General features: G+C 43.7%; 59 protein-coding genes and 2 tRNA genes (1 of these 61 running past the window's edge). 35 read left to right on the forward strand and 26 right to left on the reverse strand.

What is annotated here, in order from left to right; translation table 11 throughout:
* The 3 genes from HF974_11910 to HF974_11920 all read right to left on the reverse strand — a co-directional run.
* On the reverse strand, positions 1-1,010 hold the 5' portion of the coding sequence (locus HF974_11910) for a DUF4430 domain-containing protein (GenBank protein MBC2699014.1). Its footprint begins 25 nt before the window's first position; only the first 1,010 of its 1,035 coding nucleotides appear in the window; the start codon lies at positions 1,008-1,010; the stop codon falls past the left edge of the window.
* Positions 1,011-1,031: 21 nt separating this feature from the next.
* Positions 1,032-1,919, reverse strand: a complete 888-nt coding sequence (locus HF974_11915) for a hypothetical protein (protein ID MBC2699015.1) — start codon at positions 1,917-1,919, stop codon at positions 1,032-1,034.
* A gap of 123 nt (positions 1,920-2,042) precedes the next feature.
* A complete protein-coding gene (locus HF974_11920; protein ID MBC2699016.1) occupies positions 2,043-3,881 on the reverse strand; it encodes a PQQ-binding-like beta-propeller repeat protein in 1,839 nt (612 codons plus the stop codon).
* 367 nt (positions 3,882-4,248) lie between these two features.
* On the opposite strand from HF974_11920, the gene HF974_11925 reads away from it, so the two are divergent.
* The 6 genes from HF974_11925 (at position 4,249) to HF974_11950 (ending at position 8,126) form a co-directional block, all read left to right on the forward strand.
* A complete protein-coding gene (locus HF974_11925) occupies positions 4,249-4,968 on the forward strand; it encodes a sugar phosphate isomerase/epimerase (GenBank protein ID MBC2699017.1) in 720 nt (239 codons plus the stop codon).
* A 281-nt stretch (positions 4,969-5,249) separates the two neighbouring features.
* Positions 5,250-5,322: transfer RNA gene (locus HF974_11930), tRNA-Asn, on the forward strand.
* Between the two features lie 16 nt (positions 5,323-5,338).
* A tRNA-Ile gene (locus HF974_11935) sits at positions 5,339-5,413 on the forward strand.
* 37 nt (positions 5,414-5,450) lie between these two features.
* Positions 5,451-5,921 (forward strand): DUF2124 domain-containing protein, encoded by a 471-nt coding sequence (locus HF974_11940; protein ID MBC2699018.1) that lies wholly within the window; start codon positions 5,451-5,453, stop codon positions 5,919-5,921.
* Between the two features lie 351 nt (positions 5,922-6,272).
* On the forward strand, positions 6,273-7,316 hold the full coding sequence (locus tag HF974_11945) for an elongation factor Tu (protein MBC2699019.1): 1,044 nt from the start codon (positions 6,273-6,275) through the stop codon (positions 7,314-7,316).
* Between the two features lie 15 nt (positions 7,317-7,331).
* Positions 7,332-8,126, forward strand: a complete 795-nt coding sequence (locus tag HF974_11950) for a bifunctional fructose-bisphosphatase/inositol-phosphate phosphatase (GenBank protein ID MBC2699020.1) — start codon at positions 7,332-7,334, stop codon at positions 8,124-8,126.
* A gap of 785 nt (positions 8,127-8,911) precedes the next feature.
* Here HF974_11950 and HF974_11955 read toward each other — a convergent pair.
* Together HF974_11955 and HF974_11960 are read right to left on the reverse strand one after the other, a co-directional pair.
* The gene (locus HF974_11955; protein MBC2699021.1) at positions 8,912-9,232 is read right to left on the reverse strand and encodes a hypothetical protein; all 321 of its coding nucleotides are present in this window, start codon (positions 9,230-9,232) and stop codon (positions 8,912-8,914) included.
* Between the two features lie 121 nt (positions 9,233-9,353).
* Positions 9,354-9,764 (reverse strand): hypothetical protein, encoded by a 411-nt coding sequence (locus HF974_11960; protein ID MBC2699022.1) that lies wholly within the window; start codon positions 9,762-9,764, stop codon positions 9,354-9,356.
* Positions 9,765-10,075: 311 nt separating this feature from the next.
* On the opposite strand from HF974_11960, the gene HF974_11965 reads away from it, so the two are divergent.
* Positions 10,076-11,506, forward strand: a complete 1,431-nt coding sequence (locus HF974_11965; GenBank protein ID MBC2699023.1) for an ATP-binding protein — start codon at positions 10,076-10,078, stop codon at positions 11,504-11,506.
* A 255-nt stretch (positions 11,507-11,761) separates the two neighbouring features.
* Here HF974_11965 and HF974_11970 read toward each other — a convergent pair whose 3' ends face one another.
* The 8 genes from HF974_11970 to truD all read right to left on the reverse strand — a co-directional run bounded on the left by HF974_11970 (position 11,762) and on the right by truD (position 18,962).
* Positions 11,762-12,115, reverse strand: a complete 354-nt coding sequence (locus HF974_11970; GenBank protein ID MBC2699024.1) for a hypothetical protein — start codon at positions 12,113-12,115, stop codon at positions 11,762-11,764.
* 19 nt (positions 12,116-12,134) lie between these two features.
* Positions 12,135-14,306, reverse strand: coding sequence for an ATP-binding protein (locus tag HF974_11975; protein MBC2699025.1), 2,172 nt, complete (start codon positions 14,304-14,306; stop codon positions 12,135-12,137).
* Between the two features lie 74 nt (positions 14,307-14,380).
* On the reverse strand, positions 14,381-14,569 hold the full coding sequence (locus HF974_11980; protein ID MBC2699026.1) for a TIR domain-containing protein: 189 nt from the start codon (positions 14,567-14,569) through the stop codon (positions 14,381-14,383).
* Positions 14,570-14,923: 354 nt separating this feature from the next.
* Entirely contained in the window at positions 14,924-15,178 is a 255-nt protein-coding gene (locus tag HF974_11985) for a YhbY family RNA-binding protein (protein MBC2699027.1), read from the reverse strand.
* 34 nt (positions 15,179-15,212) lie between these two features.
* Positions 15,213-15,578 carry a hypothetical protein gene (locus HF974_11990; GenBank protein MBC2699028.1) on the reverse strand — a complete coding sequence of 122 codons (366 nt, stop codon included), beginning with the start codon at positions 15,576-15,578 and terminating at the stop codon, positions 15,213-15,215.
* A gap of 3 nt (positions 15,579-15,581) precedes the next feature.
* Positions 15,582-16,751: a GTP-binding protein gene (locus tag HF974_11995; GenBank protein ID MBC2699029.1), complete on the reverse strand. Its 1,170-nt coding sequence runs from the start codon at positions 16,749-16,751 to the stop codon at positions 15,582-15,584.
* Between the two features lie 4 nt (positions 16,752-16,755).
* A complete protein-coding gene (locus HF974_12000; protein MBC2699030.1) occupies positions 16,756-17,457 on the reverse strand; it encodes a recombinase RecA in 702 nt (233 codons plus the stop codon).
* A 161-nt stretch (positions 17,458-17,618) separates the two neighbouring features.
* Positions 17,619-18,962, reverse strand: a complete 1,344-nt coding sequence (gene truD, locus HF974_12005; protein MBC2699031.1) for a tRNA pseudouridine(13) synthase TruD — start codon at positions 18,960-18,962, stop codon at positions 17,619-17,621.
* 314 nt (positions 18,963-19,276) lie between these two features.
* Here truD and HF974_12010 point away from each other — a divergent pair, with 314 nt between their 5' ends.
* Positions 19,277-19,942: a hypothetical protein gene (locus tag HF974_12010; protein ID MBC2699032.1), complete on the forward strand. Its 666-nt coding sequence runs from the start codon at positions 19,277-19,279 to the stop codon at positions 19,940-19,942.
* A 284-nt stretch (positions 19,943-20,226) separates the two neighbouring features.
* Here the strand turns inward: HF974_12010 and HF974_12015 are convergent, their stop codons facing one another.
* On the reverse strand, positions 20,227-20,469 hold the full coding sequence (locus HF974_12015; GenBank protein MBC2699033.1) for a hypothetical protein: 243 nt from the start codon (positions 20,467-20,469) through the stop codon (positions 20,227-20,229).
* A 163-nt stretch (positions 20,470-20,632) separates the two neighbouring features.
* Here HF974_12015 and HF974_12020 point away from each other — a divergent pair, with 163 nt between their 5' ends.
* From HF974_12020 to HF974_12115, 20 genes are all read left to right on the forward strand, one after another.
* Positions 20,633-22,297, forward strand: a complete 1,665-nt coding sequence (locus HF974_12020) for a PAS domain S-box protein (GenBank protein MBC2699034.1) — start codon at positions 20,633-20,635, stop codon at positions 22,295-22,297.
* 7 nt (positions 22,298-22,304) lie between these two features.
* On the forward strand, positions 22,305-22,625 hold the full coding sequence (locus tag HF974_12025; GenBank protein MBC2699035.1) for a YggU family protein: 321 nt from the start codon (positions 22,305-22,307) through the stop codon (positions 22,623-22,625).
* A 35-nt stretch (positions 22,626-22,660) separates the two neighbouring features.
* The gene (locus HF974_12030; GenBank protein MBC2699036.1) at positions 22,661-23,062 is read left to right on the forward strand and encodes a DNA primase; all 402 of its coding nucleotides are present in this window, start codon (positions 22,661-22,663) and stop codon (positions 23,060-23,062) included.
* A 394-nt stretch (positions 23,063-23,456) separates the two neighbouring features.
* On the forward strand, positions 23,457-23,594 hold the full coding sequence (locus HF974_12035; protein ID MBC2699037.1) for a hypothetical protein: 138 nt from the start codon (positions 23,457-23,459) through the stop codon (positions 23,592-23,594).
* 164 nt (positions 23,595-23,758) lie between these two features.
* Positions 23,759-25,015 carry a DNA primase gene (locus HF974_12040; protein ID MBC2699038.1) on the forward strand — a complete coding sequence of 419 codons (1,257 nt, stop codon included), beginning with the start codon at positions 23,759-23,761 and terminating at the stop codon, positions 25,013-25,015.
* Between the two features lie 3 nt (positions 25,016-25,018).
* Entirely contained in the window at positions 25,019-26,392 is a 1,374-nt protein-coding gene (locus HF974_12045; protein ID MBC2699039.1) for a DHH family phosphoesterase, read from the forward strand.
* Positions 26,393-26,582: 190 nt separating this feature from the next.
* A complete protein-coding gene (cbiT, locus tag HF974_12050) occupies positions 26,583-27,134 on the forward strand; it encodes a precorrin-6Y C5,15-methyltransferase (decarboxylating) subunit CbiT (protein ID MBC2699040.1) in 552 nt (183 codons plus the stop codon).
* On the forward strand, positions 27,135-27,752 hold the full coding sequence (locus HF974_12055) for a cobalt-factor II C(20)-methyltransferase (protein ID MBC2699041.1): 618 nt from the start codon (positions 27,135-27,137) through the stop codon (positions 27,750-27,752). It abuts the gene before it with no gap.
* Positions 27,730-28,515: a precorrin-4 C(11)-methyltransferase gene (gene cobM / locus HF974_12060; GenBank protein MBC2699042.1), complete on the forward strand. Its 786-nt coding sequence runs from the start codon at positions 27,730-27,732 to the stop codon at positions 28,513-28,515. Before HF974_12055 ends, cobM begins: the two co-directional genes overlap by 23 nt.
* A complete protein-coding gene (gene cbiG, locus HF974_12065; protein MBC2699043.1) occupies positions 28,440-29,429 on the forward strand; it encodes a cobalt-precorrin 5A hydrolase in 990 nt (329 codons plus the stop codon). Before cobM ends, cbiG begins: the two co-directional genes overlap by 76 nt.
* Complete coding sequence (cobJ, locus tag HF974_12070) at positions 29,398-30,177, forward strand: precorrin-3B C(17)-methyltransferase (protein MBC2699044.1); 780 nt, start codon at positions 29,398-29,400, stop codon at positions 30,175-30,177. Before cbiG ends, cobJ begins: the two co-directional genes overlap by 32 nt.
* A complete protein-coding gene (locus HF974_12075) occupies positions 30,167-30,853 on the forward strand; it encodes a precorrin-8X methylmutase (protein MBC2699045.1) in 687 nt (228 codons plus the stop codon). The genes cobJ and HF974_12075 overlap by 11 nt, the downstream gene beginning before the upstream one ends.
* A gap of 5 nt (positions 30,854-30,858) precedes the next feature.
* Positions 30,859-32,223: a cobyrinate a,c-diamide synthase gene (locus HF974_12080; protein ID MBC2699046.1), complete on the forward strand. Its 1,365-nt coding sequence runs from the start codon at positions 30,859-30,861 to the stop codon at positions 32,221-32,223.
* An 84-nt stretch (positions 32,224-32,307) separates the two neighbouring features.
* Positions 32,308-33,330 (forward strand): cobalt-precorrin-5B (C(1))-methyltransferase, encoded by a 1,023-nt coding sequence (locus HF974_12085; GenBank protein ID MBC2699047.1) that lies wholly within the window; start codon positions 32,308-32,310, stop codon positions 33,328-33,330.
* Entirely contained in the window at positions 33,327-33,917 is a 591-nt protein-coding gene (locus HF974_12090) for a cobalt-precorrin-7 (C(5))-methyltransferase (protein MBC2699048.1), read from the forward strand. Before HF974_12085 ends, HF974_12090 begins: the two co-directional genes overlap by 4 nt.
* 97 nt (positions 33,918-34,014) lie before the next feature.
* Positions 34,015-34,608, forward strand: a complete 594-nt coding sequence (gene pdxT / locus HF974_12095) for a pyridoxal 5'-phosphate synthase glutaminase subunit PdxT (protein ID MBC2699049.1) — start codon at positions 34,015-34,017, stop codon at positions 34,606-34,608.
* A 174-nt stretch (positions 34,609-34,782) separates the two neighbouring features.
* Positions 34,783-35,478 (forward strand): energy-coupling factor ABC transporter permease, encoded by a 696-nt coding sequence (locus HF974_12100; GenBank protein ID MBC2699050.1) that lies wholly within the window; start codon positions 34,783-34,785, stop codon positions 35,476-35,478.
* The gene (locus HF974_12105; GenBank protein ID MBC2699051.1) at positions 35,475-35,756 is read left to right on the forward strand and encodes an energy-coupling factor ABC transporter substrate-binding protein; all 282 of its coding nucleotides are present in this window, start codon (positions 35,475-35,477) and stop codon (positions 35,754-35,756) included. The genes HF974_12100 and HF974_12105 overlap by 4 nt, the downstream gene beginning before the upstream one ends.
* Before the next feature lie 177 nt (positions 35,757-35,933).
* Positions 35,934-36,716 (forward strand): cobalt ECF transporter T component CbiQ, encoded by a 783-nt coding sequence (gene cbiQ / locus HF974_12110; protein MBC2699052.1) that lies wholly within the window; start codon positions 35,934-35,936, stop codon positions 36,714-36,716.
* 9 nt (positions 36,717-36,725) lie between these two features.
* A complete protein-coding gene (locus HF974_12115; protein MBC2699053.1) occupies positions 36,726-38,069 on the forward strand; it encodes an ATP-binding cassette domain-containing protein in 1,344 nt (447 codons plus the stop codon).
* Between the two features lie 242 nt (positions 38,070-38,311).
* On the opposite strand, the gene HF974_12120 is transcribed toward HF974_12115, so the two are convergent.
* The 4 genes from HF974_12120 to HF974_12135 form a co-directional block, all read right to left on the reverse strand.
* Positions 38,312-39,406: a DUF2326 domain-containing protein gene (locus HF974_12120; GenBank protein ID MBC2699054.1), complete on the reverse strand. Its 1,095-nt coding sequence runs from the start codon at positions 39,404-39,406 to the stop codon at positions 38,312-38,314.
* A gap of 99 nt (positions 39,407-39,505) precedes the next feature.
* Entirely contained in the window at positions 39,506-40,048 is a 543-nt protein-coding gene (locus HF974_12125; GenBank protein ID MBC2699055.1) for a hypothetical protein, read from the reverse strand.
* Positions 40,039-40,281 carry a hypothetical protein gene (locus tag HF974_12130; protein ID MBC2699056.1) on the reverse strand — a complete coding sequence of 81 codons (243 nt, stop codon included), beginning with the start codon at positions 40,279-40,281 and terminating at the stop codon, positions 40,039-40,041. The genes HF974_12125 and HF974_12130 overlap by 10 nt, the downstream gene beginning before the upstream one ends.
* Positions 40,278-41,189, reverse strand: coding sequence for a hypothetical protein (locus HF974_12135; protein ID MBC2699057.1), 912 nt, complete (start codon positions 41,187-41,189; stop codon positions 40,278-40,280). The genes HF974_12130 and HF974_12135 overlap by 4 nt, the downstream gene beginning before the upstream one ends.
* Positions 41,190-41,585: 396 nt before the next feature.
* On the opposite strand from HF974_12135, the gene acs reads away from it, so the two are divergent.
* Positions 41,586-43,553 (forward strand): acetate--CoA ligase, encoded by a 1,968-nt coding sequence (acs, locus tag HF974_12140; protein ID MBC2699058.1) that lies wholly within the window; start codon positions 41,586-41,588, stop codon positions 43,551-43,553.
* An 83-nt stretch (positions 43,554-43,636) separates the two neighbouring features.
* Complete coding sequence (locus HF974_12145) at positions 43,637-45,016, forward strand: circadian clock protein KaiC (GenBank protein MBC2699059.1); 1,380 nt, start codon at positions 43,637-43,639, stop codon at positions 45,014-45,016.
* Positions 45,017-45,018: 2 nt separating this feature from the next.
* Here HF974_12145 and HF974_12150 read toward each other — a convergent pair whose 3' ends face one another.
* The 4 genes from HF974_12150 to HF974_12165 form a co-directional block, all read right to left on the reverse strand.
* On the reverse strand, positions 45,019-45,408 hold the full coding sequence (locus HF974_12150) for a Zn-ribbon domain-containing OB-fold protein (GenBank protein MBC2699060.1): 390 nt from the start codon (positions 45,406-45,408) through the stop codon (positions 45,019-45,021).
* Positions 45,409-45,414: 6 nt separating this feature from the next.
* Positions 45,415-46,587: a thiolase domain-containing protein gene (locus tag HF974_12155; protein MBC2699061.1), complete on the reverse strand. Its 1,173-nt coding sequence runs from the start codon at positions 46,585-46,587 to the stop codon at positions 45,415-45,417.
* Between the two features lie 6 nt (positions 46,588-46,593).
* A complete protein-coding gene (locus HF974_12160) occupies positions 46,594-47,634 on the reverse strand; it encodes a hydroxymethylglutaryl-CoA synthase (protein MBC2699062.1) in 1,041 nt (346 codons plus the stop codon).
* Positions 47,635-47,712: 78 nt separating this feature from the next.
* Positions 47,713-48,441 (reverse strand): helix-turn-helix domain-containing protein, encoded by a 729-nt coding sequence (locus HF974_12165; protein ID MBC2699063.1) that lies wholly within the window; start codon positions 48,439-48,441, stop codon positions 47,713-47,715.
* Positions 48,442-48,619: 178 nt separating this feature from the next.
* On the opposite strand from HF974_12165, the gene HF974_12170 reads away from it, so the two are divergent.
* Positions 48,620-49,597 (forward strand): radical SAM protein, encoded by a 978-nt coding sequence (locus HF974_12170; protein MBC2699064.1) that lies wholly within the window; start codon positions 48,620-48,622, stop codon positions 49,595-49,597.
* Between the two features lie 119 nt (positions 49,598-49,716).
* On the opposite strand, the gene HF974_12175 is transcribed toward HF974_12170, so the two are convergent.
* The 4 genes from HF974_12175 to HF974_12190 form a co-directional block, all read right to left on the reverse strand.
* Entirely contained in the window at positions 49,717-50,475 is a 759-nt protein-coding gene (locus HF974_12175) for a phosphopantothenate/pantothenate synthetase (GenBank protein ID MBC2699065.1), read from the reverse strand.
* Positions 50,476-50,719: 244 nt separating this feature from the next.
* Entirely contained in the window at positions 50,720-51,466 is a 747-nt protein-coding gene (locus HF974_12180; protein MBC2699066.1) for an exonuclease, read from the reverse strand.
* 255 nt (positions 51,467-51,721) lie between these two features.
* Complete coding sequence (locus HF974_12185; protein ID MBC2699067.1) at positions 51,722-51,985, reverse strand: hypothetical protein; 264 nt, start codon at positions 51,983-51,985, stop codon at positions 51,722-51,724.
* Complete coding sequence (locus tag HF974_12190; protein MBC2699068.1) at positions 51,975-52,256, reverse strand: BrnT family toxin; 282 nt, start codon at positions 52,254-52,256, stop codon at positions 51,975-51,977. Before HF974_12190 ends, HF974_12185 begins: the two co-directional genes overlap by 11 nt.
* A gap of 218 nt (positions 52,257-52,474) precedes the next feature.
* Here HF974_12190 and HF974_12195 point away from each other — a divergent pair, with 218 nt between their 5' ends.
* From HF974_12195 to HF974_12210, 4 genes are all read left to right on the forward strand, one after another.
* Entirely contained in the window at positions 52,475-53,176 is a 702-nt protein-coding gene (locus tag HF974_12195; GenBank protein ID MBC2699069.1) for a SagB/ThcOx family dehydrogenase, read from the forward strand.
* A 639-nt stretch (positions 53,177-53,815) separates the two neighbouring features.
* Positions 53,816-55,165: a pyridoxal phosphate-dependent aminotransferase gene (locus HF974_12200; GenBank protein ID MBC2699070.1), complete on the forward strand. Its 1,350-nt coding sequence runs from the start codon at positions 53,816-53,818 to the stop codon at positions 55,163-55,165.
* A gap of 43 nt (positions 55,166-55,208) precedes the next feature.
* Positions 55,209-55,676: an IS1 family transposase gene (locus HF974_12205; protein ID MBC2699071.1), complete on the forward strand. Its 468-nt coding sequence runs from the start codon at positions 55,209-55,211 to the stop codon at positions 55,674-55,676.
* Positions 55,640-56,296 (forward strand): IS1 family transposase (locus tag HF974_12210; protein ID MBC2699072.1); only part of this gene is annotated, 657 nt, incomplete at its 3' end. The genes HF974_12205 and HF974_12210, both read left to right, overlap by 37 nt.

Below are 56,296 nucleotides of genomic sequence, written 5' to 3' on the forward strand. Positions count from 1 at the left end.
ACCCAGTACATCCAACCATTATAGCCTTCGCTTGCTATGTCTGCAATAGAATCAACAAACAGAGAATCCCAACTTGCATACCAATCATCGTTCACTGTGTAGTTAAAAATGCCATCTTCGGCAGCTGCATCAAGTGCACCAAGAGCCGTAGTTCGATTAATGACGTAACTGACACTGCTGTTGGCCGTTACATCAAACGTGGTTCCATTGATCAATGTTACATCGCCTTGCCAGATGATCTCTTGTGGCTCTTCTATAGCAACATTGATCTCCACAAGCATTGTTGAATTTGCTGGTGTCATATCCATACTGCTGCTCCAGTACCATGTAACAACATCTCCATCCTCAAGCACGAATTGGTCTGCACCAATCCCAGGCATCGGATCTTCCGGATAGTTCACCCAGTACATCCAACCATTATAGCCTTCGCTTGCTATGTCTGCAATAGAATCAACAAACAGAGAATCCCAACTTGCATACCAATCATCGTTCACTGTGTAATTAAAAATGCCATCTTCGGCAGCTGCATCAAGTGCACCAAGAGCCGTAGTTCGATTAATGACGTAACTGACACTGCTGTTGGCCTTTACATCAAACGTGGTTCCATTGATCAATGTTACATCGCCTTGCCAGATGATCTCTTGTTGCGCATCTAACACGATGTCGAAACCATTTATACCTCCATCTTCCAGTTCGGATTGTGTTACAGTATGCTCCACCATCTTTGTCTCTGAACAACTTGATGTTTCGAACAGCAGTACGTTGCCAGCACTCATGGTGTCACTGTCGAGCACGAGCTTATAGTAGTTCGATGCCGAATCGTTTTCGGCATCCCAGCTTGCGCTTGTGTTCGTATTTGTTATCTGAACCCATGTGCCGTTGCACGGGTTCCCGTCTGAGTCTGATACATGCCCGGTGATCACAAACGGTAATGGCTGTGCCATTGCGGGCGCTAACATTGTTATGCATATCATTGCTGCAAGCAATACTTCGATTATTCTTATATTCATTTATCTTCACCTCACAGTCTCTTATGGAGATGGATATGCAAGCGTACAACTCGATGTTGCCGCAATGAAGTAGCCTTCTCCTCCTTCCATCGTTGTAAAGTCATTGAATACTGCCGGTGCACCAGGCAGATACACCTCGTAGCTCTGCGATGTTGCATCCCATCTTGCAATGTACCTGTAGTTACCATCGATTGAACTCAATGCATCCGGAATATCCTCACTTATGTTCGTCCAACCGACCATGTTCAAACCTTCTGAGAGATCAGCGTTCATCGATTCGTAAGCGGTTCCCTTATATTCCCAAGTGCCGACAGTCGTGACATGCACAAAGTATCCGATTCCCGGATCCATTGTGCTCGCATCCTCAAACTGGTCAGTAGCTGTATTGTAGCTCTTCACAGCGTCATAGTTTCCTGCAATCGAGCCGAGCACCGCAGAAACACTGTTGTCCTCCGGCGTCAGTGGCAGCGATACAAGGTTCCAGCTTGCAACGAGGTTCTTAGTGAAGGTCTCGGCTGGTGGTACCTGTTCATAAAGAACGACGTCATGTATGTACTTACCAGACCATGTGTCCATATCACCAAGACGATCACTAAACTCACCAAACCATCTTCCATCCGGACTTGTCAAGTTCACATAAATCCATGTATCATCACTCAGCCCAGTTTCACCATCACAGTGCGCAGTCCACATCACATATTGTCCTGTAACCTGGCTCCATGGTTCTGTTGGATAAGTTTCATTTAAGTTCTCCATCTTTATCGTCCACCCATCCGGAACCCATGTGCCGTTAGTTGAGTATGTCGCATTGCCAACCCATGTAAAAGCTTCTCCTGCAGATGCAGTTGGCACCATTACAAGCATCATCGCGACAACGATGAGCCCAGCTATTCCTATATCCTTTCTCATTTTGTTTTGCCTCCTGTTATTCGGCTCCAAATTTTGTCATTCATTTTTATACCTCTTATTTTTAAAAAATAAGCCCCAGAAGGGGCTATCTCTTACTTCATGCTATACATGCATCATGATCCGTTATGGATTGTATTTCCAGTAGAATGTTGCACCAACTCGTCTGTATTCATAGCCCACACCTGGTTCGATCGGCTCAACATCGCTCGCACCCCACCATGTACCACCATAGTATGAAGTAGACTTGTATCCAATGCCATTTACATATCTGTATACCGTATCGCCATCAACTGGATGTCCATTGAACGCTGAAGAAAGACTCGTCTCTTCAAGCGATGCGTATCCAATGAGGTTCTTAGGATCACCCGTGGATGCTTCTCCATATATCGTTGTATTCACACTTGACAAAAGCTGCCCCACATTAGTGATGTTAAATGTATCACCACTTCTGCGATACTCGTACCCTACTTCAGGTTCGATCGACTCAACATCGCTCGCACCCCACCAGGTACCACCATAGTATGAGGCAGACTTGTATCCAACGCCGTTCACATATTTGTATACCGTGTCACCGTCCACCACATCGTCACCGATAACCTCTGCAAGCGTTGTATTACTTGAGTTAAGCGGTATCGAAAACAGGTTCTTTGGGTCGTTGTTGTTCTTGTATATCGGCATCTCAAACTGTTCCTGTCCTTCCTTTAGCGCATAGACTCTGCCATAATCCGTCCCAAAGTATACGTATCCATCAGATATCGCCATACCCTGCATGATGTACTGGTTGTCTGGTTCTGGTGGGTTCCATACCCATTGCGTGGTGTATGTGCTGTCTGTATCTTCTAAGCAATAGGCAGAGCCATTATAATCGTTTATCGTAAAGTATATGAACTTCCGTCCGTTCACAACCGAAAGGGCTGGTGATGACTGCACACCACCGAGATTCGGCGTAGACCAGACCACCGAACCATCAGATTCACTCAGACAGTAGACCTTGCCTGTCGAACCGAAAGAACCACAACCGACATATAACCGCCCATCGTAGACAGCAGGCGTAGACGTACTGTAGCCTATTGAGGTATTCCAGTGGTCGTCTGGAATAAAATGACCGGTCTGCGAATTAAAACCGAGGGCAAATGCGTATCCTCCCTTCGATGTGAAGTATATGCGATTGTATAACTCATTAAACACGATAGATGACTTAATTTTCTCATCAGTGACATCAAGGCTATCAACAAATACTCCCGTGTCCTTATTCAGGCACGTTAGATTCCCATTGTCATCTCCATAGATTATGTAGTCGCCGACAATCGCAGCGCCTGCCCAGTAATAGCCCGTGACATAAGGCGCAGTCCTGCTCCATATCTCATTGGTCACATCCGATGCATCAATGCAGTAGTACGTACTGTTGTCCTTTGTTCCATACTTACTGTTGCCGAGATAGATCTTTTCATCGGCATATGTAATTGGTGTATTGAGCTGGTAATTTTTTAATCCATAATATTTGCATTCGCGGATGCTTCCGTTGTTTGCGTATACTGCACAGACCCTTCCAGTTCCCTGGCCTTCACTGCCACTGCTTACGGCTGCATATATAATACCATTATTATATGCGGGAGTTGAAAGCTCGAAAGTCCCGGGTCCCTCGGTAAGATATGATTGCCAGTTCTCTGTCCCTGTTGTTGCATCGAAAGACCAGAGAACTCCCTGGTAGTCAAGCATATATACTGCTCCGTCCACAATGATCGGAGTGACATCAATGCCGCCCATTCCCGTACCGCTCGTATGTTTGCTCCACGTGAGTTCCGGGTCGCTGACAGGTGCGCTGTCAGCCGTGTAGCCGCTATTAATCTCATTCTTCTGGAACTGCTCCCAGTCCGATGCAGATGCAATCGTGGTCATACCAACCATCGCAACTAGAATTGCTATGACAATTGCATCTTTCAAATCCTCCTTTATTTTCATTTCAAATCTCCTTTATGTTCTATCTTAACCTGCTCGCTCGGATAGGATACTTCATTATCGTGATGCGTCGATTGAAAAACCATAGTGTACACAATCAAGATGGTTACCCAACCAGATGTAGTTGAAGTAGACAAAAGTAGAGCTATTAAATATAATATGTGATTTAGGTTATAATTATAATCGAAATAGATAACATAGATTCCAATAACATGCTGAAGACTGGAAATGTGCAAAGTATATGGCGTTTTGTCTAAATTAGCAGTAAGAAACGCATCCCTTCCCCACCATACAGTGAATTTCAGGTATAACACCCAACAAATAGCAAATACGAAAGTCTTATAATCACCTCCATAATGATGTTCAACCTATGATCGGTATATCCTCCTATGCGTTCCACGAACTGCCGCTGTCTGCGGCACTTGAAAATATTGAAAGCATCTCAAAGTGCGCGGAGATATACTCAGAGGGTATGCACGACATTTTCCGTCATGCTCAGACACCTCTTTCGTATGACCTTAAGTACTCGGTCCATGCTCCCACCACTGACCTGAACATCAGCAGTATCAGGGAGCCGATCCGTCGGGCGAGTCTGGAACTGGTACGCCAGGCAGTAGATATGTGCACCAGGATAGATGCTGAGATGCTGGTCGTCCATCCCGGTTACTTTTCCTATTCATATGATCTGCCTGCGGCAAGGGCGGCCCTTAACCGTTCCATTCGCGAGTTTGCAGACATTTCCGGTGATACCGGAGTGCAGATATGTATTGAGAATATGCCAAACTGGGAGTGCTTCCTTTTCAGGCAGCCGGATATCGATCTTGATGGAACCGGTCTTGTACTGGATACAGGTCATGCCAATACCACCGGAACCCTCAATGAGTTTATAAAACACGATATAGCGCATTTCCATTTGCATGACAATCACGGTGAGAAGGACGAACATATGTGGATAGGCGGCGGGAATATTGATTTTTCCAGCTTACAAGAAGTGTTGAAGAAAAGCAGAGGTATAAAAGTGCTGGAACACAGGAACGGCGAATATATCAAGAAAAGCATGGCAGCACTGAAAAAAATGGGAATAAAGTGAGATGCCTCAGATAAACGAGACCGTTACAATTCGTGTTGGTGAATACAATTTATCATTATTGGTACTACTGGCAACTATTCTGATCAAAGCATGAACGCACAACTCATGAAGCGCAGCTTTGCGATTTTTCACACTAATTGTAATAGATATTTCATGTCATTACTTGTAAAGTATGCAAAGGAAAAATCATACCAACATGTAATGTAACGGTCTCAGATAAACAAAACCTTTAAATCAAAGAGTGTCATTAGAACGCTTCGCAAAAAACCAATTTGCAGAATGCCGCCATAACTCAGTTGGTAGAGTGCATGGCTGTTAACCATGATGTCACAGGTTCGAGCCCTGTTGGCGGCGTCCTTTGCTTATAGGGGGGCCTGTAGCTTAGTCAGGTTAGAGCGCCCGGCTCATAACCGGGCGGCCACCGGTTCAAATCCGGTCAGGCCCATTAACTTGCAACAATAACAATACCAGGGGTGGTATAAATTAAAGAAATAAATGTTTCAAAAGGTATAGGCGGTCTACTTAACATATTTAAGGATATTTCTAAAGATTCAGGCAGAATTACATTCATTGGTACACCAGGATTTTGTACTCCTTTTGCCGAACTGCTCTCCTTTGTGATCCGTGGTTCAGAAAAAAAACTGGTCTTCATACCCAATACTTCAGTGGATAGAGCAAGATCCATCATATCCACACCCGAAGGCATGCAGTTGGGTGAGCCAGCCGACCCGGCAGCTGATATGGTGGTCCTGCTTGGCGGGCTTGCAATCCCAAAGATGAACACTGATGTAAATGAAATTAAAAAAGTCATTGACGATATTACCAACCCGGATAACCGGACGATCATCGGTGTATTTTTCATGAGCATCTTCCAGGAAACAGGATGGACAGATGTTATTGACTTTGATTATCTCCTTGATTCACACATGAAGAACACAACACTGAAAAAATAAGCCTGGCTAATAATAGGGCAATAATATTATAGTTAAAAACCAAACAATATTGACTAATAAAATGCAAAATTTAATAAGTTCTAAGCAATAAACCACAGAGAGCACAGAGGGTAAAATCAGTTACAAGCTCTGTGTTTCTCTGTATCCTCTGTGGTTAAATTATAATTATCTGAAGATCAGAGTGTTAAGACATTAGTATCGATGATTTCTATTGAAGTCATCTATCGATAACTTCTGTCGAACTTATCTATCAAATATTAGGTTCTTAACTGTAATTACCTTTAAGCGAATTTAACGGTGCTGGCACCTGGTGGTCAGCCCCAGGGAAAAAAACACTTATATTGAATTGACATGGTATCAATAGCAGTTATCGGTGGAGAAGGATCAGGCAGGAGTTCGCTGGCATCCAGGCTGGGTAAGAAAGGCAATACTTCAGACATTACTATGTATGACTTTGCCAAAGGTGACCAGATACTTACTATTATCGACCCGTCAGGTTATCCCGCTTCCCCGAAACCACTTACAACAGCACTTGGAATGTCTGAGATAGTACTGTTATGTATCCCCCCTGCAGGAATGGATGCGGCAGCCGGGGAGTGTGTTATAGCTGTTGACCAGCTGGGCCTGAAATACGGCATAGTCGTCCAAACCATGTCTGACAGGTCGAACCCATATGAACTGGAAGAGAATGCAAATAACATTCATTCATTCTTACAGGGTATGACTGCCAGGGACTGGGATATAATACCTGTATCTACTACAACCTTTGAAGGGATGGAGCAATTAAAAGAAGCGATAAATGAGCTTGACAGGGAGATTACTGTCCATAACCTCAAAATGGCAGACAAATCCCCAAGGGTAGTCGTGGATCATTACTTTAACGTCAAAGGTATAGGTTCGGTCATACTGGGAAGAGTGATCCAGGGAACTGTGCATAAACACGATAAACTGACCATCTACCCGATCAACCAGGTAATAGAGATACGCAATATCCAGATGCAGGATGTGGATAAGGAATCTGCAGGTCCTGGTTCCAGGGTGGGACTTTCCTTAAAGGGTGTGCAGGCAAAAGATGTAGACCGGGGCAATATTATCTCATCTGACGAGACGACGGCAAAGGATATTGAACTTGAATGCAATGTCTCAAAGTTCAGTTCCGGACTGGGCGTAGGTAGTACACTGCACATGTATGTTAACCTCCAGTCCACACCAGTAAAAATAACAGGTATCATCATTGACGGCCAGGATGTGGGCGAAGCCCGGGCAGGCAATACATGCAAGTTATCACTTTCTATAGGCGAGGAAGTTTCATTTTGCAACGGTGATATGTTCTTGCTTACCGACCTGAACCAGCCAAAGCAGCGGTTTATTGCCGGATGTAAATACAATATCTGACCGGGAGGTTATAATTTGGATGAAATAGCAACATTGTGTAATGATGTTTCACTGGCAGTAGCCGATTCAATAAAAGACCTTGTAGGCACCCAAAAAGGCGGTGAAGTGGTGGGAATGGGAGCTGACGGTACGCCTTCCAAGTTTATCGATATAGTGGCCGAGGATGCAGCACTGGAGATACTGGCATCCTCGGGCATTGATATGAAGATCGTTACTGAAGAAAAGGGTCATCTCACTTTCGGGGATGCTCCCGAGTTCACTGTGGTGCTTGACCCGCTGGATGGTACATATAATGCAACCCGTGATGTTCCATTCTATTCAGTTTCTATAGCCATAGGTGATGCCAACCTGACAGATATCAGGTATGCTGAAGTATATAACCTGGCTAATGGTACGGATTTTACTGCCGCTAAGAACAAGGGTGCTTTTTACAATAACAATAAGATACATGTTTCCCAAGCTGCTAAACTTGATGAGTTTACTGTGGCATCTTATGGATACAAGGATAAAAGTGATGTATTCAAGCGCCTGGGCAGGCATGTACGGCGTCTTCGCTCTTTTGGAAGTGCCGCCCTTGAGTTAAGCTTTGTAGCATCAGGCAGGCTGGATGCATTTATAGACCTTCGCAGCAGATTAAGGATCATGGATGTGGCGGCCGGGATACTTATTGTCAAGGAGGCAGGGGGTATCGTGACCGACGGGCATGGGCAGGCGCCCAGTGGTGAACTGAACGTTACCAACAGGGTAAATATTGTGGCTTCTAATGGTGTGCTCCATCCTGTTCTTGAAAAAACGGCTGTTGTTCTTTAGGTGTGGGTGCCGGCCTGGACGTGTTTGAGGCTGTGAATGTGATTGTGGGTGGGTGTTAAATGCACTACATGTGTCATCGGTTATGAGTAATATTGTGATAGAACACGGATTGTACGGATGCACACAGATACGAAAATAAATCCGTCTAATCAGTGTCATCTGTGTTATATTTAAACTAAATTGGTTAATTATAAAAAATCATTGGTTATTTGGAAAACGATGCATATCGAATCAGTCAAACTCCTTAACCGATGACTAATGGAATGCACCATACAGGTCTCGTTACATCTCGAATGGGATTGGCCGTGACTGCATTCTATGGGTGTTTTGTGCATAATTTAAAAATATCTGAACCAAAACCACAACAGTGACGCTAAAATTTGGGTACGGAGTCAAACATTGCGACGGAATACCCAACCGCAGCAGAGCTGCAGGGTATAGTGATTAAGATCAAGTGCACATTATCGATATACTTTATCGTGATGTTCAAAATTAATGAAAATTACTGTTTCGTTTTTCTTATCAATCGAGTCAAACGTTGCGCTGGCACACCCAACCGCAGCAGAGCTGTGGGGTATAATAATTAATATAAACAAGCACAAACGAACCAACATGAACTCTTCGTTTCCCTTTTAGCACGTTTCGGAGTGGCTTCCCCAATTCAGGATTTATACTAATCTCGAGTATTTTGTGAATTATTCTCTGATAAAGAATATAATCCTTCTTTTTTATCTTTTGAAGAATTGTCTCCAGAACATTCTCAAACTGGATGTTATATGGCATGGTCAAAGAAAACTTTTTTCAAACTCTTCAGGGGTATATTGCGTAAATTTACCTTCTTTAACCCTGCGTTCGGCTGCCTCAACCTTTTTTATAAATTCTTTGCGGATTTTTTCTTCAGGTGGATAAAATTCATCCCTGATTATATCAAGTACCTCTGTCAGAATCTCCTGCCTCAACTCTTTTTTTAATATTAATTTTAATTCATCCAGATTTGCGATTGCGCCCATAAGAATAAATAGAATTTCATGGACTTTAAAGATTTGTATTGATTTCAAAATTTGAGCATGAGCATGGTGAAGAGCATCACCGAATGAGGGTGCCATACTGCCGCAAGCATGCGGAATGTGTGGAGAGCGTGCAGATGGGGGCGGTTGGTTGTGGCTGTGCCTGTGCCTGGGGTGTCGGTGTTCGAAGAGCGGGCCAGGGTGGGGTATGAAATCGCCATCAGCAGTGTGGATGAGGAGCAGGTGGAGACTTGATATCCCACACCCTGAGAGTCTTATCACTTGATCCTGAGATTGCGTGTTTTCCATTTGGCGTAACAGCAACCGCATCGACCCGGTCGGTGTGACCTTCGAGGGTACGGATGAACCGTGTCCAATCTTCATCAATATCAAGGTTTGTAAAATGCACAGCACTCATACCGTGGGGCAGGCTCTGGAAGTCAAGATCAGGTGAGGCGATCACAGGTAGCACACAGACACCTTCCTGCCTCGCGATCCGCCATTCCCTGCGCACTATATATGAGTCCATTGCAGCAGGTGTCATCACCAGCACCATGTGTTCAACGTGTTCGCTTGTGAGCGCGGCAACGATCTGCTGCCACCAGGCTTCGCCCACTTCAATCTCGATCATGTACTACCACACAGCAAAGCCATACTTTTCGGTCAGGCGGCGGCGCAGGTCTTTGGCAAAGTCTTCTCCATCGCTGCAGCATAGGAGATGAATATACGAGGAGGGCTGAATGGTGGGTGCATGATTTCAGCATGGTTTGTATCTTCTTAAATCATTCATATTGCACACTCGGAAATATGTGTAACCGGAAGTACTGATCACAGAGAAAAAACACGCAATACAATTACTACCAATACAAAGGTAATAAACTGACAGATGAACTACCAACATAAAGGTAATATATTTATATAATCATTACCAACATAAAGGTAATGATCGATTCAGAAGACAATGTCCAAAAAATATTGGATGTATTGTATGAGTATAATCCTTGGTGGAAAAGCAGTGAGTTTCACATTCCGAAATACAGGACAAAATGGTTTGATTCACTGGCATCGGCAATGGATAGCCAAAATATCGAAATTGTTTATGGTCCACGGCAGGTTGGTAAAACAGTCTTGATGAAGCAAGTTGTGAAACACCTGATCGAATATGAACATGTTTCACCACACAATATCATGTATATTTCCATGGATCACACATCCATTGACATGATCTGCCCTGAGCCTGTCAAAGATATAATTGATGTTTATTCCACCTTCGTTAAACCTTCCGGGAGCGAAAAAGCATATATTTTCCTTGACGAAATACAGACTATTGCTAATTGGAGCAATTATCTGAAACAATTCCATGACCTGCAATCTCCTCTTAAGTTCACAGTTTCAGGTTCATCAAGTACTGAAATTGAAAAAGGCGGTTCGGAATCGTTGATCGGAAGGTCACGACTTCGTTTGATGCTTCAGTGGAAGTTTGCAGATTATGTCAATTATTCTCTTTTCAAGGAAGAATATCCATCAAGATTATGCGATATGGCAGACGCTACACCAGTCACGAATGCACTCATTGAAAGGGATGCAGGTGCGATGTTTGATGCTTTACTGGTGTATCGTGATGCATTACTGAAGAATGGCATATCCCTTGACAAATATATTCTCGATTACATCGTAAAAGGCGGTTATCCTGCACTTTTAGATGCCGATCTTGAAACATCAAGGGATGTGCTTATGGAGCGGTTTGGGTTGACCATACATAAGGATATAATGCGAATGTTTTCTGTCCGGAACATAAAGGGGCTGGAAAATCTCGTGTTGCGGTGCGCTATGCAGAGTGGACAAATGACCGATTATCATGGTTTTTCAAAGTCCATTGGCATAAAGTATGATACATTCATGGTATACCTCGGGTATCTCACTGATGTTTTTATGATATCAGAGTCACGTTTCTATTCAAATGCGGACAGTACTTTCAAGAAAGGAAAAAAACTGTATTTGCGTGACCACCCCACAAGAAACGTACTTGTCGGACTATTGAACAGGCGTTTGTTTGAATTTGGTGAGGAGATCGGTAAAACCGTGGAAACGATCGTTTCAGACCATGCATCAAGATTAGTGTATAAATTGGAAGGGCGCATGCAGAGTTATTACTGGAAAGGGAAAAAAGAAGTGGATGTAGTGATCAAACTCGGCCCGATCCCAATTCCGGTTGAGGTCAAATATCAAGAACATCCTGACGACATAGGGGGGGTTAAAGAGTTTATGAATGAGTTTGACACAGGGATCGGTATTGTTGTTACCAAGAATACTTTACGGCTTGATGGTGATATTTTGTTTGTGCCACTGCCTCTGTTCCTTGCAGTTTGCTGATGGATGGTTTTGCTTCAATTGCGAATTAAAAAATATGAGATGAGGTGAACCCATTCTTTTTCATCAACTCCACTTTTCCCAGATCTATAGTTAGACGTATCACTTATAGTAGAACTCTCGGACTTTACTTTGCCATTTTAGAAAAACACCAGACAAAGCTCTTTTTTCATCAGAACTCATCTTATGGGTGGGCATTTTGTGTACAAACACATCTGTAACTCCACGATCGAACACCCCTCCCGATATTCCATCTTCTTAAAAAACAAGTGTCGGCAATCCGAGAGAATACAATATCCCTGATTCAAGATGGTTCCAAGGAGTGGGAAATTTTACCGTGCTGCCAACGTCAACAGCATACTCTTTATTCGTGCCTCGTTTCCATGTGCCAGAACTTGTCTCAAATTGTTCGAATCCCAATATGATTCCACCAGCACAATGCTTGGATATTACATAGACCTCTCGAAGTGGGAGCTCCGTGGGATAATCCGAACGGCCCAAAGTCCGGGGTTCTAATTCAAAGCGATTAATCGCCTCCAATACAATCTTCATAGATGCTTCTTGGTTAATATTGAGTAAAGTTGGACTGGAAACAAATACAGGTATTTTCATCTATCTAATCCTCCAGCTGTTATCTATCATGGATAGCCTCTGCCAACCGTTCCCGCGACGCACCAAGTATCACATCGCTCACCAGAAGACGCGAGAACGACTCTTCATCAAGATGCAGCTTGAGCTGCTCCTTTGCAGGAAGATAAGCCTGTTCCCATGACCGCCGCCCGTTTAACATGCTCATCTCGATGATGGCTTCGATCGAACGTGTGCCATGTTTATAACTTTTGACGTTGATCAGTGCCCGCAGCACGCCGTCATCGATCCTGAGATGTTTCCTGCTGTCAAAGAGGTTATCTGCCTTCTGTTCGAGTAGAGAACGAAGTAGCATCGAGCGCCTGATTACAAATACCGTATCCTCTGCCCCTCTTTGGTTAGGTCCCCTTATATTTACGTAACCGCGCAGACGGCTTGTGAAATCGGGTCCTTTTGCATCTTTATACATCCTCTCTTCTTCAGGGTCCATAGTATCGGCATCATCGGCATCGTCTCCAGAGAATCTTTCAAATGTATTGTTTATTCCGCCTGCAAAGACAAAGATCGATCTGCCGATGGGATGCATCGTCTCCCTCTCCATGAATTTTCCGTCCTGCATCGGTTCTAAAAAGTATTTCAGCCAGCCAAGTTTCCCATTAAAATCCGAATCGAACTCATCAAAAAAGACGAGCGGGATCTTCCCCTCAAGTGCAAGGTCGCGGACCTTATGAAACGCGCTGATCAGGTCAGACTTTGAATCAAACTGGGAAAGATTGAAATTCAATAGCTCAATCCTATCTGAAGCGATACTCTTTGCGATCTCGGTTATACCAAAAGATTTGCCAGAACCGGGCGAACCAAAGACCGCTATTGAAAGCGGCCGGGTATAGCTATCTGATTCGATATACTCCCGCATCAGGTTCTTTATACTGTGAAAGCTCTCAATCTCATTGCGGTCAACACTCTTTAACTTCCCGAAGTTACCTATTGGGACGTTTTTAAGTGAAGCAGTCTCTCCTTCCTTTACAATTCCATAAGCGATGCGCTCCAGCACGGGATCGTTGATCTCTTTGAGGATGCACCACGTGTGCGGATCCGCATCCTCTGCCGTGTTCTGATCAGATATTGCCACATCAGCTATGGAATCACCACTCTGTTCACCGGCTAAAAAAATACCAGCTACGTGGTAGGGATATTCAGGTTCTTGTTCTTGTTCTTGTTCAGGTTCGTCCTTTCCAAAACCTTGCCTGACAAGTTCCCGGGAGGCATTTAACCCATCCCGCACCGCCTTTCCCACCGCATCAGAAAGTGAGTCCCCACAAACACACTGGACAGCGATCCTTGCTGCGAGTGCGGCAACGAATACGGAAGAGATTCCTTGCATCTTTCCTGGGTAGTTATGCGTAAAGTCGCCCTCGCTCATGGTCGGATCGAAGTACAGCCGGGCTGTTGCATGGTCGCCCGCCAACGTGTAATGTATCGCGCCTTCGAGACCGAAGCGAACCACAAGATTGCTACAGCCTGTAAGCCCCAGTCCGGCGTTGTATGCCATCTGCCAGACGAATTCCTTTGCTGTCCGCTCCCATGAAAGAGAGCGGCTGATGTTCATACCGCTTGCACGCAGATCATCCGCGGTCACGACCACAACCAGCCTTTCAGAATGCTTCTTTGAGACGTGCCCCCACAGATCACCGGAAGCAAGAGGGCGGTGCATCTTGCATACCACGATGGGTTTTGCCCCTTCGTCCTGTATCGCTAAAGGCAATTTTGTTTTATCATCACGAAATCCGTTCCCTGCATCGTCGAGAACCACCATATATGCACGAGGATCGTCATCTTTAAAGGAAAGTGGCACCCTGGCGTCTGCGGTGGGTCCTGTAAACCCTCGGCAACGCCCGATTCGGTAAACCATCCGGTCTTTATCCATATCCTTATGGTCTGATGAATATGGGAAAAGCTCCAATTCGGCGTTTGAGTGAAGGAGGACCTTCGGGGGAATTTTATCGATATTCTTCAACTGCGGCGAAACCACATTGATACCGGTTGCAGTGCGCATAAAATCCGCTAAAAGAAGCGCACCTCCGGGTTTTGCGGTCATGCGCGTCCCTGAGTAAAGTTTCCAGTTTAGCCCCGCATCTTCAGGTTTTGTTGGCCATTGCAGCCAGTCAATGCAGACATCCCCGGTAACAACGATTGTGGGGTTCTTACTCTCCATGCTCTCTCCTCCTTTGCATTATGATTCATACCTATAGCGTTTACAATCAGATAAATTCATCTGCGTTCTCTCGTTCATGCACCAATCAGCCAGTCATATCCCTCAATGGCATCGCGGAGTTCCTGCAGGAATGTCAGACCGCGGCTCTGCATGGTCTGTCTGTCCCACCATACATCGAAACCATGCTCGGTCAGATCATTGTGGAGCTGCTCGACGAATGGCTCATCATCGGCACGCGCGTATGAGATGAAAATTTCTGCCATTGGATCCCCTTCAACTGGTTCGTTAAAGGAGATTGTGATGGTTGTTATTAATGGCTTATGCCTTCTCTCAAATCTGTAGGATCATTTCCCAAATCTCCTGCAAGTCTGCTCCTAGGGACGCTGGATCACGGTCTAAAAGTAAGACTAAAAAATGCGGTGGGAAACAAAACGGGAATTGCTGGTTGATGGCAGATTAATGTTTTGATCGGGACTACACAAATTGGTTTAATTGTTATTGGTTTTCAGTGGATATTTGAAAGGCAGGTTTGATTACCTTTCCATCAGCTTCAATTACACTCAAAATTATATTACATCATCCTAAAACCGTTGACCATATATTCCGGTTTTACCCGTTTATTTGCGATATAATACTGCACTACTTCCTCTAATTTCGATAAGCTGGGACCCGGTACGTTTTGCAAGTTCCTCGGCAATAGCCTTGCGGTCCATATCTCCCAGTGCAGATTTTAATATCTTTACCTTTACCAGTTTATTTTGTTTTAGCTGCCTGAGCAGTTCCTCGATCAGCGAGTCAGTAACACCGTTTTTTCCTATGTTCAATAAAGGTGTTAAGTGGGCAGCATCATGTTTTAATTTATATATGTCCATTTTCATCCAAACCACAAAAAAAATAAATCAAAGCTTAAAGTAATCCCTTGATGATCTTGGACGCTTTTTCCAGTTCCAATAATATCAGGCCAAGACCCGCATCAGGGGTTGTAAGTACGATTAATAGTGCCTTTGGGCCCGCACCTGTGGCAATAAGCTTTCCATGTTCTGATTCCACGATCACCCTTTCCGGGATACCTTTACCTAACTCAGTAGTAGCAGTCTCTGCTGCACCCAGCATGGTAGCCGACATTGCCGCAAAAGTCTCTGCATGTTGTCCTATGGGCATAATTGCCTTCATGAGAAGTCCATCCCTGCTGGCAGCGGCGCTAGCTTCGACTCCGCCTACTTTTTTCAAGTCAGTAAGCACTTTCTCCAATGCCTCCAAAGTCGAATCCATCCGTTATGTACCTCCTGTTATTTTTTCAACCAGCAGTTCAAAAGCTTCAAAAACTCCTTTCTTCTCTGTAGCTATTGCTGGGATTATAGGTACATCTTCTGGTATATTAAATTGACTACGTATATTATCCACTGACATAGCGCCGGGAATATCCTGCTTATTAGCAATGATCACATAGGGAAGTCCATATCCTTTAGTGATTTCCAGCATCTGTTTTGCCCTGATAAAGTCTTTAGGCGCGGTAGAGTCCACTATCAGGAATATCCCCATGGCTTCACCGCTTATCATCTTTATAATAGGGTCGAACCTCTCCTGGCCCGGTGTTCCGAATATATCTGCACTGAAGCCCTTATGGTCAATATGTCCATGATCAAGGGCGATGGTAGTTCCCAGTCGGTCCACCGAGATAGCCCTGGTAGACAGTGAATGAACAAACGTAGACTTGCCAGCATCAAAGGGTCCTGTAACCAGTATCTTGGGGATGTATATCTTGATACCACCAGGTCTTAGCACCCTGAACAGCATAGACTGTGCCTTATGGTCTGTCCAATCAGCTTTTAACACACCGAAATACTGGCCAAAAATGACACGTTCGGCAATACCGCCAACACTGATGACCGAATTGAAAATTTCATCCTTGATAACCTTGATGGTAGATTCCAAATATGGCCAGGCAGTGAAGTTGTAGATGATGACATGGTCATGCAACACTGCAAACTTGTTCCATAATTTAATGGCTTTCAATGTATTTTCTTCACCACAGAGATCCATGATGGTAGAAAGTGAACCAACCATGATGACGGATTTCTTAGGTACATCCTTCATGACCTGAATGATAATTTCATTCATATTTTCAATATTCTCAGGGTCGGAAACAATATATTTTTCATCAGAAAGGTCCCCTACCAGGGACGAATATGCATCGATAATAGTCAATTTGTCTTCAAATTTCCGGATGCTCCACCCAAACTCCGTGAAATAGTCTTTCATCATGCCGGGATTTGAACTGGAGGTAATATATACACACGAAGTGTCTTTAGACAGGTTATGGTACAGTGTCTGCATACCGAAAACATCGCCTTCAACCCCTGGATGATTAAAGTATACCATGGATTTACCTGCAGGAATACCATCTCCTAGAAATTTATCTAGTCTGGGTATACCTGTTTCCACCAACCTAATCACCGCCAATTAAGACCAGGTCAGCCCCATTAATAGTATATTCGTACCAGGGGGATGGTTTTTGTCCCATTCCCACAACCCTGATAAAATGGTCATCATTCTCTTGTTTCACTTCAATAACACCATCAAAAAGCTGCTTCAAAGTGGCGATGGCCTGGTCGTCGTGCATACCATCCTCAACCAGATAAACACCAATGGCTCCTGCAGCTTTTACCCTGCCTGTAAATACATGCAGGAATCTAAACACGGTCTGGATGTTGGAGTACATCAGCATGGTAGAAAGTGAATTGATACACAATCTGGTCTTTCGGATATTCTTTTTCATCCAGAAATCCTCAAGGAACTGACTGATCTTAACCCCAATACCTGTCAGGTCGACCGGACTGGATGCCCTCTTGATGTTAATAGTATCGGCTGTGGGCACACCCAGGGTCTTGGTGACACAATCCACAATGCCAATGTGTTCCAAAGGTATTTCCAGATTATTGTATTCGAACCACTGTAGCACGTTTTCCCCGGGTTCACGGGTAGTGACTATTACGGCTGCTTCCCCCTCCTTTAACCCATTAAAAACAATGTTATTGATGATGGTCTCTTTTCCGCTCATTGGCGGCCCTAGCAGCATGATATTTGAACCAGCCCTGATACCTTTGATACTTTCATCTAATTTATCCAAACCCAGAAAATAGCCATCCATATTTTTTTCTCCATAAGTAAGTTGCAAACAATTATAAATATTGTTTTCGTTTAATCATCACTTTATTTTTATCAAATATTTTATTTGACAATGTGTATACTAGTTAAATAAAATTTCTTCACTATTTATTAAGCTTCCACATAATATATATTTATTACCCGTTATTTTCCTTTTAGGATGTGGTCTGCAGCCGGGTCGCTCTTCATATATTCACGCAGCACTGTTGTGGCATATGCTCCCCTCTGCAGGTCAAATTCAAGTTCCACTGCCGAATATCCCGTATTCAATTTGTCTTCTGTTACTTTATATTCCGGGTTTACCGGAATTATAATCTCACGCCGCAGTCCTTTACTGGCAAGTTCAGGTACTGCAGGCATCCTGAATCCTTCAATATCCACCTTTTCCTCTTCTATCACTGCCTGCTCAATCTCACGGGCCAGTCCCCCTGACATGGGCGTTTCATACCCAACAATTGGTCCGGTCACAAACGCACGACCCCTTCGTATCAGGTTATTGATGCCATCCAGTGTATCCTCGTCTACATTCTGCATCCTGGTGGGGTCAGGGAGTCCGGCCGCATTCTTGAAGCAGACGATATCCCCGGGAAGCGCTTCGTTGATGGGCATCCCCCTTTCCAGACGCCGGCTGAGTATGAGATTGAACAGGTATGACTGGTATGCATGCACGAACATTTTCCTGAGATTTGGGGATAGCGCATTGAAAGCACCTGCGTAGTCCCCTGGTTTTTCCACTAGCCGGGTCATCATTGCGCGCTCATACCTTAGGCGTAGGGGGTACTTCCCGATCCCGCCCTTGAAGTCAAGTGTATCAAGCACGTATTGCCTGGACTGCCTGGCTTCCTCTGACTCACCAGGATATGGGCGGGCTATGTATTCAAGGGCTGCCCCTTCAATGTCACCTTCCACAAGTTTGCGGCCAACAATGTGGGTTATGGGGCGCTGGATGCCGAATCTTTGGATGCCGAAGAAGTTAGGCACGCCGCCCACAACTTTGATCTGTGATGTGGTAAGGCCGACCATAGTATCCACCTCATCCACTGGCTGCGCTATCTGGCGTACTATAATCTTGAACCGGTTTCCCCACAGGTCGCCCAGGCTCACTTTCTTGTTGGACCGACCCACGGCAGTAAGGGTAACATCCCTTAACCTGATGCGCTCAAGTTCCGGGGTGTCCATATCATATATGCTGATCTTCTGGGTGGTCAGGGCCTGCTTGTCCTTAGTGCCTGCCCAGCCTATTCGCTGCTGGCTGATGTGGAGTATGCGGGAGATGTCCCGTACCAGGTGATGGGTATCCCAGTTCTTTTTGGTGAGGGTGCAGATGAGGTGGCTGCCTGAGTCTTGTTCTTCACGGTTTGTAAGTTCTTGTACAATAAAATCTTCCGGGACCTGTCTTATGGTTCCGCCAGTACCGGGTTTGGTGGTGATGTATACTGTTATGCCTGTGTTTTGTTCGAGGTTGGGGGGTGTGGGGGGTGTGGTCATCTGGTGTGCTGGTTGGAGTTGATGGTTGATGTAGGTTGTTGTGTGGGTGGTGAATTATTGATGATAATTTATTGATTTAATGTAAATATTTCTTTTAATTTATATTAATGAGAATATATTGATGCCGGATTCAGGGTGAAAATTTTCATAATCATTCCGCTACATAATTATATATTAATTGTGAAACATATAAAACCAACTATTATTTCCTCATTATTATAATGTAGAATATATTTATATATAATTATATTAATACTGTTTTATGCGACACCATTCATGGTGAAACAATTGAAAAATTCGTGGAGAAAAAATAAATGAAAAATAAAAACATGTTAGCAGCTGTTCTTGCTGCAATAATGGTATTGTCAATTGTGGCTTTAGTGCCAGGTGCTCTTGCAGGGAATGACAATAAAGGGAATGGTGCTCCAAGTGGGCAGCATTACAACTTGAACTTGATTGGTAAAGATAAGATAGATATACTTCCAAATGATGACAACAATGGACATCGGATATTTGTTAATTTGTATAAACGTACAAAAATCTCTCTTGAGGAAGGACCTTTCGAAGTAATTGACGCTGATGGAACAGATGGAAAAGCAGTTTTCCAACTGCCTAAGCCAGAAAATACATATGTTACTGATCCCGCTACAGGAGAAGTTACTGAATTTGTACCTGGTGCATATGAAGTTTATATAAGACCACTTGGTAAACCAGGTGGAAATGGAAATATAACCACATGTGCCTTTGATTCTGAAGCAAATGAAACGGTTTGCTCTACCAATAATGTCATTTTAGTTAGAGAGAAAGGGAAGTCTACATTTGGTGATGTAACACAAGAGTTGACCACAATTACCTACTTTGATGAAGAATCTGGAAAGTGGATTACAGTAGACATCTTTGATGAGAGTCTTGAAGGATATTTCTGGGATTACGACAACAATGGATTAAGGCTTGTACAGTTGAGATTCTATCCACTTTAAATATTAATCTTAAATTCCATTAAGGTTAATTAAATCTGATCCTGGGTTTCCCGGGATCACTCAATTTTTTTATTTTTATTTTCCATTATATTCTTTACTTTTATGTTCACTGACACCCAGGAATAATAGGTGGTGTCCTAAGTTACGTGATTTGATACACTTAGTTATTATTCAAGTACGTTACTGATATTGATTTTAAGTAATATGTCGAAAATCTGCAAATTGCCTCCCAGCATAACGATTAGTGTGTAAAGCCACGACTTGCAGGACATCACCGAATAATACTATATAAATTTATTCTCATCAACATCCTCGCAATCATAGTACAACCGTTTTAGATGGCGGTATACGGAAACATTCATATAATTACTGGGCTCTACAAGCTCCATCCCGGACTCCCCGGGATAGAACCGGTACACACACCTGCCATCCGGAAGTATCATAATCACCTCACGGTCCTGCCGCTCCCCAGGGCGGGACTTACCCAACCCAGGTACAGTAAACACTGGTTCATCAGTTCGCTTCATTCCGGGGAGCAGCCTGGCTTCCTCCTGTCGATGCTGCTCAAGCCTTGAGATAGGTACACAGTAGTCGATGGTCTCTCACTACCCACGGTGTTAAAAATTTATACAAAATACTTTGCACTGTCATGCGTTATTGTTAAATAGGCAATGATAGAACATATCATGTATGTCATCTATCAGCCAGGCATGGACATCAATGAACATAAGTAGACATGGCATACCCGAGATTTTTGAAAACACTCATTTTCTGGTAGATAAGAACGGTAAACTGATGTATATTGATAAAACGTGCGAAAATATTTTCAATGTACGACCAGATGAATGCCCGGATATGATAGATTTTTCAACTTTAGAATGGGTCCATAGTAAGGACAGGGATAAAGTAAGGGAAAATTTTCAATCAGCAATAAATGAAGACACCTGTTCAAAAATCGAGTACAACCTTGCAAGTATTAAAGGAATTACCCTATCACATACATTATTTCCAATCCATGACAATGGAGGAAAACTTGTCTCAATTCACGGGTTTTTTGAAAAACACCAGCCTGACAATTTACTTGAGCTGGAGAAATACAACGTATTTAAAATACTTGAGTTATTTAATCAAATTTCTTTAATTGTCTCCAGGAAAAATCCCTTTGAAAAAACCCTTTCAGAATTGCTCGACAAAGTGCTGGAAATCATTAAAATGGAATCCGGCGGCATATACATTCTTAATAGAGAGACCGGTAACTACATATTGACAGTACATTCCACCCTTTCAGAAGAATTTTTACAAAAGCATAGTGAAATTACCAGGGAATGGAAGAGGCTGCTACCTGTAATGGATGAAGGAAAGGTAGTTGTGATCCAGGATGTACTTGCCCCTGTTCCTTACGCAGACACTGGAAGAAAAATCTCGGCAATAAATGAAGGATTCCGTTCTTTTGCAGGTATTCCCCTGATCATTGAGAATTCCATCAATGGAATATTAATGATAAGTTTATCGGGTATACATGAATTCACAGAATTAGAAAAACGATTATTTTCAATTATTGGCAGGCAGTTGGGTAATTTCATTAAGCAAGCCAATCTGATAGATCAGTTACACAAATCCCGGGAAATCTATCAGGACCTTTTGGATAATGCGGTGGATATAATATATACCCATGACCTGAAAGGTAATATTCTTTCTATGAACAAGGCCGGACTAGATACATTACTCATGGGCGAAAAAGATATTTTGCGGTCAAATATAAGGGATTTTCTGACAGAAGAAAGCCAGGAAGTTGCAGAATTCGTAATAAACCTGTTAGCTCAAGGTGAAGAGATACGATTTCCGGTTATACTGGAAGTGATACGGACGGATGGGGCCAGATTGTTCATTGAATTCAATATGCGGCCAATATTAAAGGACGGTAAGCCCGTGGCAGTTCAAGGTATTGCCAGGAATCTTGACAAGCGGTTAAAAGCAGAACAGAACATATTGATATTCAATAAAGCCCTCAATCTTACCTTGGATGGTATTGATGTCTCGGATGCTGACTATAATATCACATTCATTAATGAAGCAGGCGCAAAAATGTTCGGATATAGTAGAATGGAATTAATTGGACAGCATGCAAGCATATTCTATGCAGAGGAGGACATATCCAACTTTAATGAAAATGTAATGCCTGCCATGAAAAAATATGGTTATTGGAACGGCCTGATCCTTGGAAGGAAGAAGGACGGGACAGCATTCCCAGTTGAGGTCACTCTCAATTCAATGATGGATGAAAAAGGTGAGCCGCTGGTAAATCTGGCAATATTCCGTAAAAGAAATAAACTTTCATACGAAAAATACCAGTAAATGGATCATGTCTGTAAAAGATGCTGTAAGAGAGGGGCGCGATGGGGTACTTATCGATATTGAAGTTACACCCGGTACTAAAACCGTAAAAGTTCCCAGTGGTTACAATCCCTGGAGAAAACGTATCGAGGTCCGGCTTTCCCGGGAAGCGCAGAAAGGTAAGGCAAACCAGCAGTTGATACAGGAACTTTCAGGGATGCTGGGGATCAAAGAAAATGATGTTACCCTTATTTCGGGACATACTGCTCATAAAAAAACAATCCGTGTCATGGGAATGAATTTGGAACAGGTCAATAGCTTGATGGAATCCCTGATAGATAAAGTTTAAAGCAGTTTAGGACGTCATGTTTTGGGGTGGCTCTTTTGGATGATCTTGAAAGGCTTGAAAAACTGGAAGGACTGATCCTTGAACTTCAACAGATGTCTGATAAGGGGGCAGTCATCATTGTTGAAGGAAAAAGAGACAGGAAAGCCCTGAGGGCCTTGGGAATTACCGGTGACATCGAGCTGGGTACAAAAAAGTCAATTCTTGTGTTTTGTGAAGATGTGGCCAGGGAATACAATAACGTGATCGTACTCACCGATTGGGATGAAAAAGGTGATAAACTGGCTTCCCTTATGGAAGGTTACCTGAGAAGCACCAGTGCAGCTGTTAATATGGATATTCGTAAGAAGATCAAAAACCTCGTACAAAAAAGGATAAAGGATATTGAAAGCTTAGATACTCACATTTCAAATCTGCGACATAATTTGAAACATTTTTAATTGTATATGAATTTACGTGACATTCTCTATTTTCATACCATAAGTTTATTATACATTTTCTACAAAAATAGGGGTATGAAAATTACATTGATCTGATTATTGATGCAATGTGTTTCATTCATTACAAAATATATGATATACTTAAATATATGATAATATTAATAAGTGATATATAATACAATAAAAGTATGATAATATATGGAAATATTAATTTGTAACATTTATTATATAATATGTAATACTATGGGTGTGAGGTAATACAAAACAATGTGACCACACAACATATATTATGTCATATATATTACTATAAATATACAATAATACATAATAATAATATAGACAATCTGTGATAATTAAGTAGATAGAAATTTCGCACATTCAAATAATTAACTACATGGAAGCAATCGGATGCCATGATCAGTATCAGGTATCCGGGAGAGAAAAGGGACTGATGGGCAATAATGAATATGTTTCCAGAGCCCTTGCACATAAAGATAATAAAATCGAAGTATCAAGAATAATATGTAACTGATAAATGATTCATACCGGGATTTCCAGACAGTGGAGGTGTACTGGTATAAGTATTGGTGAAATTATTTAATTGTAGATATTTGTAAATAATTTATTATCTGGCCATGTCTTGATCGGATTGGATTTTTCTTACCTACTTCTTAGACATACTTTGAGGTATACATTATGCAAGATACAGACACTACCAAATATATAATCCATTCAAAAATAAAAGCAGACGGAATAGTGGAACGACCTGATGTTGTCGGTGCAATATTCGGGCAGACAGAAGGACTATTAGGCAATGACCTTGATCTGAGGGAACTCCAGAAAACCGGACGGATCGGCAGGATCGAGGTAAATATAAAATCAACAGGCGGTAAATCAAATGGTACTATCGATATCCCATCAAGCCTTGATAAGACCGAGACCGCTGTCCTGGCAGCTTCCCTGGAAACTATCGACAGGATCGGGCCTTGTATTGCAAATATCGATATAACCAAGATCGAGGATATACGTGCATCAAAACGACACCATATAGTAAACAGGGCCAAGCACATCCTCACAGAAATGTTCGACGAGAACATCCCTGAAAGCCAGGAGATCACTGATGAGGTAAAACAAGCTGTAAGGGTCAAGGAAATGGTCTTTTTAGGTAAAGACGATATCCCATGCGGCCCCAATGTTGCGGATTCGGATGCCATTATTGTAGTAGAGGGACGGGCTGATGTGCTGAACCTGCTGCGATACGGTATAAAGAATTCAGTTGCCGTGGGGGGTACAAATGTACCCAAGGCAGTCATTGATATCTGCAAGAATAAGAAGGTCACTGCATTCACGGATGGTGACCGGGGTGGTGAACTGATCATCAAGGAACTGCTCCAGGTTGCTGAAATTGATTTCATAGCAAGAGCCCCGGATGGAAAAGGCGTGGAAGAACTGGTCCAGAGGGAGATAATCAAATCCCTGCGCCAGAAGATACCTGTGGAACAGGCCATGGATATGTACCAGATCGGGGGACGGAAAGCCAGGACTTCATCCCATCCGAAGCGCAGGGAAGAACGCAGGGATGTCAGGCCAAGGATAGTCAAACCTGCTGTAAAGTCCCGTGGTGTGGAAAGACAGCGTCGGAGACCTGTAAAGACTCAATCTACAGTTTCAGGTGAGTTTAAGGAACAAATGAGTGAACTGAGCGGTACTTTGAGCGGGCGGTTCCTGGATGAGAATAAGGCCGTGATCAAGGAAGTCATGGTCAGGGACCTGGCAAACTCAATGAAAGACGTGGACAGCAAGGTTAAAAGCGTGATTTTCGATGGTGTAGTGACACAACGCCTGGTAGATATTGCTGCTGAAAAGAATGTCAGGGAGATCATCGGTGCCAAGATAGGGAATGTTACCAAAGTGCCGGTTGACATGAAAATATCTTCCACTAACGAACTATAAGGCATGCACAGGTTGGAAACACGGGCCAGGCAGTGTGCTGCTGCCATATTAAAAGAGAATAACATCCATGTAGTATCCCACATCGATGCTGACGGATTGACATCTGCTGCCATTATATGCACTGCCCTTGAGAGGGCGGGTAAGGATTATTCAGTGGATTTTGTGCGTCAGCTTGATGAATCTATCCTTGAGAAGATTGCTGATACTAACCCTTCCATAACAGTATTTACTGACCTGGGCAGTGGTATGCTTGAACAGATCAACAGCCTGGGTCTAAGTGCTGTGGTATCTGACCACCATATACCTACAGGTGACGGCCCTTACCATCTTAACCCACATGTGTTCAATATCAATGGTGCATACGAGATCAGCGGGTCAGGAGTAACGTTTTTACTGGCACGGGCCATGGGCCGTAATGACGATCTGGCCGACCTGGCTGTAGTAGGTGCGGTAGGGGACCTGCAGCATGTCAAGCAGGGCAAGCTGATAGGAATTAACCGACAGATAGTGAAGCTGGGCATGGAAAATGGGGCCATACACTGCCAGCGTGACCTGACAATGTTTGGAAAACAGACCAGACCGATCTTTAAGATGCTGCAATATTCTTCAGACCCCTATCTACCAGGCCTGTCAGGGAATGAGGAGGCATGTATCGGATTTTTAAAGAATACGGGCTTGCGTTTCCAGGGCGAGAAGTGGTTGAGGTGGATAGACCTGGAACAGGATGAGAAGCAGAGGGTGATCTCTGGTCTGATACAGTACTGTATGAGTGCGGGAATTGCTGTAAATAAGATCGAAAGACTGGTGGGGGAGGTATATACTCTTTTGCGTGAGCGCGAAGGTACTGAAACCAGGGATGCTTCCGAATACTCGACACTGCTCAATGCAACTGCCAGGTATGACCGTGCTATGACCGGCCTTGCCGTATGCCGGGGGGACAGGGATAAAGAATACGAGAATGCTATACAGCTCCTGGCAGAGCATAGACGCAATCTGGTTGAAGGGATCAACCTGGTGAAAGAGCGGGGTGTGACAACACTTGAAAACCTGCAGTATTTTGATGCAGGTCATAAGATCAAGGATACGATCGTTGGTATAGTAGCAGGAATGAGTGTAAGTGTTGTTGGTAACAGGAAACTGCCCATAATCGCATTTGCAGATGCCCGGGATGGCGTGAAAGTTTCCGGCAGGGGAAACTATGACCTTGTGCACAAGGGCCTGAACCTTTCTGCGGCCATGAGCAGTGCTGCCGGGTCAGTAAATGGAATGGGGGGCGGCCATGATATTGCCGCAGGAGCTACCATCCCAAAAGAAGCAAAATCCGAGTTCATCAAGATGCTTGACAGGATAATCGGTACCCAGTTACGTAGAATATAGATTTTTTATGACCCGTGAATTTAATGGAAATTCAAGCTTTTTCGAAACTGCGGAAAGTAGGCTCTTCACACTTATTCCATATAGAGAAGCCTTATAGGTACCTATTTAGATAATCAAGATAAATTTGTTGTCGAAAACGAAGTGTTTTTCAAGGACGGATGCAAATCAATATATTATTCAGTGATCACCAATGGAAATAGTAAAAGGCGGACCTACAAAACCTGAAATTGCAGCAATAACACTTTTAAAACTAAAACCTTCTCCCGGTGATGTGATTGCCGATATCGGGTGCGGAACCGGTAGTATATCCATTCTGGCCGCCAAAAAAGCAGGTTTTGTATATGCTATTGACTCCAGGGAAGAAGCAATAACAGTTACAGAAAAGAACATAAAAGAATCACACATCAACAACATTAAATTAATTCAAGGTGAGGCACCAGGCGTGCTGGATGAACTGCCGCTCCTTGACTGTGCATTCATAGGAGGGACAAGAAATATCAAACCCGTACTGCAGCAGTTGAAGAAAAAAGTAACAAACAGGATTGTGGTAAATGCCGTCAGGATACAGACAGTTACAAACATCATTAAGATCATGCAGGATCTGGAAATATTCAGTGAAGTAGTACATGTCCAGATATCAAAAAGCTATGAACTTGCAGGTGAGATTGCATTCAAACCTTTAAACCCTGTTTATATCATTGTTGGTGATACCAGCAAAGAAGCATACAGGGAGGAGCCTTAAATGCTGGTTGGAGTAGGACTTGGTCCGGGTGATCCTGACCTGATGACAATTAAAGCTGTTGAGACCTTGAAGCGTGCTGATATTATTTTTGTACCCGGGCGTCTGGCATCTGATCTGGTTGAACCATATGGTACGCCGCATATACTGGAATTTCCTATGACAAGGGATAAAGATGTATTACAGTCCCACTGGGAAAATAATGCTGATAAGGTGGCTGAATATGCAAGAGATGGACTGGCAGCTTTCGGTCTTATTGGCGATCCCAATTTCTTTAGTACCTTCACACACCTTAGCAGGATCATCAAACTGCGCCATCCCGGGATTTTCATTGAAACTATTCCGGGCATCAGTTCTATAACGGCTTTTGCATCCAGAACCAATATCAGTATAGATACCTCCTTTACGGTTAGTGACGGAAGCCCTGTCAATGATAGAATAATCTTAAAAGCCAGACAACCAAAAAAGATCGTCGAAACACTGCGCTTAGAGGGATTTAGTGATTTCATTCTGGGCCAGCGTTTATTCTCAGACACCGAAGAGATAATTACGAATACAGACGATATGCCTGATACAGGCGACTATTTCAGTATCATCCATGCGAGGAAACAACGTGACTGATAATAAAAATAATAATAGCAATGATCGTAATAAAAATAATAATTGCGATAATAGCAAAATATATTTTATAGGAGCAGGTCCCGGCGACCCTGAACTAATTACAGTGAAAGGACAAAGACTGCTTAACAGTGCCGACCTGATAGTATATGCAGGCTCACTGGTAAATCCTGAACTGCTTAGCAGTACAGATGCACAAAAGATCAACAGCTACGGGATGCAACTTGAAGATATCACCAGTACAATGGTAGAAGCTCTCAGTAGAGGTGAAAAGGTAGTCAGGCTGCATAGTGGTGACCCGTCGTTATATGGTGCGATCATAGAACAGATCGATGAACTGGCAAAACACAATGTTGAAGTAGAGATCATACCCGGAGTATCTTCTTTATTTGCCACCAGCGCAGCACTGGGTATCCAGTTGACATTAAAAGGAGTTAGTGAAACACTGATCATTTCCAGACCCGCAGGAGAGACCCTAAAGGAAGATGACTTAAAAGCACTATCCAGGCACGGTGCAACCATGGCAGTATTCTTAGGAACCCATACAATAGATGAAATTATGAAAACAGTGGAATATCCTCCTGATACACCTGTAGCTGTGGTCTATCATGCCTCCTGGAAAGACCAAAAGATAATCAAAGGTACAGTCAAAGATATCGCAGAAAAGGTCATAACAGCAGGACTTACCCAATCTGCTATGATACTCATCGGCGGAGTGGTGGATCCAGTACAGTACAGGAGGTCTCATTTATACTCACCGCAATAATTTACCTGCAGCATAATTATGAAGCAGCCGTCAAGGTCAGGGAATGTATAGGTGGAGACCTGATACTGTTTGATGATAATGCTTTTAAAAAGGCATTTTCAGAGTATGAAGCCATCATAGCGGTAATGGCATGCGGCATTGCAGTAAGGCAGCTCGCCCCCTTACTTAAGGACAAATGGGATGACCCGCCGGTTGTAGTGGTAGATGCAGGACTCAATAATGCTATATCATTATGCGGCGGTCATCATGGTGCTAATGAACTTGCAAAGCGTCTCGCAAAATCCGGAGCACATCCGGTAATAACTACAGCTACTGAAGTATTGCACCGGCCCAGTGTGGAAACTATAGCAGATACACTGGACTGCGAGATAGTGAACAGGGATTCCACCAGGGCAGTGAATTCCTATTTGCTCAAGTCAGACCTGCCAGTGATCAATATCTCAGGACCAAAAGTGGTTATGGTTGACCCTGATGTTACAGTGCTTAAAAATAAAGGAGTGAGGAAAGAAGGGGTAGAGGTGGAAGGAGTGAGGGAAGAAGGAGATAACCAGAAGACAGGTGTTATTATAGGTATAGGTACCAGACGCGATGTGAGTTCAGGCAATGTTGTAGATGCTGTGAATAAAGCTCTGGCTGAGCAAGAATTGAAATTATCGGATGTTGAACTGTTTGCCTCTGCAACGATCAAAGAGAATGAATCCGGACTTATTGAAGCTGTTTTTGGGATGGGGGGACAGATCGTATTTATCCCTGCTAAAGTGATCAATTCCATCAATGTACCTTCCGCATCCGAGGCAAAAAGACTGGGACTCAATGGCGTATGTGAACCTTGTGCACTGGCCTTGAGCCGGGAAAATAAACTGATTATGAAAAAGAAGGTATATGACAATGTCACCATCGCAATCGCACAATAACGGGATGCTCTATGTAGTAGGGATCGGGCCTGGGTCGCCCGATCATATGACCATAAAAGCAACAGATGTAATAAAGAATGCAGATATCATTATCGGTAACAGTACATATCTCGATCAGATCAGCCATCTGGTAAAAAGCCAGCAGGTGATAAGATCAACAATGGGGCAAGAAGTGGAAAGGGCAAAAAAAGCCATCCAGTTAGCCCGGGACAATACCGTGGCTATGGTCAGTGGTGGTGATTCCAATATTTATGGTATGGCAGGTCTGGTGCTGGAAGTAGCCAGGCATGAAAATTCACAAGCATATATTGAGATCGTGCCTGGTGTAACAGCTTTAAGTGCTGTGGCAAGTTTGCTGGGTGCTCCTGTTGTTACGGATTTTGCAGTGATCAGTCTGAGTGATCTGCTCACACCATGGGATACTATTGAGAAACGTTTGCATGCAACGACAAAGGCAGATATGGTAATAGGTATCTATAATCCAAAAAGCAGGCAGAGGAACAATAACTTTCAAAAAGCTGTTAAAATTATCCGGCGCAGCAGGGAAGATACCGTACCTGTAGGTATTGTTAAAAATGCGCTGCGCAGTCAAGGTGAATCAGTCATCGTAACCACACTGGGTAAAGTGCTGGAATATGACGATGAAGTGGACATGAGAACTACGGTGATCATTGGAAACAGTGAATCCGGAATATGGAATTCCAGGATAATCACACCAAGGGGGTATCATAAGAAATATGACTACTGATCTATTAACAACCGCCGGACAGCATACTAAGAAAATCGATCCCGAACTTGTCCGAAGATGTATAGAACCGGGAGCTACAACTCCTGAAGCCATGACTATATCAGAAGCAGGCCGCGCTATTGCAAGAGAGATCGTAGGAGATAATGGTCCGGAAGATGGGATACGCCAGCGCTGTGTAGTAGCCACTGGAGATCCGGCAATTAAGGACCTGCTGGTGTTTAGCAATGACCCGGTTAAAGCCGGGATTGGTGCCATATCTGCAGGTGTGACTATATATACTGATATAAGGATGGTAAAGACAGGTATTATCAAGAAAGGACATGAGTGTCAAATAGAGTGCGTACTGGATATAGAAGGTGCTCCACAACTTGCCCAAAAGTTAGGTATTACCAGGACATCGGCGGGTTTTCTGAGTGCTGCACAGGGTCTTGAGAATTCTATTATAGTCATTGGAAATGCACCTTCGGCTGCTATTACTGTTTCCCGTATGGTGGAATATGGTATCAGGCCGGTCATGATCGTGGCTGTTCCTGTGGGATTCGTGAACGCTGCCGAATCAAAAGAAAAGATAAGGAAAATAGACATACCATCCATAATCTGCACTGGAACCAGGGGGGGTACACCTGTGGCAGTAGCCTGCATTAATGAGATGATAATCATGTCAGGCAAGGTATAAATCCTATGACAAAAGCTGTGATGATCACAGGGACCCACAGCGGTGTGGGTAAAACTACAGTATCACTTGGATTAATGGCAGCACTTACACGCAGGGGTATGTCAGTCCAGCCTTTCAAGGTCGGACCGGATTTTATAGACCCTTCACACCATACAGCTATCAGCGGTAATCCCTCCATGAACCTTGATTCTTACATCATGGGTACAAAGGGAGTATGCAGAACCTTTGCTAAATATCAAAACTCAGACATATCCATTATAGAAGGTGTAATGGGCCTGTATGATGGTATTGAATCCACCCAGATCGCAAGCAGTGCCCACGTTGCTAAAACATTAGGTATACCTGTGCTGCTGGTTATCAATGTCCACGGCATGTCACGCAGTGCAGCGGCTGTGGCAAAAGGATACCAGATGCTGGACCCGGATGTTAACATTGCCGGACTGGTATTAAATCAGGTAGGCAGCCCCAGGCACCGTAAACTTGTGGAAGATGCGCTAAAGGCTGAAGGTATTGATATTCCGGTAATAGGGTCTCTTCCTTCGAACAGGGAACTTTTCCTGCCATCCAGGCATCTGGGACTGTATATGGCTCATGAGCAGATGCAGGATTACGATAAACTTGCAGATTTTATTGATGCAAATGTTGATATGAATGCTTTGCTTGGGATATCATCAATACCTGATATCCCGAAAAATATAAAAAAAATAAATGAAGATGGAAATACAGAAATAGGTAAAGAAAAACGATTCAATGTTATAATAGGCGTAGCAATGGATGGTGCTTTTTGTTTTTATTATCAGGAAATGATGGATGAATTACAAAAGCTTGGTGCTAAGCTTGTATTTTTCAGTCCCATGTCAGATGATCTGCCTGATATTGATGGATTGATATTAGGCGGCGGGTATCCAGAACTGTTTCCTGCCGAACTCTCATCCGGCAGTGCGCTAACTGGCATCAGGAAGGCTACCGTGGACGGTATGCCAATATATGCGGAATGCGGCGGGCTGATGTATCTGGGAAAAAGTCTGGAAATTGAAGGACATACATACAAAATGGCTGGTGTACTGGATGCCAGGTCGAGCATGGTAGGGAGATTTCAGGCATTGGGATATACTGAAGCAGAAGTTGTGTGTGATAATCCTCTATCATTAAAGGGACAGGTAATAAGAGGACATGAGTTCCATTATTCTATAACCGAATGCGACCGTGATGCCAGGTTTGCGTACAGTATGAATAGAGGGAAAGGTATAGAGGACGCAAAGGATGGACTTATGGTATATAATACACTGGCTGGTTATATGCATACCCATCCTGCTTCTGCATCCATGGAACGGTTTGTGGATATGTGCAGGGAATACAGCCGCAGATAGTGTGCAGGAAACACAACTGCCGTAGTATGCATGAAATTTAACTGCCAATAGTATGCATGAAACACACATTCTGATAATATGATCCTGATAGATCCTGTAAATAATTTTACCATTCCGCAGGAATGGATAGATAAGGTTGCAATACCACTGGATGAACTTAAAAAAGGCGTTTCTGACGGACTGCTGGTAGTGCTTTCGAATGGAGATATCCTTAATCGGGGATTTACTACGGGAACTACATCTGCAGCTGCTGCCAAGTCAGCAGTCCTGTCCCTGAAGAAAAAGGATATGATCACGACAGTTTCGGTTCCCACACCTTGCGGTATAAGAGCAAAGCTGGATGTAAGGGCTTTGGCAGGAAGGGCAGAAGTTGTGAAAATACCAGGAGATCATGAAAGTGATGTAATAGGCGGGCTGGTGTTTGTAGCTAAAGCGCATCCTGCTAAGGATATTTCTTTGATAGCTGCAGATGGTATAGGTACGGTCACAAAGGGAGGCTTACAAGTAAAGGTGGGCGAACCTGCTATTAATCCTGTACCTGAACTCCAGATAATGGATGCTATTAAGGAAGGATTGAGCGAGACCGGACTTGAGGGTGCTGTTGTTACATTATCCGTACCTGATGGTAGGAAGGTGTCTGAAAAAACATTGAATTCTACTATTGGAGTAATGGGGGGTATCTCTGTTTTAGGTACTACCGGATTTGTCGAACCATGGAGTGACCACCTGGGTGAGGTTAAAATGGAATTGGTCAGTGATGCATCCAGGGTAGTACTGACGACAGGAAGAATAGGTATGCGTTATTCCCAGATGCTGTTTCCCGAACATACAGTAGTTATGGTAGGCAGCAGGATCGATGAAGGCATCAATGCATCCGGAGGCGAAACAATTATATGCGGCCTGCCAGGCCTGATACTCAAATGGGCCGTACCTGGTATTCTGATTGCATCAGGGTTTAATACGGTACAGGAATTAATAGAAACAGATAGAAATAGTCAGTTGATCGATAATGCAGTGGCTGCTGCAGTAGAAAGATCAAAAGGTGCAAGGATTGTGCTTGTTGACAGGAGTGGTGCCGTAATTCGTGACTCAGGTGGTGTGTTGTGAAGATCGTAGGTGTAGGTGTGGGTCCGGGTATGCTGACAGTGGAAGCAGCAAAGGCTATACAGCATGCAGAGGTGATTTACGGTTCAGAGCGTGCAATTGAACTGGCAGCAGAACATATTTGCTGTGAGATCAAACATATAAAGGATTATTCAAGATTGCATGAACTGCCTGATAATGCGGTTGTGCTGTCTACAGGAGACCCGAACCTTTCAGGACTTGGTAAATATGCGAGACCTGGCGATGTAGTGATACCTGGCATTTCTTCACTGCAGGCAGCATGTGCCAGGCTTCATATCGACCAATCCGGAATTGTAGTTATTACTGCACATGGAAGGGACCCGGCTCCTGCTGCTGTGAAACTAAGATCAGCTATAACTTTGGGATTTACTGTTTTTTTACTTCCGGCATATGAATTCGGGGTGGAGCAGGTAGCAGCAATGTTGCTAGATATGGGAATTGATGTACCTATTGCTGTTTTTGAGCGGCTTGGATACGAAGATGAACGGGTGGAAGTGGGAAGTGGGAGTGAACCACCATGTGTGAATTCCAAGTTGTATTGCATTATGGTGGGATATGCGATAGTGTGAAAATAAATACAAATATTATTGATGAGCCATATGAATAATAGAAGTACGGCAAGAGAAGGAACATATCCGTCATTTCGGAGTTTAATAAAACGATACTATGAGAATTGCAGTAATTGCGATACAGGGAAATGTAGAAGAACACATTGAATCTGCTAAGAAAGCAATGGAAGATATGGGCATCCCCGGAGAAGTGCTCCCTGTACGCCACAGCGGCACCATCCCAACATGCGACGCCATTATCCTGCCCGGCGGCGAGAGCACCACACTTGGGCGGCTTATGGCCCGTGAGGGCATAGATGTCGAGATCAAGGAAGCCGCCGCCGCAGGCAAACCTATAATGGGCACCTGTGCCGGCCTGGTACTGCTGGCAAAGGATGGCGGAGAGCAGGTTCTGCGGACTGGGCAGCAGCTGCTGGGTTTAATGGATATCAGTGTGGACCGCAACGCTTTCGGCGGCCAGAGGAAGTCCTTTGAAATACCGCTTGAGATATCGATGCTGGATTCACCGTATAATGTGGTGTTCATCCGTGCCCCTGTGATCACCAGGGTGGGACCGGATGTAGAAGTACTTGCACGTTTTAACGATAAGATAGTGGCAGCCAGGCAGGGAAATATTTTAGGGCTGGCATTCCATCCGGAACTTACTGACGACCTGAGGATACATTATTATTTCCTTGGAATGATGAAATAGCCTGCTCATCACTGGAATAACCAGGTACGTAGTGAAGATCCGTACTGATTCTACTGAATATTGTGTTAAATGTTAAACATTTAGCAATCCTTATATATGATATATTAAATCAATTAAACTTGTTATAACACCAATTTGCTTGAGTTATAACAAGAAATACAACAGGTGAAATTTATGCATATTATGGAAGGTTTTTTACCAAGCCCTTGGTGGTGGATATGGATTTTCATATCACTACCTGTAATAATTTATGGCATCTATAAACTGAATGTACTGATCAAGAACAAACGTGACCTTTTGCCACTACTGGCTGTGGCCGGAGCATACATATTCATCCTGTCCTCACTCAAATTACCTTCAGTGACAGGAAGCTGTTCCCATCCCACAGGTACAGGTTTAGCAGCCATATTATTCGGGCCAGCCATCTCAGCCGTACTCGGTTTGATCGTACTGCTGTACCAGGCCCTGTTCCTGGCCCATGGTGGTCTGACCACACTGGGAGCCAATGTATTCTCCATGGGAATCGCAGGTCCAGTTATTGCATTTGTAATCTACAAGGCATGCACGAAAGCAGGACTTAATTTCTATATTGCTGTGTTCCTGGCATGCTCACTTGCAGACCTGGCCACCTACGTAGTTACCTCAATTGAACTGGCCCTGGCATTCCCGGCGCAGACCGGGGGCGTACTTACATCATTTAAAGCCTTTGCAACCATCTTTGCAGTCACACAGGTTCCGCTGGCTATAATTGAAGGAGCCATTACTGTGCTGATCTTCAAGTATGTGATCCAGGTCAAAAGCGATGTGCTGGTAAAACTTGATGTTTTAAGCGAGGCCGGATTGCGCAAGATCAAGGAGTTGACAACATGAAACTGGAAATCATCGTAGCTGTTATAATATTAATCTTCACTGCCCAGTTCCTTTATATCTCCTCAACCACGGACGCAGAATTCGGCGGTGCGGATGGCGAGGCAGAGGGTGTAATAGAAGAATTGACCGGCGGCACCTATGAACCTATAGCCGACCCCATCTGGGAGCCTCCCAGCGGCGAGATAGAAAGCCTCCTTTTTTCACTCCAGGCTGCCATCGGAGCCCTGGTCATAGGATATTATTTCGGATATTACAGGGGCAAGAAACAGCCGGCGTAATTCACTCTCAAAATCAATAAAGAAAATGAAAATTCCAGACAGGATGAACTGGATTGACAGGATAAGATCCAGTCCTGTATATCCTGTAAATCCTGTCAAAGGATTTGATTGAAACTAAGAAAATTACCTATATCAATATCGAAATGCGTTTATAATTTCCTATACATGGACAAAAACATGAATAACCTGCTGGATGATTATGCACTGGCAAGCCCACTGCGGCACAGTAACAACTGGTTAAAACTCACCGTGGTTGCCGTAGGGGTGCTTGGTGGCGTATCGGCTGCATCCCCGGTAACACCCCTGTTCATAGCTTTATGTATGGGTTTTGCAGCAGTTGTCCTGGCAAAGGTCCCTGTAAAGTTCTATTTAAAGCTGATAGCTCTGCCTCTGGGTTTTGCAGCCACCGGGTCTATTGTCATACTGTTCTTCTTTGGCTCAGGAAATGAAATTGCATCAATTGATATACTTAGGTATCATCTGGTGATTCGCAGCCAGGGGTTGAATATGGCGGTACTTATTATGGCTAGAACGCTTAGCGGAATGTGCTGCATGTTCTTTCTTGCACTCTCAACACCTATGGTCGAACTATTTTCAGTGCTCAAGACATCCAGGGTACCGGATGTTTTCATCGAACTCTCAATGCTGATATACCGTTATATCTTTGTCCTGCTGGAAGTGGCAGTGAGCATAAAATACGCCCAGACTGTAAGGCTGGGTTATAAGGATTTTCTGACTTCGCTGCATTCTACTGGCATGCTTGCAGGCACCCTGTTCATCAGGTCATGGGAACAGGGAGAAAGACTATATATAACAATGGACTCCAGGTGTTATGACGGGAAACTGGCTATGTTCTCCTCAAAAAAACCGGTTAAAGCCTTTGAATTGGTACTCACCTCACTTTACGTTATTTCAATAATTGCAATTTCTTTTTCCACGAAAAACATGTCTATAGTATGAAAAAAAAACATGATTATTCTTGAAACACGGAACCTGGAATATGCATACCCGGACGGGACACTTGCAGTTGATGGTATCGACATCGAAATTGAAAAGGGCAAGAGGATAGCCTTCGTTGGCCCAAATGGCTCTGGAAAATCAACGCTGTTCCTGCTATTGAACGGTACCCTGAAACCCAGTCAAGGGGAGGTGCTTTTTCAGGGCAGGCCGATAAAGTACGATGCAAAGTCGCTACGTGAAGTTCGAAGGCAGATAGGGATTGTGTTCCAGAACTCTGACGACCAGCTATTTGCCCCTACTGTATATCATGATGTGGCTTTTGGTCCTGTCAACCTGGGACTCCCTGAAGAAAAGGTCGAAAGTTGTGTAAATCATACCCTGAAATACTTTGGTCTTACCGAACTCAGGGACAAACCACCTCATCACCTGAGCGGCGGACAGAAGAAAAAGGTTGCAATTGCAGGTGTGTTCGCCATGGAACCTGAGGTTATCATCCTTGATGAGCCCCTGTCCAACCTTGACCCTGCCGGAGCCAGTGAAATTGTAGAGCTGCTCAACGAGTTGAAACATTTTGGAAAGACCATCATCATTTCCACCCATGATGTGGACCTCGCATCAAAATGGGCTGATGTTGTGTATGTCCTGAATGGTGGCAAGGTATACAATAAAGGGCATCCGTCCCGTATTTTTTCAGACAGGATACTTATGGAGAATACAAAACTGAAACTTCCCACTATTGTTGAGACCTTCAGGGAATTTGAGGCAAGGGGGATTGCTGATGGACACGCCCCCATGACGCTCCTTGACCTAGTGGACTCGGTGGAGGGGCCGTATATTGGTGTGAGGTGTGCGGTGGCTGATTGTGATATCCCTAAAGGACAGCAGGTAGGGTTATTCATACGGGAAGGCACTATTGTGGCCGTGCCGTATACACAGCAGGAGGCTGCCGGTCTGGCATTATCCGATGCTGCTGCTGGTGATGAGGTACTAATTGAGGGTGTCAGGGGTTCGCTTACGTCCGGGACCGGCCGCATCCATGTAGTCCGGATACCCAGGGTGATGGAAGGCGGTTCAAAGAATGTGGATATCGGTGATCTTCAGGCATTAGTGGACGGGGCGACTTTTAACAGGGTGGGTGCAATGGGCACTTCTGCCAAGGTAACTGCGGCAAAGGCAGGGATCCATCCTGATTTTGAGGTCGATGTCATCCAGTCTGCCATGCTGTCAGCCCTGCGGGGCCTGGACTGCCTGATACTGGCCAGTGGCGGTATGGCTGAACTTGTAAAACAGCGGGTAGATGAGCGAAACAGTAACGGTTGTCGTAATATCCAGTGCAGCATAGAGAAGTTCTGATCAAACACTTATTGACTTTGGTGAACTATAGGTAGCTGCTTATTACCCAACTTTGACAGTTAAAATTAATACAATTGTCCTTAGTTTTGTTTTGTGTGATAAGCATTCAGATAAAACTAAGAAAATATGAGATTATCTGAAGATTATCTGTCATCAACCACAGTCATGGACCTCAGATTGGAAAAATCGAGGCATACCGGCGCGGGTGTATAAGGGTTTTTATCGTTTTTTGTTTATTGACTTTATTCGTCCGGTATATCCACTTTGATACCTAGCAATTTTTCATAATCTGATTCATCAGTTAGAGTTAATACTGTATTCTGAGTAATAATTTTTTCAAACTCATCACCTTTTATATGTTTTTTGATTTCTTCAAGCTGATTCTGATTTACCGTTGCAATATACTGTTTATTTACTTGTGTAAACTTTTGATAAACGGTTTTAAACATACTTGATTTTCGTATTTCGTCCATGCCGTCAAAAAGCCTGCTATCATGAAAAACAAAATCAATATTGTGGTTATGTCCTTCAAATAGTATCGTCAAATCGTAACAGAAAATTTTGACATTGTTGATGCCGTCAGAAGCATCTGATTCGATTTTAGCATCAATGTTAAACAGCAACTGATTTTCTCCATCATTACACTCTATGGTAAGACCTGCCACGCTATCAGGATAGAATATTTTCGCAAGTCTTCTAAAATAGTCTCGCAATACGACCGTATCAGGCTCGATTTCGGTTAAATATTGTTCTGTAACTTCTGTAAGCTCTATAAAATCTTTCTCAGACTGCCTTTCTTTAATTTTATATTCAGACTGTAGCTCTTGGTATTTTTTGAGACTGTCACACTCCGCTTTTAATTCTGCATTTTTACTGCTAAGGCTTACAAAAAGATCAAGTGCCTGATGCTCCCCGAGATACTGCATAAGCTTATCAAAATCTTTCTGTAGTGTTCCAACACCTGCTTTTTTATTTTGTTGTTCCAGTTTCAGTTTATTTTGCTGTTCAATTAATCTTCTTTTACGATTGGATATCAATTTTTCATAAAATACTTCCAGCTCATCCAACGTTTTTGTCATATTTTCAGGAAAATGAATCTTTGATTCTCTGTAAATAGCTTTGATATTCTCTTTATTTATGTCTGGGGAAAATTCGAGATTTTTATCAATATTCTCTATATTGTTTTGCAACATTATAACGCGATTATTTAATGAATAAAGTTCCTTCTCCACCCGATCTGCTTCCAACTGAACGGCGTTATAATCCTCTGCTACTTTAAAATTACTTAAATTGTCATCAAGCCGTTTTATCCGCTCTTCAAGGTCAACAAGCGTCAAGGTAACATCTTTATTTCCAGTAAAGAAATCTCTTAATAATGAATCATTTTTAAAATTTTTCTCCAGCTTTTGTACCAGTTCCTGCTCTTTTCTTATTGTTTATTTTTTTTGCGCAAGAACAATATCAAGTCCCAGTAAAAAGGCATTATAAAGTAATGCCTGATAATCTGTTCTGGTTTTCCCTGGCTTATTATAAGCCACGTAGGATTCTTTTTTTGGTCTGATAAAAAAGGGAATCAGGGAACGAAAGGTTAAGAAAGAAATATCCGCAGGAATCTTAAAACATAATGATTCCATCTTTTTATTGAACTTATTGGTAGAAATGATTTCATTGTTCAATTCAATCTTTTTAGGACTATTTGTTGCCCTTTTTGCAGTATATTTTTTATTGTCTATTTCAAAATTAACACAAAATTCCCATCCCGGTAACTTTTCGCAAAATATCTTATAATTTTTAGCATCAGCTCCAAGACAAAAATGAACAATACGCACAAGCAAGGATTTTCCAACACCGTTGTAGGTTTTTCCCTGTTCACTCGAACCTGGATTTTTTTGTTTTGCGACAATAAAACTGAGTCCGGTTTTGTTGAATTTAACCGTCCTAAAAGTCGGTTGATTGGAATAAACTTTTATCAAGAGCATTTTATTACAACTCCGTCCTGCTCTTTAACGACCCCAATTGAATGAAGAAAGACTATTGTAAGTAATAGATTATCAAAACTATGTTTAGCGTAGTATAGCTTTTTATTAAAATCATTTTGATACTGGTTCCATAAACTATCAATCGATTCTGGAGATTCTAATACAGTCAAAATATAACTGCCAAAACCAAGCAGAGATTCCGAAAAATTTGTGTGCTTCGTTGGGATTATCATTCCACTTCCTCCTGCACAGGTTCTTCAAAAATATCACAGGTTTCAAAGTATTTTGACATTATGACTATTACTGAGGTTTGATATATGTGTTCTACTTTCGGGCTTGCAGAATTAACAATAGCCCAAAATAACTCATCTCCACTTTTCTTTTCTTTTTCTTGCAAATAAACCTCATTCATTTTATCTCGCAAAGAGTCAGCGAGGAAATCACTGTTGTTTTTCAAATACTCCTTTAAAGAATGTGATTGAAAACCACCGTTGATGAGTAATTGGGATACGGATTCAGATAAAACGTTTAATTTTATTTTTTTATTCCAGTTGGGCAGTACATTTTTTGGTTTATCACCCTCGTTTAAAGGTAATTGCATAATATGCCCAATCACTTCATTTAGGATTGAAAAGTCTAACTGTTTAATATTAGCAGGGTCAGGAATATGTCCGGTTATTAAATATATCTGGTCATCCTCAAGCTCAAAAAGAATATTTTCAAGATCTTTTGCGGTCAAAAATCCGGCATCGTTCAGATTATGCGATATTTTTATCTCTTGAATTATTTTCTCACAATCAGCATTTACACCTTTGTATTTATCATTAACAACAAAATAAAATTCATTTACATGAGACCATTGTGCTTTCAAACCATCGAAATCTATTTTTAACTTACTGACAACATTTGTGTACGATTTTCGTATATCTTCGGGGGCATATACCTGATAAAATATGCCTTTGGTTTTTATGTAGCCATCGTTCTTTCTGTCGCCGATGTTTCCCCACGGTTTTATCTGTTGAAAATCTGTTTCTGCATAATTCATAGTTGCACTGAATATATCTTCAAATATCTGGCCATCAGCCTTTAAAATTTTATTTTGAAATAATTGTCGAGCAAACGTTTTTTCTTGAACATCCATTTTATTTTCACCTCCGCTACTTTATCATTAAAAATCCAGAATTCTTTTACCGGAGCGATATAATCAACCTATGTCTCTATGCCCAATGCCCTTTTATTCGTTTCGCCCATAATTTCATATGACTCGTTGATACGCTTGCCCTCATATTAATTTGACGCTTTTCTCACGCCCGGGAGTTTACATCTGGTTCAAGCTATTCAAAGGATGCACATAACGCCCATCATCCATAGTCACCGATACACCCCATTCAAATTGTAACGAAACCTGTATACAACACATCCCCTAAATTATCCCTCTCAATTTCGTGAATATTCTCATCCTCCCCCTTTCGTTAGAAAAATTTATCCTTCCAGATAATAATATTAGCATAATCTTAAATAAGGGAGTTTTTTAGAAATGACCAGAGTAGAAGTGCTATTGGATGAGAACCGAACATTCCATCCTCCTAAAGAAATCGTTGAACAAAGCAATGTCAAACAATGGATGGACACCCATAACATCCCTGATGTCGAATCACTTTATAAGCGCAGCCAGGACATCGAATGGTTCTGGGGCGAAGTACAAAAAGACTTAGTAGAGTGGTACTCACCCTACGACAAAGTCCTGGACGGTTCTAAAAAACCCTTCTACCACTGGTTCACCAACGCCAAATACAACATCGTCCACGACGCCCTTGACCGCCACATCGGCACACCCACAGAGAACAAAGTAGCCTACATATTCGAATCCGAACAAGGAGATGTGACCAAACTTACATACCTGGACCTGTACCATGAGGTCAACAAGCTGGCCAATGGCCTTAAACAACTGGGTGTGGGCAAAGGCGACAGAGTGGAAATATACATGCCCATGATACCTGCCCTGCCCATAGCCATGCTGGCATGTGCAAAGATCGGTGCAGTACATAGTGTGGTGTTCTCAGGTTACTCTGCCCATGCACTAAAAGACAGGATTATCGATTCAGGTGCAAAGACCCTGATAACTGCTGATGGTTTCTGGAGAAAGGGGAAGGTCATCAACCTAAAAGCACAGGCAGACGAAGGAGTAGAGGGTACAGAGGTCAACAATACAATAGTCTACAAATGGGCAGAATGTGATGTTCAAATGGGAGAGCACGATCTGTGGTGGCATGAATTGACAAGTGACCTGCCATCCGAATGCGAAACCGAGATAATGGATTCGGAAGACCCGCTCTTTATCCTGTACACTTCAGGTACCACAGGTAAGCCAAAAGGCGTTTTACATGTTCACGGAGGATATGCTGTAGGAATTTCATTCACACTTAAATGGGTCTTTGACCTGAAACCAGATGATATCTGGTGGTGTGCTGCTGATATCGGATGGATTACCGGGCACAGCTACATTGTATATGCCCCGTTAATACTTGGCGTGACCTCATTGCTTTATGAAGGTGCACCTGCCCATCCACAGCCAAACAGGTTATGGGAAATGATCGAACGACACAAGGTAAGTGTACTTTTTACCTCACCCACATCCATCAGGATGCATATGCGCTTCGGTGATGAATGGACCCGGAAAAATAATATGGACAGCCTGCGGCTCCTGGGCAGTGTAGGTGAGCCCATCAACCCTGAAGCCTGGATATGGTACTATGAGAACATCGGCAATGGACGGTGCCCGATAATGGATACCTGGTGGCAGACCGAGACCGGTAGTTTTGTAATATCCCCGCTGCCCCTGTCGTCCATGAGACCCGGGTCTGCAGGAAGACCATTGCCCGGTTTTAGCGCCCTGGTACTTGACCATGATGGCAACACGGTCATAAATGAAGGGGGTAATTTGGTTATGAACACTCCATGGCCAGCCATGCTTCGCACCCTTTACCATGAGTCAGGGAGGTATGAAGAGCATTACTACAACAAAGCTGGCGAATTTATAACAGGGGATATTGCCAGGGTGGACAGTGACGGTTATTTCTGGGTACAGGGCAGGGGCGATGACGTATTGAACGTATCAGGCCACAGGATAGGCAACTCAGAAGTGGAATCCGCACTGGTCAGCCACCCACATGTCAGTGAAGCAGCGGTAGTAGGCCGTCCCGATGACCTCAAAGGTGAGAGTATAACCGCATTTGTAGTGCTAAAGATCGGAGTTGATCACAGTGAAGAACTGTTACAGGAACTAAGGGGACACGTGGCCGAAGAGATCGGGAAGATCGCCAGGCCGGACACGATATACTTTGTCAACGACCTCCCTAAGACCCGAAGCGGTAAGATCATGCGCAGGGTAGTGCGTTCTGCCCTTATATCAAAGGAAGTAGGAGATATCTCCACCCTGTCCAATCCTGAAGCTGTCCATGAAATCGAAGTTGCACTACAGAACAATAAGGAAACTCATGGATAGTATATCCTTGCCATTGCAGGATTTGGGATAAAATTTGTTTGCAGCAAGTATAAATATTTAAATATCAAACATATTTAGTACTTATGAAACTCTGTCCCAGTGGCATTGCATACCTGGATAAAATATTAGGTGGTGGCCTGCCAAAACCATCATTGATCCTTATCGCAGGCAGCGTAGGTGTCGGGAAAACCACCCTGGCATTACAATCATTATCAGCGGCGGCTTCGAACGGTGAAAAAGCACTCTATATCCCCCTCACGTCCCAGTCACCGGAAAAACTGATGGACTATTTGCACAATCACACCTTTTATAATGATAATATCATTGTCCGTCCTGTCGACCGCTCCACTGCCGAGAAGGACCCACTGACCATACTTCTGGACATAGGTACCATAATGGCTTCTACCAATCCTGACCGGGTAGTGATAAACCCGCTGACTACACTGGGTTTCGGCTTCCCTGTCAGTGAGATACGCCGCTTTTTTTATTCCTTTGATGCAATGCTACAGGACTGGTCTGCCCAAACACTTGTAACAGGCGAATTGAGCAGGCCGGAAGTCCACAATTCGATCCTGTCCCATATTACAGACGGCGTGATATACCTAGACCAAAGAACGATCGGGAACAAGACTAACAGGAAGATGGATATAATCAAAATGCGGGGTGGGGGTGAAACATCTGATATTAACCGATCTTATGAGTTCAAGATCGAAACAGAAGGTATCCGTATCTTCCCAAAACTTGAACCTGTAATAAGCGACCGGCAATTAGGCAATCACCAACTGTCAACCGGAGTTAGGGGACTTGACAGCATGATGCATGGAGGGATACCTGCCCAATCCACAGTACTGGTCATAGGGGGACCAGGGACTGGTAAGACACTTCTTGGCCTGCAGTTCATAATGACAGGACTAAAACAGGGTGAACCTGGAATGATCATACTGTTCGAGGAACGCGAGAACCAGTTGATATATGAAGCATCCAGGATGGGATGGGACCTTAAGGGGTTCATGGATAGTGGCCTGCTTAGGATAATCTATGCATATCCCAGGGATATTTCACCGGACGAACACAACCTGGAGATTAAATCGCAAGTGGAGGACATTAGTGTAAAACGATTGCTATATGATGGGGTCTATAACCTTGAATCAGTCATACCAGATCCGGTAGAATTGAGGGAACATATCAGGTTGCTCAGTGATTTTTTAAAATACAAAGGCATCACCGTTATGCTGACCAACGAGGTATCAAAGAAAATTGCACCTGGCAACATACCTAGTATGAGTATATCATCCATAGCCGATGCCATTATCATGCTTAATTTTACAGACGGGCAGAACAGGTTTGACCGTACCATGTCAGTTCTTAAGCTAAGGGGTAGCCACCATGACCTGTCTGTAAGGAACTACATTATCCGGGATCATGGTATCGAGATAGTCCGGAAAGGATTTGATGGAATTTAATGTTATTCGACAACGAACTTGGTACCGTAATAGATCATACCCTTTTCACTTTCCTCGCCCAGTTTCCTGAACACTGAACGTACCCTGGTACCGATCTCTAATTCTCCTGGTTCGCATATTACCTGGCCGGTCAGGCTGGGACCTTCGTTTAACTTAATGATTGCCAGATTATATGGTACCTGGTTGGCATAGCCCTTAGCTGCCGTATGGATCACAGTATAAGTGATAACCTCGCCTTTGCCTTCGAACTGGTAACTCTCGATCTTCCCATCCCTGCGGCAGGTGGGACACATCTGCCTGGGCGGGAAATAATATTCTCCACAATTCGTGCAGTGGGTGCCTATGAGATTATACCTGTGCGGGATCTTTCTCCAGAACCTTGAAACTGTCATTTCATATCACCTGTCCCTCGAAAAAATATGTACTACAGCAGTACCGCCCGAACCGCCTACGTTATGTGTCATACCGATTCCGGCACCATCGACCTGGCTTTTACCTGCTGTTCCCCTCAACTGCTCTGTGATCACCACTGCCTGTTTGATACCGGTTGCTCCCACCGGATGCCCGCAGGCCTTAAGACCTCCGGATGGATTTACAGGTATGCTGCTGTCAATAGCAGTCTCACCATCTTCCGATGCCCTGCCACCATCACCTTTTTTGAAAAATCCAAGGTCTTCTATGGCGCATATCTCGGCAATAGTAAAGCAGTCGTGTACTTCAACCAGATCTATATCGTCAGGAGTAAGTCCGGCCATTTTATATGCCCGCTGACCTGCCACCATTGAAGCGTCGAGTGTGGTTATATCCGCCCTGTCGTGGAGGGAGATAGGACTGCTGGCCTGGGTCGTAGCCTTCACGTATACTGGAGTGTCAGTATATTTCTTTGCAACATCTGCCGGGGCCAGCACCACAGCAGCCGCACCGTCAGATATTGGAGAACAATCGAACATGTGCAGGGGATCGGCCACCATGTTGGACTGCAGTACTGTATCAAGGGTGATCTCGTTTCTGAACTGGGCGATCGGGTTCATGGTACCGTTATGATGGTTCTTCACAGAAACAGCGGCCATCTGCTCTGATGTAGTACCGTATTTATGCATATGAAGCCTGGCTATCATGGCATACAGACCAGGGAACGTGGCACCCATGATGCCTTCCCATTCCCTGTCGGCCGCAGCTGCCAGTGCATCGGTGGCTGTGTCCAGGTCCACATCTGTCATTTTCTCGCCACCTGCGGCCACTATAATATCAGCATATCCGGAAGCCACTGCCAGAATGCCCTGGCGCAGTGCAAGGCCGCCGGAAGCACATGCTGCTTCCACTCTTGTGGCGGGCACATGCAGTTTACTGGCCAACCCGGAATAATCGGCTATCAGGCTGCCCACATGTTCCTGCTCCACAAACCTGCCGCTGCTCATATTACCCATATACAGACCGTCGATCTCTTCCCCCTGGATACCTGCATCTACGATAGCGGACACTCCGGCCTCAACGAAAATATCCCTCAGGGAACGGTCCCATAACTCTCCGAACTTTGTACAGCCAGTACCTATAATTGCAACATCCCTCATCTTGCATCACACCCTTATCTTACCCTTATGCTTGGCATAGTTTGCATAATCCAGGTATATCGGATCGGCAAGCAATTCATGCACCTTTGGAGCACCATTGCGTATATCCTCTATCTTATCAGTGACCGTGATGCTGAAAGCATCACTGCCTGCACCTGAACCAAATGCTGTCATAAATATCCTGTCCCCTTCCTTTGCCTGGTCCAGGATGGCGGCCAGCCCGATCATACATGAACCGGAATATGTGTTACCTAACATGGGAACCACCAGTCCTGGCTTTATTTGCTCATTGGTAAATCCAAGCATCCCGGCAGCCCTTTCAGGGAACTTACCATTGGGCTGGTGGAATACTGCATAATCATAATCCAAAGGTTTTGAACCGATCTTTTCCATCAGTCCTTTTGCCGCCGATGTCACGTGCTTGAAATAACCCGGATCACCGGTAAACCTGCCCCCATGTTCAGGATAAAGCATTCCCTCACGCCTCCAGAAATCAGGGGTATCGGTTGTAAATGAGTATGTATCTTCGATAATTGCTGCCAGGTCAGATGAGCCTATCACATAGGCAGCACCTCCGGCAGCAGCCGTATATTCCAGTGCATCACCCGGCGCACCCTGGGACACGTCCGAACCTATGGCAAGGCCAATATCTATCATGCCTGAAACTACCAGGCCCATGCAGGTCTGGATAGCGGCTGTACCTGCCTTGCAGGCAAATTCATAATCGGCTGCTGTAAGGACGGGTTCAGCCCCGATAGCCGCTGCCACTATGGTACTTGTGGGTTTAACGGCATATGGGTGGCTTTCGGACCCTGTATAAATAGCACCAACCCTGGAAGTGTCAATATTGCCTCTTCTTACAGCACTGCGTGCTGCTTCAACAGCAATGGTAATGGCGTCCTCGTCAAGGTCGGGTACTGATTTTTCATTAACCTTCAGCCCTTTCTTGATAGATGCGGCATCTGCTCCCCAGACCGCAGCGATATCTTCCAGTTTTATGCGGTATCGGGGGATATATACGCCGTATGATACAATGCCTACTTTCATATGGTTCACCTAACTTATGGTAATAATATTATATTTCGAAGAATAATGGCCTATCTGGTAAATCTGTTGTGGTTGCCGTTAACGTGATTGAAGTATCTCGATCATCGATTCCACAGGCATCATTGTTGACAATAAGTGAATGTTCTCAACCTCGGCGATCTTCCTGGCAATGGGGTCAACGTCCTTTCCTTTAAGCCCGTGAAGCACAATGGCACCGGGCTTGAGGCTGGTAACCCTGATGGCAACCAGCGGGGACCTGCCCGTGGATACCCTGGTGAAGATCATGGCCCTCTCTGTGCTCCATCCGTAAAGTCTCTGGAACTCATAGGAAGGCAATTCAAGGATTGCCTTGAGGCTGTCTACCACTGTATAACCGTATAGCTGTTTATCGTATTCTGTTTTCTGCGTGTGTACTATTTCAGCTTCAATGAGGTCTGCAAGTTCGGTCACGGGCATAGGGGAAGTATATTCATGGATGTCGAACACGATTTTTTTATCATAACTTTCAGATATCATGTTCTCATAAGCACGGATCTTCTTACTACCACGCTGTTCGTCGATATCAAGCAGTGCGTTCACGATCTTGCTTACAATGACAGTACCTGGTGATTTCCTACGGCCGCTCTCGTAATCACTGATGACCGAAGGTGAAACATCCAGGAATGTGGATAGGTCTGACTGGGCCACATCAAAATTCAGCCTCCATTTTTTCATAACATCTCCAGGCTTGTTAGAGAGTGTTATCTCGCCAGCCATTTTTTCAGCAAGGCGATTCTTAATATCACTATCGGTATTATCCCCTTGCATGTAGTGTACTAATTTACCTGCACATAATATAAACCTAACGAATACCACATCGTCATTTGACGAAGTGGTCAACAACTATACCTATAAAAGGTCAACAACTATACCTATAAAAGGTCAATAACTATACCTATATAATTGAACTAAATCATAGCAGTAATTGACAAGGAATGGAATAGCCATGAGTGATGCAGAAATTAAAGCCGAGCTTATTGCCGTAGGTACTATTGATATCGACAGGTCATTACTTGGTGACATTACCGTACCAACGGCAGGACCCGGAGCAGGTAAAACAGCATTTTTCTTCAGGTGGAACGCTCACCGGGTCAGGCTGGCAGTAGATGAAGGGTCAAAGTTAAAAGCTGTGGCTGATAACGGCGATATCGTGATATTCGAGGGACCGAAAGCATTGGTCAGGGGGCATATTGAAGCGGAACTGATACACTGCCCGCAACAGGCATATATCACTATCAGTGAGCAGTGTATTTTTGACTGCAAGTACTGTCCCGTCCCAAAACTCTCAGGTAAGATCAAGAGCCCAGGCGAGATCGTTCGCATGGTGGAGGAGGCGTACAGCACGGGTAACTTAAAGGCGATTTCCATCACATCGGGCGTGGCAGGGTCTGCTGAAGAGGAAGTGGAAAGGGCAGTAGAGGCTGTGAAAGCACTCAGGAAATACAATCTACCCATCGGGGTGTCTGTCTACCCCACAGCCGATTCCAACCGGAAATTGAAGGAAGCGGGGGTAGTGGAAGTAAAGTACAATGTGGAGACAATGGACCGCGAAATATTCAAACGTGTATGCCCGGGTATGGACCACGATTTCATTATTGGGAAACTGAAAGAGGCAGTTGGATTGTTTGGCAGGAACTTCGTGTTTTCCAACTTTATTATCGGCCTGGGAGAATCCGACGAAACCGTGGAGGCAGGACTTGAGGAGCTGGCTTTAATGGATGTGGTGCCCATACTCAGGGCAGCAAGCATGCATCCGCTGCGAGTGGGTGAAATCGAGATTGAGCGGCCTACCAGCGAGAGACTCTTAAAACTTACACGGATACTGCGCCGGATACTGGATGAGCACGGGCTGCGGGCCGATGTGTCCCAGACCATGTGCCTGCCCTGTACCGGATGCGACCTGAACCCGCATCTGGACCTGTAAGATGGGGGTGACGTGATAATTGAGGTACGCACCGGGAATGACTGCACATGGTTCATAATACCGAACGGGTGCTACAAGGATGAGTATATTAAACACTCACCAAATGAGGCCTGTGGAGATTATTTAGACCGACTAAGTTCCATAAGATTATTGTAAATTTTCTCCATGGCAGCATCCAGCCATTTCTTGATATTATAACCTTCAACGATCTCCTGTAGATATATTTCAGGCTGCTCTTTCAATTCATGCACTGAATTTATGATGTTGGGCACCGCCCTGGTAATATTGTCAACAACCGGAACTGTTGCACACCGGGCTGTCCTGGACAGGGGGTTCAGGTCAACAGCAATGACCTGCTTACCCATGGCCACCAGGGCTTCGCACCTGTCCCCGTCTTCAAGAGGCACGAACACCACGTCTGCCGAATAGCTACCCTCACTGCATACCCGCCCCCTCTCTGATGACAGGCCGGGAATGAAAGCATCAGGGTCGGCACCCAACACACGCCGGGCACCGTGAGCTTTTAGGTGTTCAATGATCTTAAGCACCCTCTCTTCGGTCCTGTAGAACAGGTTCACTTCCAGGGGTGCATCCAGTAATATTGATAATTCCACAAGCTCTTGCGGGACAAGGGCCGCAGCGTTGCCGTTCACTGATATAACCGGGGTCCGGGCCAGCAGCAGCATGGCAGCCGCAATACGTTCGGCGGCACAGGCAGAAGATATAGTGCACTCACCGATAAGATAATCAAAGGCTTCTCCCCTACCCTGGGCTATCAGCCCTTTAACACTGGTGATACCTGATTCCACACCACTCACTATACGCTCCCTGGTAACAAGAGACTGGTACCTGGGGTGGTTTTCAGGGATTTGGTTCATGTGGCCTTTTAATGGGGTCCAATGGTTTTAATCCCACAGGCGTACCTTGGTTAAGTGATACTTTTATTTTTGAGTGGATTTTAGGTTTGACCCTCAGTTGTTTAATCAGTTGCTTGCGTCCGCTCTCATCTAATTTACAATACAAAGTCCAAAAAATATCCATAATTATATACCCTATATTTATTCAATATCAGTAAAATATAATCTAACCTTATCACGCATAAACATTATGGTGTTGTCCTATCTACTGATATGCATTTTCTATCAATGAAGTATATAGCATTTCTATGATTATCTCAAGGTTTTGTATATCCTCTATATTATATCTTACGAGTTTGTCCAGCGCTGCCTGGCTGCCGCGCTTGTACTGGTACCATAATCGCACTGCATCGAAACCTGATAGACCTGTGGTTTCGTCAGACCTTGAAAGTCCCAATTCGGTTTCGATACGTTTCAGCCCCCCGGTCAGGCCCAGCCTGCGAAGGGGATATAGCAGGTCGATATGAAGCTGGTCGAAACTGACACCTGGCAGATGATGCTCAATAAAAGGAAGGTCGAACCGTGCCCCGTTGAAAGTGACAATGACCTTGCACCCTTCCAAGGCCTGTGGGAAATCTTCCAGGTCGATGCCGCTTATAAACACCTTTGTTCCATCGCTGCCATGTACTCCAATCATGGTTATCTCATCATAATAGGGGGACAGTCCGGTGGTCTCAATATCCAGGAATATGGTATTTTCCCTGAATTCCCTGTATGCCCGCCAGTGCTCTTTTTTGGGGAGGTTATTGGCGAAGTATGTGTGGTCACGGGCATTTAGCTTCTCTTTTGATGTGCTGATACCTTCCAGTATATGTCTTAGTTTTGATTCCGGTAGTCCGGCACGGTGGGGCTCTTCCCTGAATTCATCCCAGGACTTGATACCGCTGTCCCATATCTTTCTCTCTGTTGTGGCACCTATCCCGGGCAGGTGGATGTAACTGTTGGTGAGCATATTGAGTAATAGGGTCAACCTGATATAAATATCCCAACATTAAATGCCACGAACTGGAACACCGCGGATTCGAACTGCAGTCCAGGCGACCTAAATTATCAAGCATCTGCCAGGCTTCCGGCTGCCTTCCAATCAACATGCACAAGGGTCGGCCTTGCCTGGTGAATATCTACTTATGATAGAGATACCTGAATTAAATCCTGGATTCTAAAAAGTTAAATAATCTTCAAATACCCATCCGGATAAGAAATATTCTCAAGATGACTGCTCTTGCAACTTTTCCTGCAGCCATAAATTCACAAGAGTATCAGGTGAAATACCGCGGTGTCTGGCAGATGCCTGGATTTTATCCGAAAGTTCATTGTCCACTGCATAATATATCAATTCGGATTGGATATCAACTTCGAACTCAGCAGGTCTGGTCTCATCCCAATGATCGGTAAGCTCATGTATATCCCAGAACTCCCCAATTTCGTCATAGTCCCGTGCTTTTGATATAGAACTTTTATTATTGTTCATATTTCTTCCTTTCAGCACCAGTCATGTCTCGTGCAGATATTATAAGTGCATGTTTATTTTTTTTGTATATAAAGAAGAGGATTAGAAACCTGCCTGCCTTTGACCTGCCAAGGGCGGCATATACATTTTCATTCGGATAGAACCCCTTTTCAACAAAACGGAATATCGGATTACCACTAAATACTTCATGCACTTCATCTTGCTGTACATTGTGCTTTTGTATAAGTTTTTCAATGGTTTTGTCTGTCCATATAAGACCAATGATTTTCAATTTTACTCTCTCGATCGTGATCAATTAATTGACATTATTTACTTTTAGGAAATCCTATAATTCCTACTCTACATTCATTTTAAAGTCACTTATTGCAGATAAACTTCATTATTTTATCCTCCTCCAGCACCCCACGTCACATCTGGCACTTTTTTTAAGTAGTATAAAGTCAATAATCTTTTATCTGTGTGATATTATCACAAAAATGGAGAGTAGCCATGGTGAAGAGCATACATATTGCTATTGCAATTGTCTGTATGGCAGTAGTGCTGGCAGTAATAATCCAGCCGGTTCGAAAGGAACCTCATGTGGGAAACGAGGCTGGAGATACAATCATTCTTCCTGAACCACGAGACTCTGGCGAAGTATCGGTTGAGGAAGCCCTGCTTGATAGAAGGTCGATAAGGAATTATAAAGATGAATCGTTGAAGCTGGACGAGATTTCCCAATTGCTGTGGGCGGCACAGGGTATCACACATCCGGGGGGATACAGGACCGCTCCTTCTGCGGGTGCGCTCTACCCGCTGGAGGTCTATGTGGTTGCAGGAAATGTGGACGGGCTCCAGGCAGGAATTTATAAGTACAGGCCGCATGGGCATGAACTGGAGAAGGTGGCAGGGGGAGATGTGCGTGCTGAGCTGTGTGCTGCTGCGCTTGATCAGGAATGTATTGAGGACGGTGCTGTAGTACTGGTGTTTGCTGCGGTGTATGAGCGGACGACCCGGAAGTATGGCGATCGGGGGGTGCGGTATGTGCATATGGAAGTGGGACATGCTGCCCAGAATGTTTATTTGCAGGCGGTCTCGCTGGGTCTGGGGACTGTGGTTGTGGGGGCGTTCGATGATGATGGGGTAGAGAGGCTGCTACAGATGCAGGATGATGAGGGGGCGCTGTGCATTATGCCTGTGGGGAGGGTGTGAATTAGGTAGGGAGATTGGGTGTGATGTTAGTGAGTGGGGGTTGGAGTTATATCTTTCTGTATTTTATGGAATAAATCAGAATGTTTTATTTTGACTGGGTACAGAACAAATGAAATAAGTACAAGAAGGTTTATCTGAATGATGATGCAGAAGGTTGGAAATGGGCATAGTTTATGGAACCTGCTGAATGACAATCTTGCCATAAGGTTTACGGATAAGATAGAAAATCGTGATGTAGAGTTTTATTTACAGGCCACGGTACTTAAGTCCGGGGTATAGGTGACTAAACGGCTTGTGTTTTTCACTCGAGATAGATTGGTCAGTAGAACGAATAATCCAGCTGAAAATTACTACCATCAGACCGACCCCGATCAAATAAAGAAGAAATACAGGACTGCTCGTGGAATACTGTCATATCTAATGAGAAAGATGAAGTGCTGGACTTTGAGGCATGGCAAGGTGCAACACCCAACAAGTTGACAATCTCCCGTACCGAATAAACATTTATAGAGAGAAGAATCATTGTAATTGGGAATAAATATGGAGAAGGAAACCTAAACGGGCCGATTATATTTTAAAAAATTCCAAAGAACTTTATTTTTTATTTGAAGTACGAAAGGATTACTGGAGTAGAAGTTTATGAAAGAGATTTTGTTAGAGCCGCATGTTGATTCTATACGGATGCCAGAGAATCTGAAGATCGGATTGATGGTTTCAGAGGCAAGAAAGAAATGTCAAAATACGGCATGCCCTTTCGAATATTATGGATTAGCATTCGGACAATCCCCGTTCCATGTTCCAGAGCCTCTTGTAGCTGCATTGGCCAAAAATGCTGGTAATGGGCATTATTCAGATGCTGAGGGTATAGAACCATTGCGCGAAGCTATTTCCAGTTTTAATAAGCGGCATTTCAATCTGGATGTCGAGCCTGGTAGAATCGTGGTCGGTCCGGGAACAAAGACTTTGATACATATGATATTTGACATCGTTAAGAGCGATGTGATCATCCCGTCTCCTTCATGGATCGGTTATTTTCCTCAAGTCAAGCTGTTAGATAAACACATTCATACATTCCACTTAAAGCCTGAATGTGATTATAAGATCCAGCCTGAAGATCTGGCTGAATTTGTTATGGATCTCCATAAAGAGCAGCATACATTGATCATCAATAATCCGCATAATCCTACCGGAGTGGTGTATTCGAAGCATGAACTGGAGAAGATCGCACAAGTCTGCAAGGAACATAATATTCTTGTGATAGCCGATGAGATATATGCGTTGACTACATATAATTTTGAAGAGTTCACGAGTATGGGTTTAATCTATCCGGAAGGGACTTTTGTTACGAATGGGCTCTCCAAGGACAGATCCGCAGGTGGATATAGATTAGGCTCATGTATATTGCCTGAAAATTGTTCAGATAGACTTAAAGAAGCTTTTAAAAAGGTTGCTGCAACAATCTACACGAATGTGGCAACACCGATACAATATGCAGCCATCAGAGCGTATGAACCCAATTACGAGATAGAAGAATATTTTGAGACTATCAGGGAGATCCACAGGATAATGGGCACTTTCATGAGCAATGCGTTTAACGGGATAGATGGAATAAGAGCCACCATGCCCAGAGGATCATTTTATTTCTTTGCAGATTTTAATGAAATCTCTGAGCAATTGGTCAAAAGGGGTGTAAAGACATCAAATGAGTTGATGAGCTCATTGATCTCGCATCCGTTCCATATCGCTGCAGTCACCGGCGATGCGTGTCTGCTTGACCCGGATGATTTTGGTGCAAGGATTGCATTTGTGGATTATGATGGTAAGGCAGCATTTGAGGACTTTAAAGCAAACCCACCTGAAAACTCGTCGGATGAGATTAAGTTTGTTCAGAAGAATGCACCACGAATGGTCGATGCAATCGGGGCAATGGAGAACTATCTTAATTTCATAAAAGATGGGTTTTTTGGTGTTGACCCTTTAATTTACTGATGTTTTAAATACTATTAAAACAATATAATCATCGGTGATTAATGTGGGAACACGTGGTCCAAAATCAAAATTCACCGATATTGCCTGCCCTAATGTTTTATGTCCCGACTATGGAATCACTGAGATGGGAAATATCGCTGGAAATGGAACATACGAAACACAAAATGAAAAAGTCCGAAAATTTATCTGTCGAACATGTGGGAAATCATTCAATAGTCGGAGTGGAACGGTCTTTTACGACCTCAGGACGAAAAAAGATACCTTTATTCTTGCACTAAAAATGGTTCTTAGTGACATCCCTCTTAGAAAAATATCATATATACTGGATGTAAAATTAGATACAGTCAGGGATTGGCTTCTCCGAGCCGCAAATCATAGTGAAACGGTGAATGATATCTTTCTTAAGGATCTAGAAATCTCAAAGGTTGAATTAGACGAACTTTGGACCTTTGTAAAAAAAAACCAATTCCGGGAGTGGCAGACCCTAAGGAAGAACGGTGGATATGGGTAGGTTTTGCAAAAGAGTCACGATTACTTCTTCGTATAGTAGTTGGCCCAAGGATGCAAGAGTCAGCTGATGAATTAATCAAGGGAATCGATTCATGTCTCGATAAAAACAATAAGTTGCCTTTATTTGTAAGTGATGGGAATAATCAGTATAGGGTGGCTCTTTTTAACCTCTATAACGAGACAGTAACGCCTCCTAAAACTGGAAAGAGAGGAAGACCTAAAAAACCATACAAGATACCGAGAACGGATCTAAGATATGCACAGGTAATAAAAGAACGAAAAGGTGGAAAGCTCGTTAAAGTACATAAGCAGGTCATATTTGGGAATATTGAAGATATATCACCATCTGATATCACAACTTCTCACATTGAGCGACAAAATTTGACATTTCGTCAAGAAAATGAGCGTATTGCAAGGAAAACAATTGGTTTTTCAAAGAAAGATTACTGGTTAAATAAGCAAATGGTATATTATCTGGCATTTTATGATTTTATAAGGCCACATTCTGGATTAAAACTAAAAATCCATCCAGATGATGAAGATATTACGAATCGAAAGTATATTCAGAGAACACCGATGATGGCGGCTGGAAAAACTGATCATATTTGGTCAATGGAGGAA

The sequence above is a fragment of the ANME-2 cluster archaeon genome (genome assembly GCA_014237145.1).
Classification (GTDB): domain Archaea; phylum Halobacteriota; class Methanosarcinia; order Methanosarcinales; family Methanocomedenaceae; genus Methanocomedens_A.

Excerpts from the sequence above, each read along its gene's own strand:
- HF974_11975 (MBC2699025.1), bottom strand. The coding sequence starts at position 14,306 with ATGGAGAGTAAGAACCCCACAATCGTTGTTACCGGGGATGTCTGCATT.
- HF974_12115 (MBC2699053.1), top strand. The coding sequence starts at position 36,726 with ATGATTATTCTTGAAACACGGAACCTGGAATATGCATACCCGGACGGG.
- HF974_11980 (MBC2699026.1), bottom strand. The coding sequence starts at position 14,569 with ATGGCAGAAATTTTCATCTCATACGCGCGTGCCGATGATGAGCCATTC.
- HF974_12010 (MBC2699032.1), top strand. The coding sequence starts at position 19,277 with ATGAAAAATAAAAACATGTTAGCAGCTGTTCTTGCTGCAATAATGGTA.
- HF974_12150 (MBC2699060.1), bottom strand. The coding sequence starts at position 45,408 with ATGACAGTTTCAAGGTTCTGGAGAAAGATCCCGCACAGGTATAATCTC.
- HF974_12075 (MBC2699045.1), top strand. The coding sequence starts at position 30,167 with ATGACTACTGATCTATTAACAACCGCCGGACAGCATACTAAGAAAATC.
- HF974_12185 (MBC2699067.1), bottom strand. The coding sequence starts at position 51,985 with ATGAACAATAATAAAAGTTCTATATCAAAAGCACGGGACTATGACGAA.
- HF974_11960 (MBC2699022.1), bottom strand. The coding sequence starts at position 9,764 with ATGATCGAGATTGAAGTGGGCGAAGCCTGGTGGCAGCAGATCGTTGCC.
- truD (MBC2699031.1), bottom strand. The coding sequence starts at position 18,962 with ATGACCACACCCCCCACACCCCCCAACCTCGAACAAAACACAGGCATA.
- pdxT (MBC2699049.1), top strand. The coding sequence starts at position 34,015 with ATGAGAATTGCAGTAATTGCGATACAGGGAAATGTAGAAGAACACATT.
- HF974_11920 (MBC2699016.1), bottom strand. The coding sequence starts at position 3,881 with ATGAAAATAAAGGAGGATTTGAAAGATGCAATTGTCATAGCAATTCTA.
- HF974_12135 (MBC2699057.1), bottom strand. The coding sequence starts at position 41,189 with ATGGATGTTCAAGAAAAAACGTTTGCTCGACAATTATTTCAAAATAAA.
- HF974_12045 (MBC2699039.1), top strand. The coding sequence starts at position 25,019 with ATGCACAGGTTGGAAACACGGGCCAGGCAGTGTGCTGCTGCCATATTA.
- HF974_12200 (MBC2699070.1), top strand. The coding sequence starts at position 53,816 with ATGAAAGAGATTTTGTTAGAGCCGCATGTTGATTCTATACGGATGCCA.
- HF974_12195 (MBC2699069.1), top strand. The coding sequence starts at position 52,475 with ATGGTGAAGAGCATACATATTGCTATTGCAATTGTCTGTATGGCAGTA.
- acs (MBC2699058.1), top strand. The coding sequence starts at position 41,586 with ATGACCAGAGTAGAAGTGCTATTGGATGAGAACCGAACATTCCATCCT.
- cobJ (MBC2699044.1), top strand. The coding sequence starts at position 29,398 with ATGACAATGTCACCATCGCAATCGCACAATAACGGGATGCTCTATGTA.
- HF974_12105 (MBC2699051.1), top strand. The coding sequence starts at position 35,475 with ATGAAACTGGAAATCATCGTAGCTGTTATAATATTAATCTTCACTGCC.
- HF974_12155 (MBC2699061.1), bottom strand. The coding sequence starts at position 46,587 with ATGAGGGATGTTGCAATTATAGGTACTGGCTGTACAAAGTTCGGAGAG.
- HF974_11985 (MBC2699027.1), bottom strand. The coding sequence starts at position 15,178 with ATGGACATATATAAATTAAAACATGATGCTGCCCACTTAACACCTTTA.
- cobM (MBC2699042.1), top strand. The coding sequence starts at position 27,730 with ATGCGAGGAAACAACGTGACTGATAATAAAAATAATAATAGCAATGAT.
- cbiT (MBC2699040.1), top strand. The coding sequence starts at position 26,583 with ATGGAAATAGTAAAAGGCGGACCTACAAAACCTGAAATTGCAGCAATA.
- HF974_11925 (MBC2699017.1), top strand. The coding sequence starts at position 4,249 with ATGATCGGTATATCCTCCTATGCGTTCCACGAACTGCCGCTGTCTGCG.
- HF974_11955 (MBC2699021.1), bottom strand. The coding sequence starts at position 9,232 with ATGGCACCCTCATTCGGTGATGCTCTTCACCATGCTCATGCTCAAATT.
- cbiQ (MBC2699052.1), top strand. The coding sequence starts at position 35,934 with ATGAATAACCTGCTGGATGATTATGCACTGGCAAGCCCACTGCGGCAC.
- HF974_12055 (MBC2699041.1), top strand. The coding sequence starts at position 27,135 with ATGCTGGTTGGAGTAGGACTTGGTCCGGGTGATCCTGACCTGATGACA.
- HF974_12000 (MBC2699030.1), bottom strand. The coding sequence starts at position 17,457 with ATGGATGGCTATTTTCTGGGTTTGGATAAATTAGATGAAAGTATCAAA.
- HF974_12100 (MBC2699050.1), top strand. The coding sequence starts at position 34,783 with ATGCATATTATGGAAGGTTTTTTACCAAGCCCTTGGTGGTGGATATGG.
- HF974_12035 (MBC2699037.1), top strand. The coding sequence starts at position 23,457 with ATGGAAGCAATCGGATGCCATGATCAGTATCAGGTATCCGGGAGAGAA.
- HF974_11945 (MBC2699019.1), top strand. The coding sequence starts at position 6,273 with ATGGTATCAATAGCAGTTATCGGTGGAGAAGGATCAGGCAGGAGTTCG.
- HF974_12025 (MBC2699035.1), top strand. The coding sequence starts at position 22,305 with ATGTCTGTAAAAGATGCTGTAAGAGAGGGGCGCGATGGGGTACTTATC.
- HF974_12165 (MBC2699063.1), bottom strand. The coding sequence starts at position 48,441 with ATGCAAGGGGATAATACCGATAGTGATATTAAGAATCGCCTTGCTGAA.
- HF974_12020 (MBC2699034.1), top strand. The coding sequence starts at position 20,633 with ATGTCATCTATCAGCCAGGCATGGACATCAATGAACATAAGTAGACAT.
- HF974_11990 (MBC2699028.1), bottom strand. The coding sequence starts at position 15,578 with ATGGATTCGACTTTGGAGGCATTGGAGAAAGTGCTTACTGACTTGAAA.
- HF974_12145 (MBC2699059.1), top strand. The coding sequence starts at position 43,637 with ATGAAACTCTGTCCCAGTGGCATTGCATACCTGGATAAAATATTAGGT.
- HF974_11915 (MBC2699015.1), bottom strand. The coding sequence starts at position 1,919 with ATGAGAAAGGATATAGGAATAGCTGGGCTCATCGTTGTCGCGATGATG.
- HF974_12170 (MBC2699064.1), top strand. The coding sequence starts at position 48,620 with ATGAGTGATGCAGAAATTAAAGCCGAGCTTATTGCCGTAGGTACTATT.
- HF974_12125 (MBC2699055.1), bottom strand. The coding sequence starts at position 40,048 with ATGCTCTTGATAAAAGTTTATTCCAATCAACCGACTTTTAGGACGGTT.
- HF974_12015 (MBC2699033.1), bottom strand. The coding sequence starts at position 20,469 with ATGAAGCGAACTGATGAACCAGTGTTTACTGTACCTGGGTTGGGTAAG.
- HF974_11970 (MBC2699024.1), bottom strand. The coding sequence starts at position 12,115 with ATGAAAATACCTGTATTTGTTTCCAGTCCAACTTTACTCAATATTAAC.
- HF974_12180 (MBC2699066.1), bottom strand. The coding sequence starts at position 51,466 with ATGCTCACCAACAGTTACATCCACCTGCCCGGGATAGGTGCCACAACA.
- HF974_12130 (MBC2699056.1), bottom strand. The coding sequence starts at position 40,281 with ATGATAATCCCAACGAAGCACACAAATTTTTCGGAATCTCTGCTTGGT.
- HF974_11965 (MBC2699023.1), top strand. The coding sequence starts at position 10,076 with ATGATCGATTCAGAAGACAATGTCCAAAAAATATTGGATGTATTGTAT.
- HF974_12175 (MBC2699065.1), bottom strand. The coding sequence starts at position 50,475 with ATGAACCAAATCCCTGAAAACCACCCCAGGTACCAGTCTCTTGTTACC.
- HF974_12040 (MBC2699038.1), top strand. The coding sequence starts at position 23,759 with ATGCAAGATACAGACACTACCAAATATATAATCCATTCAAAAATAAAA.
- HF974_12080 (MBC2699046.1), top strand. The coding sequence starts at position 30,859 with ATGACAAAAGCTGTGATGATCACAGGGACCCACAGCGGTGTGGGTAAA.
- HF974_12160 (MBC2699062.1), bottom strand. The coding sequence starts at position 47,634 with ATGAAAGTAGGCATTGTATCATACGGCGTATATATCCCCCGATACCGC.